At 62.3% G+C, this 54981-nt stretch carries 62 protein-coding genes (2 of these 62 only partly in view); 35 read left to right on the top strand and 27 right to left on the bottom strand.

The window, feature by feature from the left end; all coding sequences use genetic code 11:
- The 8 genes from ACQKP1_RS01400 to guaA all read left to right on the top strand — a co-directional run.
- Positions 1–161, top strand: partial view of a di-heme oxidoredictase family protein gene (locus tag ACQKP1_RS01400; protein WP_427273925.1) — the 3' portion only. 1366 nt of this gene lie to the left of the window's left edge; 161 of the gene's 1527 nt are visible here — the last part of the coding sequence; its start codon lies off the left edge, out of view; it ends in the stop codon at positions 159–161.
- Entirely contained in the window at positions 161–1267 is a 1107-nt protein-coding gene (locus ACQKP1_RS01395; protein ID WP_427273924.1) for an imelysin family protein, read from the top strand. The genes ACQKP1_RS01400 and ACQKP1_RS01395 overlap by 1 nt, the downstream gene beginning before the upstream one ends.
- 1 nt (position 1268) lies before the next feature.
- Complete coding sequence (locus ACQKP1_RS01390) at positions 1269–2345, top strand: DUF1513 domain-containing protein (RefSeq protein ID WP_427273923.1); 1077 nt, start codon at positions 1269–1271, stop codon at positions 2343–2345.
- Positions 2346–2384: 39 nt separating this feature from the next.
- On the top strand, positions 2385–2837 hold the full coding sequence (locus ACQKP1_RS01385; RefSeq protein WP_427276376.1) for a TspO/MBR family protein: 453 nt from the start codon (positions 2385–2387) through the stop codon (positions 2835–2837).
- Positions 2838–2904: 67 nt separating this feature from the next.
- The gene (locus ACQKP1_RS01380; protein ID WP_203019223.1) at positions 2905–3354 is read left to right on the top strand and encodes a PaaI family thioesterase; all 450 of its coding nucleotides are present in this window, start codon (positions 2905–2907) and stop codon (positions 3352–3354) included.
- Positions 3351–3989, top strand: coding sequence for a 5'-methylthioadenosine/S-adenosylhomocysteine nucleosidase (locus ACQKP1_RS01375; RefSeq protein WP_203019222.1), 639 nt, complete (start codon positions 3351–3353; stop codon positions 3987–3989). The genes ACQKP1_RS01380 and ACQKP1_RS01375 overlap by 4 nt, the downstream gene beginning before the upstream one ends.
- 51 nt (positions 3990–4040) lie before the next feature.
- Entirely contained in the window at positions 4041–4523 is a 483-nt protein-coding gene (locus tag ACQKP1_RS01370; RefSeq protein WP_427273922.1) for a hypothetical protein, read from the top strand.
- Positions 4524–4631: 108 nt separating this feature from the next.
- On the top strand, positions 4632–6194 hold the full coding sequence (gene guaA, locus ACQKP1_RS01365) for a glutamine-hydrolyzing GMP synthase (protein ID WP_427273921.1): 1563 nt from the start codon (positions 4632–4634) through the stop codon (positions 6192–6194).
- Positions 6195–6268: 74 nt separating this feature from the next.
- Here the strand turns inward: guaA and ACQKP1_RS01360 are convergent, their stop codons facing one another.
- The gene (locus ACQKP1_RS01360; protein WP_427276375.1) at positions 6269–6832 is read right to left on the bottom strand and encodes a methylated-DNA--[protein]-cysteine S-methyltransferase; all 564 of its coding nucleotides are present in this window, start codon (positions 6830–6832) and stop codon (positions 6269–6271) included.
- Between the two features lie 172 nt (positions 6833–7004).
- Here ACQKP1_RS01360 and ACQKP1_RS01355 point away from each other — a divergent pair, with 172 nt between their 5' ends.
- The 3 genes from ACQKP1_RS01355 to ACQKP1_RS01345 all read left to right on the top strand — a co-directional run bounded on the left by ACQKP1_RS01355 (position 7005) and on the right by ACQKP1_RS01345 (position 9156).
- Positions 7005–7355, top strand: coding sequence for an ArsC family reductase (locus ACQKP1_RS01355; protein WP_427273920.1), 351 nt, complete (start codon positions 7005–7007; stop codon positions 7353–7355).
- A gap of 4 nt (positions 7356–7359) precedes the next feature.
- Complete coding sequence (gene ybaK / locus ACQKP1_RS01350; protein ID WP_427273919.1) at positions 7360–7833, top strand: Cys-tRNA(Pro) deacylase; 474 nt, start codon at positions 7360–7362, stop codon at positions 7831–7833.
- Positions 7834–7905: 72 nt separating this feature from the next.
- Positions 7906–9156, top strand: a complete 1251-nt coding sequence (locus ACQKP1_RS01345) for an aminopeptidase (protein ID WP_427273918.1) — start codon at positions 7906–7908, stop codon at positions 9154–9156.
- Positions 9157–9166: 10 nt separating this feature from the next.
- On the opposite strand, the gene ACQKP1_RS01340 is transcribed toward ACQKP1_RS01345, so the two are convergent.
- The 8 genes from ACQKP1_RS01340 to ACQKP1_RS01305 form a co-directional block, all read right to left on the bottom strand.
- Positions 9167–10285: an endonuclease/exonuclease/phosphatase family protein gene (locus ACQKP1_RS01340; protein ID WP_427273917.1), complete on the bottom strand. Its 1119-nt coding sequence runs from the start codon at positions 10283–10285 to the stop codon at positions 9167–9169.
- 111 nt (positions 10286–10396) lie between these two features.
- Positions 10397–10747 carry a hypothetical protein gene (locus ACQKP1_RS01335; RefSeq protein WP_427273916.1) on the bottom strand — a complete coding sequence of 117 codons (351 nt, stop codon included), beginning with the start codon at positions 10745–10747 and terminating at the stop codon, positions 10397–10399.
- Positions 10748–10944: 197 nt separating this feature from the next.
- A complete protein-coding gene (locus ACQKP1_RS01330; protein ID WP_427273915.1) occupies positions 10945–11325 on the bottom strand; it encodes a DUF6481 family protein in 381 nt (126 codons plus the stop codon).
- Positions 11326–11352: 27 nt separating this feature from the next.
- Positions 11353–11574, bottom strand: a complete 222-nt coding sequence (locus ACQKP1_RS01325) for a hypothetical protein (RefSeq protein WP_427273914.1) — start codon at positions 11572–11574, stop codon at positions 11353–11355.
- 134 nt (positions 11575–11708) lie between these two features.
- A complete protein-coding gene (locus ACQKP1_RS01320) occupies positions 11709–11918 on the bottom strand; it encodes a cold-shock protein (protein ID WP_006725042.1) in 210 nt (69 codons plus the stop codon).
- Positions 11919–12158: 240 nt separating this feature from the next.
- On the bottom strand, positions 12159–12761 hold the full coding sequence (locus ACQKP1_RS01315) for an NAD(P)H-dependent oxidoreductase (protein WP_427273913.1): 603 nt from the start codon (positions 12759–12761) through the stop codon (positions 12159–12161).
- Positions 12761–14371 (bottom strand): exodeoxyribonuclease VII large subunit, encoded by a 1611-nt coding sequence (gene xseA, locus ACQKP1_RS01310; RefSeq protein WP_427273912.1) that lies wholly within the window; start codon positions 14369–14371, stop codon positions 12761–12763. The genes ACQKP1_RS01315 and xseA overlap by 1 nt, the downstream gene beginning before the upstream one ends.
- A gap of 66 nt (positions 14372–14437) precedes the next feature.
- Positions 14438–16270, bottom strand: a complete 1833-nt coding sequence (locus ACQKP1_RS01305) for a hypothetical protein (RefSeq protein WP_427273911.1) — start codon at positions 16268–16270, stop codon at positions 14438–14440.
- Positions 16271–16442: 172 nt separating this feature from the next.
- Here ACQKP1_RS01305 and ACQKP1_RS01300 point away from each other — a divergent pair, with 172 nt between their 5' ends.
- Both ACQKP1_RS01300 and ACQKP1_RS01295 read left to right on the top strand, forming a co-directional pair.
- Entirely contained in the window at positions 16443–17477 is a 1035-nt protein-coding gene (locus ACQKP1_RS01300) for a glycosyltransferase (RefSeq protein ID WP_427273910.1), read from the top strand.
- The gene (locus ACQKP1_RS01295; protein ID WP_427273909.1) at positions 17474–17848 is read left to right on the top strand and encodes a GtrA family protein; all 375 of its coding nucleotides are present in this window, start codon (positions 17474–17476) and stop codon (positions 17846–17848) included. The genes ACQKP1_RS01300 and ACQKP1_RS01295 overlap by 4 nt, the downstream gene beginning before the upstream one ends.
- 15 nt (positions 17849–17863) lie before the next feature.
- On the opposite strand, the gene ACQKP1_RS01290 is transcribed toward ACQKP1_RS01295, so the two are convergent.
- Positions 17864–18850, bottom strand: a complete 987-nt coding sequence (locus ACQKP1_RS01290) for a Gfo/Idh/MocA family protein (RefSeq protein ID WP_427273908.1) — start codon at positions 18848–18850, stop codon at positions 17864–17866.
- A 193-nt stretch (positions 18851–19043) separates the two neighbouring features.
- Here ACQKP1_RS01290 and ACQKP1_RS01285 point away from each other — a divergent pair, with 193 nt between their 5' ends.
- From ACQKP1_RS01285 to ACQKP1_RS01270, 4 genes are all read left to right on the top strand, one after another.
- Positions 19044–19604, top strand: a complete 561-nt coding sequence (locus tag ACQKP1_RS01285; protein ID WP_427273907.1) for an isochorismatase family protein — start codon at positions 19044–19046, stop codon at positions 19602–19604.
- Positions 19605–19615: 11 nt separating this feature from the next.
- Complete coding sequence (locus tag ACQKP1_RS01280) at positions 19616–20584, top strand: GlxA family transcriptional regulator (RefSeq protein WP_427273906.1); 969 nt, start codon at positions 19616–19618, stop codon at positions 20582–20584.
- A 172-nt stretch (positions 20585–20756) separates the two neighbouring features.
- On the top strand, positions 20757–21707 hold the full coding sequence (locus ACQKP1_RS01275) for an aldo/keto reductase (RefSeq protein ID WP_427273905.1): 951 nt from the start codon (positions 20757–20759) through the stop codon (positions 21705–21707).
- A 2-nt stretch (positions 21708–21709) separates the two neighbouring features.
- Complete coding sequence (locus tag ACQKP1_RS01270; protein WP_427273904.1) at positions 21710–22705, top strand: aldo/keto reductase; 996 nt, start codon at positions 21710–21712, stop codon at positions 22703–22705.
- Positions 22706–22714: 9 nt separating this feature from the next.
- Here the strand turns inward: ACQKP1_RS01270 and ACQKP1_RS01265 are convergent, their stop codons facing one another.
- Entirely contained in the window at positions 22715–23575 is an 861-nt protein-coding gene (locus ACQKP1_RS01265) for a DMT family transporter (RefSeq protein ID WP_427273903.1), read from the bottom strand.
- 161 nt (positions 23576–23736) lie between these two features.
- Between ACQKP1_RS01265 and ACQKP1_RS01260 the strand changes: the two genes are divergently transcribed.
- The 4 genes from ACQKP1_RS01260 (at position 23737) to ACQKP1_RS01245 (ending at position 28030) form a co-directional block, all read left to right on the top strand.
- Positions 23737–25104 carry a PLP-dependent aminotransferase family protein gene (locus ACQKP1_RS01260; protein ID WP_427273902.1) on the top strand — a complete coding sequence of 456 codons (1368 nt, stop codon included), beginning with the start codon at positions 23737–23739 and terminating at the stop codon, positions 25102–25104.
- 105 nt (positions 25105–25209) lie between these two features.
- Entirely contained in the window at positions 25210–26229 is a 1020-nt protein-coding gene (locus ACQKP1_RS01255) for an ABC transporter substrate-binding protein (protein ID WP_427273901.1), read from the top strand.
- A complete protein-coding gene (locus ACQKP1_RS01250; RefSeq protein ID WP_427273900.1) occupies positions 26226–27263 on the top strand; it encodes a FecCD family ABC transporter permease in 1038 nt (345 codons plus the stop codon). Before ACQKP1_RS01255 ends, ACQKP1_RS01250 begins: the two co-directional genes overlap by 4 nt.
- A complete protein-coding gene (locus tag ACQKP1_RS01245; protein WP_427273899.1) occupies positions 27260–28030 on the top strand; it encodes an ABC transporter ATP-binding protein in 771 nt (256 codons plus the stop codon). The genes ACQKP1_RS01250 and ACQKP1_RS01245 overlap by 4 nt, the downstream gene beginning before the upstream one ends.
- A gap of 26 nt (positions 28031–28056) precedes the next feature.
- Here the strand turns inward: ACQKP1_RS01245 and ACQKP1_RS01240 are convergent, their stop codons facing one another.
- Positions 28057–28800: a helix-turn-helix domain-containing protein gene (locus tag ACQKP1_RS01240; protein WP_427276374.1), complete on the bottom strand. Its 744-nt coding sequence runs from the start codon at positions 28798–28800 to the stop codon at positions 28057–28059.
- 281 nt (positions 28801–29081) lie between these two features.
- On the opposite strand from ACQKP1_RS01240, the gene ACQKP1_RS01235 reads away from it, so the two are divergent.
- The 3 genes from ACQKP1_RS01235 to ACQKP1_RS01225 all read left to right on the top strand — a co-directional run bounded on the left by ACQKP1_RS01235 (position 29082) and on the right by ACQKP1_RS01225 (position 31458).
- On the top strand, positions 29082–29996 hold the full coding sequence (locus ACQKP1_RS01235) for a DMT family transporter (RefSeq protein WP_427273898.1): 915 nt from the start codon (positions 29082–29084) through the stop codon (positions 29994–29996).
- A gap of 140 nt (positions 29997–30136) precedes the next feature.
- Positions 30137–31159, top strand: coding sequence for a ribosome small subunit-dependent GTPase A (rsgA, locus tag ACQKP1_RS01230; RefSeq protein ID WP_427273897.1), 1023 nt, complete (start codon positions 30137–30139; stop codon positions 31157–31159).
- Positions 31160–31311: 152 nt separating this feature from the next.
- Positions 31312–31458, top strand: coding sequence for a hypothetical protein (locus ACQKP1_RS01225; RefSeq protein ID WP_175616834.1), 147 nt, complete (start codon positions 31312–31314; stop codon positions 31456–31458).
- Positions 31459–31597: 139 nt separating this feature from the next.
- Here ACQKP1_RS01225 and pheT read toward each other — a convergent pair whose 3' ends face one another.
- The 8 genes from pheT to infC form a co-directional block, all read right to left on the bottom strand.
- Positions 31598–34021, bottom strand: coding sequence for a phenylalanine--tRNA ligase subunit beta (pheT, locus tag ACQKP1_RS01220; RefSeq protein ID WP_427273896.1), 2424 nt, complete (start codon positions 34019–34021; stop codon positions 31598–31600).
- Positions 34018–34308 carry a DUF2442 domain-containing protein gene (locus ACQKP1_RS01215; RefSeq protein WP_112247581.1) on the bottom strand — a complete coding sequence of 97 codons (291 nt, stop codon included), beginning with the start codon at positions 34306–34308 and terminating at the stop codon, positions 34018–34020. Before ACQKP1_RS01215 ends, pheT begins: the two co-directional genes overlap by 4 nt.
- Before the next feature lie 84 nt (positions 34309–34392).
- Positions 34393–35478, bottom strand: a complete 1086-nt coding sequence (gene pheS / locus ACQKP1_RS01210; RefSeq protein WP_427273895.1) for a phenylalanine--tRNA ligase subunit alpha — start codon at positions 35476–35478, stop codon at positions 34393–34395.
- Positions 35471–36343, bottom strand: a complete 873-nt coding sequence (locus tag ACQKP1_RS01205) for a serine/threonine protein phosphatase (RefSeq protein WP_427273894.1) — start codon at positions 36341–36343, stop codon at positions 35471–35473. Before ACQKP1_RS01205 ends, pheS begins: the two co-directional genes overlap by 8 nt.
- Positions 36344–36441: 98 nt before the next feature.
- Positions 36442–36846 carry a 50S ribosomal protein L20 gene (gene rplT / locus ACQKP1_RS01200; RefSeq protein WP_006725066.1) on the bottom strand — a complete coding sequence of 135 codons (405 nt, stop codon included), beginning with the start codon at positions 36844–36846 and terminating at the stop codon, positions 36442–36444.
- A gap of 37 nt (positions 36847–36883) precedes the next feature.
- Positions 36884–37087 (bottom strand): 50S ribosomal protein L35, encoded by a 204-nt coding sequence (rpmI, locus tag ACQKP1_RS01195; protein ID WP_054151415.1) that lies wholly within the window; start codon positions 37085–37087, stop codon positions 36884–36886.
- Positions 37088–37267: 180 nt separating this feature from the next.
- Positions 37268–37483: a hypothetical protein gene (locus tag ACQKP1_RS01190; protein WP_427273893.1), complete on the bottom strand. Its 216-nt coding sequence runs from the start codon at positions 37481–37483 to the stop codon at positions 37268–37270.
- Positions 37484–37798: 315 nt separating this feature from the next.
- A complete protein-coding gene (gene infC, locus ACQKP1_RS01185; RefSeq protein ID WP_040299623.1) occupies positions 37799–38335 on the bottom strand; it encodes a translation initiation factor IF-3 in 537 nt (178 codons plus the stop codon).
- Between the two features lie 177 nt (positions 38336–38512).
- Between infC and ACQKP1_RS01180 the strand changes: the two genes are divergently transcribed.
- The gene (locus ACQKP1_RS01180; RefSeq protein ID WP_427273892.1) at positions 38513–39307 is read left to right on the top strand and encodes an alpha/beta hydrolase; all 795 of its coding nucleotides are present in this window, start codon (positions 38513–38515) and stop codon (positions 39305–39307) included.
- 174 nt (positions 39308–39481) lie between these two features.
- Positions 39482–40099 carry a transglutaminase-like cysteine peptidase gene (locus tag ACQKP1_RS01175; RefSeq protein ID WP_203019184.1) on the top strand — a complete coding sequence of 206 codons (618 nt, stop codon included), beginning with the start codon at positions 39482–39484 and terminating at the stop codon, positions 40097–40099.
- Positions 40100–40105: 6 nt separating this feature from the next.
- Here ACQKP1_RS01175 and ACQKP1_RS01170 read toward each other — a convergent pair whose 3' ends face one another.
- Both ACQKP1_RS01170 and mbfA read right to left on the bottom strand, forming a co-directional pair.
- Entirely contained in the window at positions 40106–41287 is a 1182-nt protein-coding gene (locus tag ACQKP1_RS01170; RefSeq protein WP_427273891.1) for an MFS transporter, read from the bottom strand.
- An 83-nt stretch (positions 41288–41370) separates the two neighbouring features.
- Complete coding sequence (mbfA, locus tag ACQKP1_RS01165) at positions 41371–42354, bottom strand: iron exporter MbfA (protein ID WP_427273890.1); 984 nt, start codon at positions 42352–42354, stop codon at positions 41371–41373.
- A gap of 129 nt (positions 42355–42483) precedes the next feature.
- Between mbfA and ACQKP1_RS01160 the strand changes: the two genes are divergently transcribed.
- From ACQKP1_RS01160 to ACQKP1_RS01150, 3 genes are all read left to right on the top strand, one after another.
- The gene (locus tag ACQKP1_RS01160; RefSeq protein ID WP_427273889.1) at positions 42484–42954 is read left to right on the top strand and encodes a group III truncated hemoglobin; all 471 of its coding nucleotides are present in this window, start codon (positions 42484–42486) and stop codon (positions 42952–42954) included.
- 157 nt (positions 42955–43111) lie between these two features.
- Positions 43112–44209: a TRAP transporter substrate-binding protein gene (locus ACQKP1_RS01155; RefSeq protein ID WP_427273888.1), complete on the top strand. Its 1098-nt coding sequence runs from the start codon at positions 43112–43114 to the stop codon at positions 44207–44209.
- Between the two features lie 120 nt (positions 44210–44329).
- A complete protein-coding gene (locus ACQKP1_RS01150; RefSeq protein WP_427273887.1) occupies positions 44330–46027 on the top strand; it encodes an alpha/beta hydrolase in 1698 nt (565 codons plus the stop codon).
- Between the two features lie 7 nt (positions 46028–46034).
- Here the strand turns inward: ACQKP1_RS01150 and ACQKP1_RS01145 are convergent, their stop codons facing one another.
- The 4 genes from ACQKP1_RS01145 to ACQKP1_RS01130 all read right to left on the bottom strand — a co-directional run bounded on the left by ACQKP1_RS01145 (position 46035) and on the right by ACQKP1_RS01130 (position 48820).
- Positions 46035–47063 carry a histone deacetylase family protein gene (locus ACQKP1_RS01145; RefSeq protein WP_427273886.1) on the bottom strand — a complete coding sequence of 343 codons (1029 nt, stop codon included), beginning with the start codon at positions 47061–47063 and terminating at the stop codon, positions 46035–46037.
- A 137-nt stretch (positions 47064–47200) separates the two neighbouring features.
- Positions 47201–47542 carry a hypothetical protein gene (locus tag ACQKP1_RS01140; RefSeq protein WP_427276373.1) on the bottom strand — a complete coding sequence of 114 codons (342 nt, stop codon included), beginning with the start codon at positions 47540–47542 and terminating at the stop codon, positions 47201–47203.
- Between the two features lie 148 nt (positions 47543–47690).
- Positions 47691–48221 carry an N-acetyltransferase family protein gene (locus ACQKP1_RS01135; RefSeq protein WP_427273885.1) on the bottom strand — a complete coding sequence of 177 codons (531 nt, stop codon included), beginning with the start codon at positions 48219–48221 and terminating at the stop codon, positions 47691–47693.
- 23 nt (positions 48222–48244) lie between these two features.
- The gene (locus ACQKP1_RS01130) at positions 48245–48820 is read right to left on the bottom strand and encodes a helix-turn-helix domain-containing protein (protein ID WP_427276372.1); all 576 of its coding nucleotides are present in this window, start codon (positions 48818–48820) and stop codon (positions 48245–48247) included.
- A 120-nt stretch (positions 48821–48940) separates the two neighbouring features.
- On the opposite strand from ACQKP1_RS01130, the gene ACQKP1_RS01125 reads away from it, so the two are divergent.
- The 4 genes from ACQKP1_RS01125 (at position 48941) to ACQKP1_RS01110 (ending at position 52640) form a co-directional block, all read left to right on the top strand.
- Positions 48941–49504, top strand: a complete 564-nt coding sequence (locus ACQKP1_RS01125) for a helix-turn-helix domain-containing protein (RefSeq protein WP_427273884.1) — start codon at positions 48941–48943, stop codon at positions 49502–49504.
- A gap of 81 nt (positions 49505–49585) precedes the next feature.
- Positions 49586–50788, top strand: coding sequence for a glycine C-acetyltransferase (locus ACQKP1_RS01120; protein ID WP_427273883.1), 1203 nt, complete (start codon positions 49586–49588; stop codon positions 50786–50788).
- Positions 50789–50790: 2 nt separating this feature from the next.
- Positions 50791–51816, top strand: a complete 1026-nt coding sequence (gene tdh, locus ACQKP1_RS01115; protein ID WP_427273882.1) for an L-threonine 3-dehydrogenase — start codon at positions 50791–50793, stop codon at positions 51814–51816.
- Between the two features lie 95 nt (positions 51817–51911).
- Positions 51912–52640 carry an MOSC domain-containing protein gene (locus tag ACQKP1_RS01110; RefSeq protein WP_427273881.1) on the top strand — a complete coding sequence of 243 codons (729 nt, stop codon included), beginning with the start codon at positions 51912–51914 and terminating at the stop codon, positions 52638–52640.
- Here the strand turns inward: ACQKP1_RS01110 and ACQKP1_RS01105 are convergent.
- Positions 52625–54316: an FAD/NAD(P)-binding protein gene (locus tag ACQKP1_RS01105; RefSeq protein WP_427273880.1), complete on the bottom strand. Its 1692-nt coding sequence runs from the start codon at positions 54314–54316 to the stop codon at positions 52625–52627. The genes ACQKP1_RS01110 and ACQKP1_RS01105 overlap by 16 nt on opposite strands.
- A gap of 163 nt (positions 54317–54479) precedes the next feature.
- Between ACQKP1_RS01105 and ACQKP1_RS01100 the strand changes: the two genes are divergently transcribed.
- Together ACQKP1_RS01100 and ACQKP1_RS01095 are read left to right on the top strand one after the other, a co-directional pair.
- Positions 54480–54713, top strand: coding sequence for a DUF2171 domain-containing protein (locus ACQKP1_RS01100; RefSeq protein WP_006725089.1), 234 nt, complete (start codon positions 54480–54482; stop codon positions 54711–54713).
- A gap of 84 nt (positions 54714–54797) precedes the next feature.
- On the top strand, positions 54798–54981 hold the 5' portion of the coding sequence (locus ACQKP1_RS01095) for a hypothetical protein (RefSeq protein WP_427273879.1). 497 nt of this gene lie beyond the right edge of the window; 184 of the gene's 681 nt are visible here — the first part of the coding sequence; its start codon is at positions 54798–54800; its stop codon lies off the right edge, out of view.

The following is a 54981-nucleotide window of genomic DNA, read 5'->3' as shown; positions in this document are numbered from 1 at the left end:
TGGTGAGCGGCCACACGTTCTTCCTGCATGACGGCCGGGCGCGGAACCTGACGGAAGCCATTCTTTGGCATGGCGGTGAGGCAGAAGCCGCCCGCAATGCCTTTGCCGCCGCCACCCCCGAGGACCGCGAGGCCCTGATCACATTCCTGGAGTCTCTCTGATGCGGTTCATCACGCGCCTTGCCCTCCTCTTCACGATGTCGCTGCCCCTGCCCGCGCTGGCGCAGGAATCGAGCCCGACCGTCGGTGTGCTCGACGCTGCCAAGGTGCCGGCCGTGATGACACGGGCCGTCGACGACTTCATCCGCCCCGGTTACCGCCACTTCACCGAAAAGGCCGCGACCATGGAGAAATCCATGGCCATGCTTTGCGAAGCGCCCTCGACCGAGAGCCTCACCAAGGCGCAATCGACCTTCGGCGATCTCGTGGAAGCCTGGTCGCGCATCGAGATCGTCCGGGTAGGCCCCGTTCTCGACGACAACCGCTTCGAGCGCATCCTGTTTTTCCCCGATCGCAAGGGCACCGGGCTGAAGCAGGTACAGGCAGCCCTTGCCAAACCCGATCCGAGCGTGACGTCGGTCGAGACGCTGAAAGGCAAGAGCGTCGCCATGCAGGGACTGGGCGCGCTGGAATTCGTGCTCTTCGGCACCGGCTCGGAAACCCTCACGACCAACGACGGCGCCTATCGCTGCCAGTATGGCACGGCGATCGCGGCGAACCTCAAGCGCCTCGGCGCGGAACTGACAGCCGCCTGGGATGCGCCGGATGGCGTCTCTGCCGCCTGGAAGACGCCGGGACCGAGCAATCCGCTCTACCGCGACGAGGCGGAGGCCGCCAAGGAACTGCTCGGCGTGCTCGTGCATGCCGCCGAGACAATCCGCGATCAGCGCATCGAACAGTTCTACAAGGGCGATCCGAATAAGGCCCTGCCGCGTCAGGCGATCTACTGGCGCTCCGGCAATACCTTCCGTTCGATCACGGCCAATCTCGAGGGACTACGCGACCTGCTCGACACCTCGGGCATGGCGGAGCTTCTGGCCGAGGACAATCGCTCGGTCGTCTCCTCGACCGATTTCGTTGCCCGCTCACTGTCGCGGATCTCGGCCGACATCAAGCCAGATGTAGCTCAGGTCATCAAGGATCCGGCCCAGATCGCCAAGCTTGACTTCCTTCTGCTCAACAGCCGCGACCTGATCCTCAGGCTCAACAACGATCTCGGCGGCGGCATCGGGCTTGCTGCGGGCTTTTCCTTCTCCGACGGCGACTGAGATGATCGCAACGCCGCTCATTGATCGCCGTGTCTTTCTGCGTTCCGCAGGCCTCGCCTTCGTCGCGGGGCTTGGCGCACGGTCGGCCTTTGCGCTTGAGCGCACGGATGCGGTCTATGCCAGCGGCTTGAAACGTCACGATGGTTGCTTTGCAATCGGCCTCGTCAGTGAACAAGGGACACTGATCGACGAGATCGCGCTGCCTGGCCGTGTCCACGGGCTCTGCCACAGCGCCGCAAACGGGCTTTCGGTCGCCTTCGCCCGCCGGCCCGGCACCTTTGCCGTGGTCTTCGACGCCAAGAGGCGTGTGGAGCCGCGCATCGTGACAGCGGCCGAAGGTCGCCATTACTTCGGTCACGGCGCCTTCTCGCCCGATGGCCGGCTCTTCTATGCGAGCGAAAACGACTTCGACACCAATGCCGGCGTCGTCGGCATCTATGACTGCATTGCCGGCTTCGAACGCGTGGGCGAGGTTCCTGCCCATGGCATCGGCACACATGACATCACCGTCACCGCCGATGGTCTCCTTGTCATTGCCAATGGCGGGATCGAGACCCATCCGGATTTCGGCCGGACCAAGCTCAACCTCGACCATATGGAGCCTTCGCTGGTTCTGGCCGATGCCAAGACAGGCGCGCTGATCGAGAAACATGTGCTGCCGCCGGATCTCAAGCAGCTTTCCACGCGTCACCTCGATGTAGCACTAGATGGTCGGATCTGGTTCGCCTGCCAATATGAGGGGCCGCGCACCGATCGGCCGCCGCTGGTCGGGCATTTTACCAAGGGGGCGCCGATTTCCTTCGTCGAACTGCCCGACAATACGACCGACCGGCTCGGCAATTATGTCGGTGCCATCGCGGTCAACCGTACGCAGGGGCTCGTCGGCATCGCGTCACCAAAGAACGGGCTCTGGGCCATTCTGGACGGCAGGGATGGCCGGCTGATTTCCGAAACGGTCCTTACCGATGCGGCAGGCATTGCCCCCTCGCCGACCAGCTTTGCCGTCTCCTCCTATCGCGGTGACTTTCTCGACCGAAAGAACCCAGTCGCGTGGGACCAGCATATCATCCGGCTTTAAAGACTGGCCGAAGTGCAAGGATTGCCCTAGATGCCTGCCATGTCCAAGATCCTGAGCTACATCCTCTTTATCGGTTTCGTCGTTGGCGCGGGGCTACTCGCCGGCCTCACCAATGCGCCCGGCGACTGGTACCAGTCGCTCGAAAAGCCGTTCTTCAACCCGCCCGCCTGGCTTTTCGGCCCGGTCTGGACGACGCTCTACGTGTTGATCGGCGTGGCTGGCGCCCGGATCTGGCAGCGCGCGCCGAAATCGGCGGCCATGCAGCTCTGGTTCGCGCAGATGGCCTTGAACCTGATGTGGTCGCCGGCCTTTTTCGGTCTGCAGAACCCCGAACTGGCGCTTGCCGTCATCGTGGGCATGCTGGTGACGATCATCGCCTTCATGATCAAGGCGAGGCCGATCGACCGAATCTCGACGCTGCTCTTCGTGCCCTATCTCGCCTGGGTCACCTTCGCCGGCATTCTCAATCTCAGCCTCGCCTGGCTGAACTGAATTTGCCGGTCGCCGGGTTGCCTGCCTGGAACGACCGTGCCAATTTCGCCGCCGAAGGGGACAAGGCATGGTGGACTACGATCAGGAGGCCGTGGAAACACGGATTCGGCAGAGTTTCGCGCGGCAGGGAGCCATGGAAACGCTCGGGGCTTCACTGTCGAGCGTTAGCCCCGGCGTCGTTGAGATCGAACTCGACTATGACCGCAAGCTGACCCAGCAGCATGGTTTCCTGCATGCTGGCGTGATCTCAGCCGCCCTCGATACCGCCTGCAGCTATGCGGCCTATACGGTGACCACGCCCGAAGTCTCGCTGCTCACCATCGAGTTCAAGGTGAACCTGATGTCGCCGGGGCGCGGCGAGCGCTTCCTGTTTCGCGGCGAAATCACCAAGCCCGGCTCCAACATCATCGTGGCAGACGGACGCGGCTACGCGCTGACAGACGGTCCGGCCAAGCTGATCGCCTCGATGACCAGCACGATGATGGTGATCCGCGGTCGCGAGGGCATTTCCGGATGACCTATGAGATGAAGCCGATCGCCGGCAAAAGCGTGCTTTTCGTGATGGCAGCGGATGCCGAATACGGCGTCTTCCTGCGCACCCGCATCTCGCCGCTGATGACCGGAGTGGGACCTGTCGAGGCTGCCGTTGTCCTGACCAAGGAACTCGCCCGCCTGTCGAGCCACGACGACCTGCCGGATCTCGTGGTCTCGCTGGGTTCGGCCGGATCGGCGACACTAGAACAGGCGGAAATCTATCAGGTCTCGGCCGTCTCCTATCGCGACATGGATGCCTCTGCCTTCGGTTTTGAGAAGGGCAAGACGCCGTTTCTCGATCTCCCCGTTTCCGTCGAGCTACCGTTGCGCATCCCCGGCATTCCAACGGCGACGCTGTCGACCGGGGCGAATGTCGTCTCAGGCGTAGCCTACCAATCAATCGATGCGCAGATGGTCGACATGGAGACCTTCGCGATCCTGCGCGCCTGCCAGAGCTTCAACATTCCGCTGATCGGGCTGCGCGGCATTTCGGATGGCCGTGACGACGTCAACCATATCGACGACTGGACGCAGTATCTGCACGTCATCGACAAGAAGCTGGCGCTGGCGGTCGATGGTCTGCAGACAGCGCTTGAAGACGGCGTCTTCTGGTTTTAAGCCGCACCGCTATACGTTCAGTTCTTTCAGCACTTTCTGGGACAGCCTTTAATGCGGACATTTGTCGCCTCACTGACCAGCATTGCACTCCTGGTATTTGGCGGATGCGCATCGAGGGCTGACAATAGACTGCCGCCCGAGATCCAAGAAATGCTGAAACAGCATGAGAGGTCTCGCGCACAAGACACTCAACGGCTGCCAAGCTCCGGAGAACGCGAAGTTATCGGCCCCGAAGGAAAGACCTACTTCGTCAGTCAGACGGCCATGCAAAGCGGCGTTGCGGAGTATGGGCCGAATCTGACAATCGTCATCAACAAACCGGACGACGCGTCCGAACTGTCGATGGAGGCTAAGGTGGCGTTTATCGACAAGCTCCTTACAGAGGCATGTGCGGAGGTTCAGGGGCGTCCGACAACCGAAAACATCATCACGGACGTCAGTCATAAATCGGGTGTCGACGTCCAGAGATATGAATGGCAAGGCAAACATTGGGTTTCGTGGAAGAAGCTCGTCTATTGCCGGCCAACACGGTGATCAGCCCGCCGGAGCAACCTCCCCTCTGCTGAGAGGCTGCACAAAAATTCGAGATTCTCTGGGCGATCTGCCATTGAAACAGGGCGCCTTTTTCTTTAAAGGCTCGCCATGACCCAGACAGCACATCCCGACAGTGTTCTCATCGTCGATTTCGGCAGCCAGGTAACGCAGCTGATCGCACGCCGCGTTCGTGAATCCGGCGTCTATTGCGAAATCGTCCCCTTCCAGTCCGCCGAAGAAGGCTTCAACCGCCTGAAGCCCAAGGCGATCATCCTGTCGGGAAGCCCCGCTTCCACGCTGGATGAAGGAAGCCCCCGGGCACCGCAGGTGCTGTTCGACAGCGGTCTTCCGATCTTCGGCATCTGCTATGGCCAGCAGACCATGTGCGCCCAGCTCGGCGGCAAGGTCGAAGGCGGCCATCACCGCGAATTCGGCCGCGCCTTCCTCGAAGTCGAACAGGATTGCGACCTCTTCAACGGTCTCTGGTCGGTCGGCTCCCGCCACCAGGTCTGGATGTCGCATGGCGACCGCGTCACCGCGATCCCGCCGGGCTTCAAGGTGCTCGCCACCTCGTCCAACGCACCGTTCGCCTTCATCGCCGACGAGGCGCGCAAGTATTATGCCGTGCAGTTCCACCCTGAGGTCGTTCACACGCCCGATGGCGCGAAGCTCATCCAGAACTTCGTGCAGAACATCGCCGGCATCAAGGGCGACTGGACCATGCATGCCTATCGCCAGAAGGCGGTCGAGCAGATCCGAGCCCAGGTTGGCGACAAGCGCGTCATCTGCGCGCTCTCGGGCGGCGTGGATAGCTCCGTCGCAGCCCTGCTGATCCACGAGGCCGTCGGCGATCAGCTGACCTGTATCCTCGTCGACCACGGGTTGATGCGCAAGAACGAGGCGGCCGATGTCGTTGCCATGTTCAAGGAACACTACAACCTGCACCTCATCCATGTGGATGCGGTCGACAAGTTCGTCGGCGAACTGGAAGGGGTTTCCGATCCGGAAACCAAGCGCAAGATCATCGGCCGCCTGTTCATCGAGACCTTCGAGGACGAAGCCAAGAAGCTCGGTGGCGCTGACTTCCTCGGCCAGGGCACGCTTTATCCCGACGTCATCGAAAGCGTCTCGTTTACCGGCGGTCCATCGGTGACGATCAAGAGCCACCACAATGTCGGCGGCCTGCCCGATCGCATGAACATGAAGCTCGTCGAACCGCTTCGCGAGCTTTTCAAGGACGAAGTGCGCGTGCTCGGCAAGGAGCTCGGCCTCCCCGATAGCTTTATCGGTCGCCACCCCTTCCCCGGTCCGGGTCTCGCCATCCGCTGCCCAGGCGGCGTGACGCGCGAAAAGCTCGACATCCTGCGCGAAGCCGATGCCATCTATCTCGACGAGATCCGCAAGGCCGGCCTCTACGACGCGATCTGGCAGGCCTTTGCCGTGCTGCTGCCGGTCCAGACCGTCGGTGTCATGGGCGACGGCCGCACCTATGAGTTCGTCTGCGCGCTGCGCGCCGTCACCTCGGTCGACGGCATGACCGCCGACTTCTACCACTACGACATGGAATTCTTGGGACGGGCGGCTACCCGGATCATCAACGAGGTCCGCGGCATCAACCGCGTCGTCTACGACGTGACGTCCAAGCCGCCGGGCACAATCGAGTGGGAATGAGGCAGGCGCCTTAACTCTGACAACGCCAATAGAACGGAGGGCCATCGCCCTCCGTTTTTTTTCTTGGCCCCTTCTCAGAAGCCGAAGGACTGCTGGGCCGGGGTCGTGTCGGGCAATTCGACACCTTCCAGCTCAAGCATACGCTGCTTGGAGTCCGATCCGCCGGGGGCGGAAAAGCCACCGATCTTGCGACCCGCCGCCAGAACCCGGTGGCAGGGAATGATCAGCGGGATCGGGTTCTTGGCCATGGCCTGGCCGACCGTCCAGGCGCCTGCCGGCCCAAGCTGAAGCTCTCCGGCGAGGCCGCCATAGGTCGTCGTGCTGCCCCAGCCGAGACGGCGGGTGGCCAGATAGATCTCGCGGTACAGATCCGTCTGGGCGGAAAGGTCGAGGCGCAGGTCGGAGAAGTGGCTGCGTTCGCCTTCGAAGTAGGCTCGCACGCGATCGATGACAGCAGCGATTTCGGGTATCGGAGACGCGCGCTCCGCGCCCGTAAAACGCCGACGAATGGCGCGCTCTGCCTGCTCCGTCTCGTCACCCGGCAGGTGAAAGCCGCAAATTCCTTCATCGCTCCAGGCGATCGCACAGGTGCCACTCTTCGTTTCGAACACCGCAAACGCGTGGTTGGTCCCCATGATCAAGCATCCTCTCCTGACGGTACAGGTTGGCCCGCTCTACGTGATCGATCAACCCGTTTCATGCCTGGACCGCAAAGACTTTCAACGGGTGTGCAGGGCAGCCAAGCGGTCGGCTTGCCAGCCGTGGGATCGTCTTGCTATCCGTCGGTCACGAACAGGAGACAAGCGGCCCATGGCAATCACCATCTACGGCATCAAGAACTGCGACACGATGAAGAAGGCGCGCACCTGGCTCGACGAGCATGGCGTGGCGCATGACTTCCACGACTACAAGGCCAAGGGCATCGATGCGCCGACGCTCGACAGCTGGATCGGCAATGTTGGCTGGGAAGTATTGCTCAACAAGGCCGGCACCACCTTCAAGAAGCTCGACGAGGCGCAGAAAGAGAACCTTGACGCAACGAAGGCCAAGGCGCTGATGCTGGAGCAGCCGTCGATGATCAAGCGGCCGGTGCTCGATGTCGACGGCAAGCTCACGGTCGGCTTCAAGCCGGAGATCTATCAGCAGACCTTCAAGGCCTGACCCCATGGCCAAGACCACCCGCGCCACGCAGTTTCTCGACAAGGCCGGTGTGGCCTATACCACCGTGGCCTATGACTACGACCCGAATGCCGAGCGCATCGGGCTGCAGGCGGCGGAAGCGATCGGCGAGCATCCATCGCGGGTGCTGAAAACGCTGATGGCCGAGCTCGATGGCAAGCCGGTCTGCGTGGTCGTGCCCTCCGACAAGGAAGTGTCGATGAAGAAGCTCGCCAGCGCCTTCGGCGGCAAATCGGCGGCGATGATGAAACCGGCCAATGCAGAGAAGCTTACCGGCTTCGTGGTTGGCGGCATCAGCCCCTTCGGCCAGAAGAAGCAGGTGCCGACGGCCATCGAGATATCAGCTATGGATGAGGCGCTCGTCTATATGAATGGCGGGCAGCGCGGGTTGCAGGTACGGCTTTCACCGCAGGATGCGCTGAAGGCGCTTGGCGCGATCGCGTCGCCGCTGGTGGCCTGACCTTCGCCCATGGTCTGGACTTCGCCATCTTTCCCCTTAAGTCTGGCGTGACAGCCACAACAGGAATACCCCATGACCCTTCCCGATCTTTCCGCCTCCATCGATCCGACCAAGCTCGACAAGCTCGCCGAGGTGGCGATCAAGGTCGGGTTGCAGCTGCAAAAGGGCCAGGACCTGGTGCTGACGGCGCCGCTCGTTGCCGTACCGCTGGTGCGCCTGATCACGGCGCATGCTTACCAAGCAGGTGCCTCGACGGTCACCACCTTCTATTCGGATGAAGAGACAACGCTCGCGCGTTATCGCCATGGTCATGACGAAAGCTTCGACCGGGCGCCGAACTGGCTCTTTGATGGCATGGCCAAGGCTTACGAGAACGGCGCCGCGCGCCTTGCGATCGCTGGCGACAATCCGTTGCTGCTGTCGCAGGAAGACCCGACCAAGGTGGGGCGCGCCAACAAGGCGACCTCGATCGCCTACAAGCCGGCACTCGAGCATATCTCCAATTTCGACATCAACTGGAACATCTGCTCCTATCCCAACCCGTTCTGGGCGAAGCTCGTTTTCCCTGACATGCCGATCGAAGAGGCCGTGCGCAAGCTGGCGGATGCCATCTTTGCCGCGTCGCGCGTCGATCGCGATGATCCAATCGCGGCCTGGGCCGAGCACAACGGCGAACTCAAGAAGCGGTCGACCTGGCTGAATGGCGAGCGTTTTGCAGCGTTGCATTTCACCGGCCCCGGCACGGATCTCACTGTCGGTCTTGCGGACGGCCACGAATGGCATGGCGGCGCCTCAACGGCGAAGAACGGCGTGACCTGCAATCCGAACATTCCGACGGAGGAGGTCTTCACCACGCCGCATGCGCTGAAGGTAGAGGGCCATGTCTCCTCAACCAAGCCGCTTTCCCACCAGGGCACGCTGATCGACAATATCCAGGTGCGCTTCGAAGGCGGGCGCATCGTCGAGGCCAAGGCTTCCAAGGGTGAAGCTGTGCTCAACAAGGTGCTCGACACCGACGAGGGCGCACGCCGTCTCGGCGAAGTGGCGCTGGTGCCGCATTCCTCGCCGATCTCGGCCTCGGGCATCCTCTTCTACAACACCCTCTTCGACGAAAACGCCTCTTGCCACATCGCGCTCGGCCAGTGCTATTCGAAATGCTTCCTCAATGGCGCCTCGCTCAGCCAGGACCAAACCAAGGCGCAAGGCGGCAATTCCTCGCTCATCCACATCGACTGGATGATCGGCTCGGACAAGGTCGACATCGACGGCATCCGTGCGGATGGCTCGAAGGTGCCGGTGATGCGCAAGGGTGAGTGGGCTTGAGTCCTTTGCCTCAGATGTCGAGATCGACCCAGAGTGCCGCGTGATCGGAGGCCGCATCCTGCGGCCTCTTCAGCTCCTCATAGGTGTCCCAGCGCTTCGGCCTCGATCCCGGCCACATGCCGGTGCGGATCACTCCGCCCTTTTCCACCTTGTCGATGAGGTTCGGCGAGAGCAGCAGATAGTCGATCTTGTTGCCCGGATTGCAGAGGCCATAGGTGCCCTTGTAGCCACCATCGTCGAAAGCCGGATGAGTAAAGGCATCGGTCATGCCGCCATGCTTGAGGAGCGGACTCAGGGGATCGCTGTCGGGCGTATCATTGAGGTCGCCGATGACAGCGACATAATCCCAGCCCTCGGCGATGCGCTCCTTAACGATCTCGGCAACGCGCGTCGCCTGGGCCTTGCGGCGCCGGTCGGACTCGGCCTTGCCGCCGAAACCCTTGCTCTTGAAGTGGTTGACCATCACCAGCAACCTGTTGCCGCTTGCGGTCGTCACCTCGAATTCCGGGCAGTCGCGGGAGAAGATGATGCGGTCGCTGCCATCGGATAGCCGGTCGTCGACATGGCTGCGCATCCGGCCGATCGGAAATTGTGGGCCGGACATCAGGCCGACATCGATGCCGCGCTCGTCATTGCCATCGATCAGCATCACGTGGCGAAACGGTGTGCCTCCGATCGAGGCGAGAACCTCGTCGCTGAAGGCCTTGAGCACGGGGCGGCTTTCCGCTTCGACCACGCCCAGCACGTCCGCCTTCAGGTCGCGGATCACGCGCGCGGTGTTGCGCATGGCGTGTTCGTTGATTGGTTCGTCGCGCAGTTCGAGCGAGCCGACCCAATCGGCGCGACCAGACGCTGTGATCTCGATGCCGCCTGTCTTGGGGCGCTTCAGAAGACCGCCGCGATTTCGGCGCATAATGACAAAGGGACCGATATCGCTCTTTTCCATGCCGAGCGCGACGATGAGTTCGGCCATCTTTTTCCGGGCCGTCGGTGTATAGGTGACCTCGCCCAGAAGCGCGTTGAGTTCCGCAAACTTCTCAAGAACGGGGCGCCCATCCTCCCAGGTCTCCAGGTTCATCGCCCTGGCGCGATCAAACAGGTTTTCGACGTTGTAGACTGCAAGGCGCATCACTCCCTCCCAGGCTCACGGACCGGGAAGGAGTCATATCAGAGATTTGTGATGCGCGCATGTCGCGAAACGTCAGAGACGTCCCGCGAAAAACGCGCAGCCAGATCTCACTCAGCGATAATAAACGATCTTGCCACCGTTGAAGGCGGTCTCGACCCACAGGACGTTATGCACGGCAATGCCGCGGACCTGGAGCGCTGCAGTCAGGCTCGGGTCTTCCGTCACGGCTGCCTGGGCGAGCCGCAAACTGTTGCCGGTGGGGTAGGTGACCTGCATCGGATAGGTATGACGGTCGACACCGCCACGATCGACGCGGATCGCGGTGACATTGCCGTTATATTGCTTGCCGAAGAGGATTTCGCGGGGCGTCCAGCCGCCTGCCTCGACATAGGTCGCGGCACCGGCCGGAAGGGCAGCGAAGGTTGCCGCAGCAAGGGCTGCGGCGACGACGAATTTCTTCATGGTGATCATTCTCCTTTTCGCCAGATGCTTGGGAGCACATCCGGCTTCGTCCGGACATGTGGCGATCGAAAGAATGGTTTTCCAGTATAATCACATCAGCTTGACCGGTTGCGCGCAACCGATCGCGGTGACGGAGTGTTCACCGCCGCCCGATCCGGGCCGCAACAAAGCAGCCCGACGACGGAGTGTGACTGCAATCAGCCCTGGCGGGCCTTGCGGGCAGCGTAGCGACGGTCGCGCTCGGCCTTGCGGGCGGCTTCGTCTTCGACAACGCGGCTGATGCGCGATGCTTCGGCCTCTTCACGGGCGTCCTTCTCGGCATTTGCCGCGGCGATCGCCGCTTCTTCGCGCTCGCGTGCCTCTTGCTCGGCCCGGATCTTTTCCTCGGCCTTCAGGCGGTCGCGTTCGGCGTGGCGCTTGACGCGCTCTTCGGCACGGGCAGCGCGTTCGGCCATGCGAGCTTCACGCTCGGGGTCGGCTGCGGCATGGGCGGCCTTGTAAGCCTGGAGCAGTGCTGCCTTAGCGTCGTTTGCGGTGGTGCGGCGCTCGGCGAGGCCATGGTCTCTCGTAAATTTCATTGGGGCTCCGATCTCTTGGAACTGGGGTCAGGTACGGGCGCGCTTGGCGACCAGAGCCGCCGTTGCGCTTTCGCGCGCTTCGCGTTCGCGGGTCAGACGGGCTTCGCGCAGGCGCAGCGTCTTCTCGTCACGGGCGGAGGTGATCGCGTCCTGCTCGTCGAGCGCGCGGCCGCGGGCCAGAAACTGCGACTGCGTCTTCGCAAAGGCGATCTCGGCGGTCTGACGCGACTTGGTGAGTTGCTCGGTCATGTCATCTCCTTTCAGGAGGCTTGCCCATGTCGGGCAATAAAAAAAGGCCAGGCGAACCGCCTGACCTTCTGTGGGATCGTGCCTTCGACAGTGCCAGTACATCCGTGGTCAAAGGAAAGCGGATCCCGGATCTATCAGGCTGCCTGCAGGTTGCAGGCCGACATCTTGCCCGACTTGTTGTCGCGCTCCATGTCGTAAGCCAGCTTCTGGCCTTCAACGATTTCGCGCATGCCCGACCGTTCAACGGCAGAGATGTGAACGAAAGCGTCCGGGCCGCCGTTGTCAGGCTGAATGAAGCCGAAGCCCTTGGTGGAATTGAACCATTTTACTGTGCCAGTGGTCATGATGAACCCTTTCATAGCGCATAGAGTGCCCCAGCGCGGATGCGCTGCGGAGGTAACGATTTTTGAAAGAAGGTTCGACAGGGCGCAAATGATGCGCGGTAACCAAAGCTCAGCAAGCAAATATCGATGACCAATAGATAGACGCCTTCCTAATGAATGTCAACCATCGGTTTTCATTCCGACTCTAATCTCAATCAAAAGTGTAATTTGCGCGATTGCAACCGCATCCCGTTTTCTGCATCAAATGCTCGCGACGGCGGCCTTGAGTTTCACCAGGAAGCCTTTGCGCTTCTCTTCCGTCGCGCGGTCCATGTCGTGCAGCGCCAGCATGCGAAAATCGACGGACTTGGCGCAGAAGGCGGCCACACCGCGCTTCAGGATGCGTTTGACAGGATTGCCCATATAGAGATGAACCACCCACCACGGAGAACCGGTGGAGGTGACGACCCAGAAGCTCTTGATATGGGTCATCTGCGGCACGATCCGTCCGCCGGCCTTGTCGTGGTCGAAAGCGACGCCGGGCACGAAGATGCGGTCGATGAAGCCCTTCATGATGGCCGGCAGATTGAACCACCACTGCGGAAAGACGAGCACCAGCCCGTCGACTGCCTTCAGCCGCTCGACAATGCCTAAGACGTCTTCAGGTGATTGATAGCCCGGCTCCATATAGGCCGCCCGCTCGGCGGCCGTCAGGCGCGGGTCGAAGTTCTCGGCATAGAGATCGAGCAGGTCGACCTGATGGCCCTTTGCTTCCAGCGTTTGCACCACGGCCCGTGCGGCAGACGCGGCGAAGCTCTCCGGCAGGGGATGGGCGAGCACGACGAGGAACCGTCGGGCGACCATCAGAAGAGGCTTCCCTGCCCGGCGGGCGGCTCGCTCTTGCGGGCCGGTTTGGATGCTGCTGCTGGGCGGGCCGGCTGCGGGGCCGACGGTTCCGGCGGGGACACGCCCTCGCCAGCAACGGCATCTACTCGCCCATCGGCGAATTCGATCGCGATCGCCTGGCCATGCGACAGTCCGTCGGCGCGCGAAACCGGGCGATCATTCTCGTCGCGAATCACGGCATAACCGCGCGCCAGTACGTTCTTGTAGGAGAGTGACTGCAGCACGCGGTCCTGCGACACCAACGACTGTCGGGCGCGGCGCAGGTCGTTGACAACGGCGCTGTCAGCACGGCGACCAAGGCTCTCCAGCCGATCCTTCGAACGCTCCGTCATCGCCTTAAGCCGCGCTGGCACTGCCGTCAGCGTTGCATCGAAGCGGCCGAGGCGCGATTTGTTGCGTTCGATCAGCCGCTCGATGACGCGTTCAGCGCGCACGACATTTTCCGACAGCTTCTGCTTACGCTCCATCAGCCGGCGTGCCAGCATATCAGGCGAGAGCTTGGCCGCGGCGCGTTCGAAGCTGCGGCGCTTGTTCATGGTGTTGAGTTCGAGGCTGCGCCCGAGACCGGAAGCCGCCTCGTCGAAGCGTCGGCGCGGCAGAGCCAGCAACTGGTCGAGCGAAGGCAGCGCCCGCACGAGGCTGCGGAGGTTCTGACGGCGATTGTCCATCTGCCTGACCATGGCGCCGGAGAGACGGGCAGACAGTGTAGCCACCTGCGCCTCGAGATCGGCCTTCACGGGCACGGCCATTTCCGCCGCCCCCGTCGGGGTCGGGGCGCGTACGTCTGCCGCATAGTCGATCAGCGTCCAGTCGGTTTCGTGGCCGACGGCCGAGATCAGCGGAATGCTGCTCACAGCCGCCGCGCGGACCACCGCCTCATCATTGAAGCTCCAGAGGTCCTCGAGACTGCCGCCGCCGCGCGCGACGATCAGCACATCCGGTCGCGGCATCGGCCCACCGGGCTGCAGCGCATTGAAGCCGTGGATGGCGTTCGCCACCTCGTCGCCGGAGCCCTCACCCTGAACCTTTACCGGCCAGACCAGCACATGCACGGGGAAGCGGTCGGAGATGCGGTGCAGGATATCGCGGATGACGGCGCCCGTTGGCGAAGTGACGACGCCGATCACCTTGGGCAGGAAAGGCAAGAGCTGCTTGCGGGCGGGGTCGAACAGGCCTTCCGCCGTAAAGCGCCGCTTACGCTCTTCGATCAGCGCCATCAGTGCGCCGGCACCGGCCGGCTCCATCTGCTCGATGACGATCTGGTATTTCGACGAACCCGGAAAGGTCGTGACCTTGCCGGTGGCGATCACCTCCATCCCCTCTTCCGGGCGATATTTTAGCCTGGAGAAGGAGCCCTTCCAGATCACCGCATCAATGCGGGCCTTGTCGTCCTTCAGGCTGAAATAGGCATGGCCAGAGGAATGCGGTCCGCGATAACCGGAGATTTCGCCGCGCACCCGCACATGGTCGAAGGATGTTTCGATGGTGCGCTTGATCGAGCCCGAAAGCTCCGAAACGGAAAATTCGGTAAGGTTCGTCGGCGAATCGTTGTCGAAGAAATTGCTCATGCCCCTTCCCTAGCGGAAAACGGGGCCAAGATCAGCCCAAAGCACCCGTCATCAAGCGCTTTCCGCTCACGGCAGGTCCACCCGGTAAATCTGCATCCCGGAAGCGCCTTCAACGGGCGCTGGCTTTAGGAAAGCGGGCACCTCCCCCTTCATCATGCCGGCATAGAGCCCGTCGACTTTCGTTGAGGCGATAGTCTGTGTGGGCGTAAGGTCCGGGCAGAAAACCAGGATCGTCGCCCCGGCGCCGCGCAGAAAGGCGGCGGCCTCCTCCGGCTCGGCCAGCCCCACATGCAGTTCCGTCAGCATGCCACCCTGATTGCGGTGGTAGGGGCCGGACAGGACGCGGTGGCGGGTGAAACGCAAAATTTCCGGGCCCATATCAACCGCCGCCACGACAACGCCGTCAGGCAGGCGGTTCAGAGCCGCAAATCCTGCCGGCGCGTCACAGGCCGGCTTGGCCCCAGCCATGGTGGCCGGTGTCTGGGCAATCCCCTTCATCCGGTTGGTCACACCCGCTGTTCCCTCAACGAAGAGCACGCCGAACAGCGCCCAGGCGCTCGGCACGGACAGGAAGGCGGCGAGCGCAAAAACCAGGCCTGTGCCAAGCTGCTGCGGCTCCTCGCGCGCCTTGCGCCTCAGCTCACCGATCAAAAGCGCCAGCGGCGGGATCGCGAGCAAATTGGCGAAAATCGCTCCGCGCACCTGAATCAGCGCTATGACGAAAGAGACCGCGATCATACCGAGCATGATCGCGTGGGGGCGTACTCGGTCCCTCTTAACGATGCGGAACAGGCAGACGCCAATGGCGAAGAAACCGACGGCGTAGAAGCCTCCAAAGGCTGCGGGGTCCTTGTCGAGTTGATCGAGGAAGGACTGGGCCTCGATGACGCCGGAAAGCCAGAGCGTGTGCAACAATGGATCGAGTTCGTTCAGCGGGTTCTGCAGGCATTGCGGCGCGATCGTCACTGTGCCGGCCAGCACCAGGGCGCCGGTCACGCCGATCGCCGCAATCCGCAACCGACGATCGCCCATGCCCGGAACCTGCGTGGCAACGAAGAGGGACGCCGCGCCGATGCCAACGACCGCATAGAAGCCAACCGAAAGGCTGTCGCAGGTCACCACCGCATACTGGACCGATGGCACGGTGGCGAAGAACATGGCAGACAGGCTGACCAGAAGCGTTAGCGAGAAGGCGCGCGCGGCCCTCGCATAAACCTCACCCTCGAGCGCCCAGAGGATGCCGACGGTGGCACAGACGGTCGCCACCAAGGGCGTGGTCTCGGCGCCGATGGCGATCGCGAGTGCTGCTGCGAGGCCGCCGAGCGCATGACCAACGAGTCCACGCGCCGGATCGACCAGGCCCGCAGCCATGGTCGCGACCAGAACCAGCTGGACATTGTGATGGTCGATCGAGCCCGGCAAGAAGCGGTTGCCGGTGACGACAAAGACCGCCGTCAACATCAGCGCCAGATGCATGGTGACATCATCGCCCATGCGGCGGGCGGCGACGGCGACCGCCGCCATCAGCGGCAGAACGAGAAAGAAAGGCCAGACGATCAGCGCCAGTGCTTCGGCCTGCTCCATCGGCACCAGCTGGGCGAACAGGCGGATCAGCAGCGCAATCGGCAGATCGATCAGGCGGGACCAATGCATCAGCGTGCCGCCGTCGAGTCCCAGCCGATACTGCGTGAGGTCGAACCAGGACTGACCGGCAAGAAGGTCACGCACCTGCACGAGACGCAGGACATCGTCGTTGTCGGCTCCGACATAGTCGCTTGCGGCCGGCAGGTTGAGCGCAGCCAGCACCACCATGGTCACGATACCGTAAACCAGCGCCCAGAAAAGGAGCGGGCGCGGCGCCCGGGCTTTCGACGCGCCAGGCAAGGTGATGTCGGCCATGCTTCGTCAAACCTCCGGGTCCGTCTGAGGCGCTTCCTTCCAGGAAAACAACCGGCAGACCGTATTTCAAACACTGCGGTGGCCTGAAACCTAGCCTTAACCTTCTCAAGAAATAGTAAAACCAATGGTGGCCTAAGGCTGCCCAAACCCCAGCGCTTCAGAGCAGGTCCCGATGAGCCAGCAGGCCAGCCCTTCCCTCGACATCGCCGTTCTCCTGCCCTGCTACAACGAGGCGGCAACGATCGGCCAAGTGGTGAGCGATTTCCGTGCGGCCCTGCCCGAGGCGAAGATCTATGTCTACGACAACAACTCGACCGACGGCACCGCGCTGAAAGCCATGCTCGCGGGCGCCACCGTCGTGCGCGAACGCCGCCAGGGCAAGGGCCATGTGGTGCGCCGCATGTTCTGCGATATCGATGCCGACATTTACATCATGGCCGATGGCGACGGGACATATGGCCCTGCAGATGCCGAGGAGCTGATCCGCACGCTGATCACCGAACGTGTCGACATGGTGGTCGGCACCCGACGCGGGGTGCATGACGACGCCGGTCGCCAGGGCCATGCCTTCGGCAACCGACTGTTCAACCAACTTTACCGCGTGCTGTTCGGCAATGATTTCACCGACATCCTCTCCGGCTACCGCGCCTTTTCGCGCCGCTACGTGAAGAGCTTTCCCGCCGTTTCCGCCGGCTTCGAAATCGAGACGGAAATGTCCGTGCACGCCTCGCGGCTGAAGCTTCCGGTCTGCGAGATCGAACTCGACTACGGACGCCGGCCGGAAGGCTCGCATTCCAAGCTTTCGACCTTCAAGGATGGCTTCAAGATCCTCTGGATGTTCGCCATGCTCATGAAGGAAACGCGACCTTTCGCCTTTTTCGGCCTGATCGCGGCCGGCCTGATGGGTGTCAGCCTCGCGGCCATGGCGCCCGTTCTCTACGAATTCTTCACTACCGGGCTCGTCTCGCGCATGCCGACCTGGATCGGTGCCATGGCGCTGATGATGATGTCCTTCCTGTCGTTCACGGCAGCGCTCATTCTCGATTCGCTCGCGCGCTCCAGGGCCGAGCAGCTGAGGATCCATTATCTGACGCTGCCGGCACTTGCACCTTCGACTTACGCCAAGGAGCCGGCAACGGAAGTCGGGAAACCGCGGCGTGAACGGTCGTCGAAGGTTTCGACAAAGGACGCATCGCGGGCGGCATGAGAAAGTTTCTGCGCTTCGCCATCGTCGGCGCTACCGGCTTCCTTGTGGATGGCGGTGTGCTCTGGCTGTTCCTGAGCTTCACGCCAATCGGCCCGTTCGCCGGCCGGATCGGCGCGATTGCCGTTGCCATGACCACGACCTGGCTTCTGAACCGGCACTTCACCTTCGGCGCATCGAAGCGCTCAGTGGTCAGTGAAGGCTTTCGCTACGGCTTTATCGGTGTCGTGACGTCGCTGATCAATTACGGGGTCTACGCCCTGCTCCTGATCGGCGCACCGCTGCTCAGCCCCTATGCCGCACTGGTCTTTGCCTCCATCGCGGCCATGCTGTTCAGCTTCTTCGGCTATTCGCGCTACGTCTTCAGACGCTGACGGGTAAGCGGTTGGTTAGACCGGTTCCCAACCGTCCTTCTCGGCGGCGCGGTAGATCGCGTCGATCAGCTTCTGGTTCGCCTTGGAGTTCTCCAGCGTGACGACCTCCCCCTCGGTGCCGGTCACGGCGCGGGCAAATGCCTCTGCCTCCAGCTTGTACTGGCGGCTGTCGGGGAAGCGGAAGATCTGCGAAACGTTGTGACCGCGATTGGTGAGCTCCACTTCCTCGGCGCCCCAGCGGTCGGCGTTGAAGGGCGACTTCACCTCGATGAAACCGTCCGTGCCATGGAAGACCATCAGCTGGCGGTTGGCCATCTGGGTCGAGACGTAGAAGTTCAGCTCGAAGTCGGCAAAATCCGCCTTCACACTCGCATAGATGTCTGTGCCGAAATCTGGATCGCGCTCGATCGTCGACTGGACGCGCACCGGCTCCTTGCCCGTGACGAAACGAGTGGTGATCGTCGGGTAAACACCGATATCCGGCAGGGCGCCACCGCCGAGTTCCGGGATGTTGCGCATGTTGCCGGGATCGCGATTGAAGTAGGTGAACGAACCCTGGACCATCTTCAGCGTGCCAATAGCGCCTTCAGCCAGCAGTTCGCGGACCTTCAGCCAGACCGGCGCGTAGGTCACCATATAGGCTTCCGTGATCAGCACCTTGTTGCGCTCGCGGGCCGCGATGATCTCGTCGATCTCTTCAGCCTTGAGCGCGATCGGCTTTTCGCAGAGCACATGCTTGCCGGCGTCGGCGGCCTTGATCGCCCACTCGACATGCTGCGAGGTCGGCAGCGGTATGTAGACTGCATCGATGACGTCGGAGGCCAGCATTTCCTCATAGGAGCCAAAGGCATGCGGCACCGAAAATCGATCGGCCATCTCGCGCGCACGGCTGAGATCGCGGCTGGCGATTGCCGTCACCACGGCGTTTTCGGCATCCTGGATGGCCGGCACGACAAGCTCGCGACCGATCTTGGCCGTCGACAGAATTCCAAAACGCAGCATCTTTATTCCTCCTCGAAAATGTCGCGGCGGACATTAGGCGAAGCACAGGCGGGGCGCAACGGGTTGTCAGACAATCTGCCTGCGCGGACAGAAACGCGAATGGCCGAATATGTCCCATCTTCGTCCGGGCCGCGCATGGTGTCCTGAATGCGGGGACATATGCTAGATGTCATCGCAACGACAGGAGACGAATATGTCCGCTCATGACACTGCCCTCATCGTGATCGACGTCCAGGAAAGCTTTCGCCAGGCGCCCTATTGGGACGCGTCGGAACTCCCCGCTTACCTTTCCAGGCAGCAGGCGCTGATCGATGGCGCGAAGGCCGCCGGCATGCCGGTGGTCCAGATCTTCCATGTCGACAGTGACGAGGCCTTCACACTCGAAAGCGGGCTGGTTCGTGCGCTCGAAGAAATCAGCATCGCGCCTGACGCCACCTACCACAAGAGCGTGCATTCGGCGCTTGTCGATACCGGGCTTGAAGCCTGGCTGCGGGAAAATGGTATCCGCCGGTTGATCGTTTCCGGCATTCGCACCGAGCAGTGCTGCGAGACGACCACCCGCCACGCCTCCGATCTCGGTTTCGAAGTCGACTTCGTGACAGAAGCGACGTTGACCTTCCCGATGACGCATCCGTCCGGTCGCATCTTCACAGCCGAGGATATCCGCGTGCGGACCGAACTCGTGCTGGCTGGGCGGTTTGCCCGGATCGTTACCGTCGAGCAGGCGCTTGCGCCGCTGTCGGACGCCGCCTGAGACCCGCCTCGATGGACGTGATCCCGGTCTTCATCCTCGTTCCGCCCGACACGCTGCTGATCGACATCGCCGGTCCGCTGGAGGTGCTGCGCTATGCGAACGGAGAACAGGACCGGGTTCGCTTCGACTATCGCTACATATCGGCGCAATCACGGCAGCAGACCTCAATCGGGCTCATAATCGACGGTCTCGACCCCCTGCCCGAGACGCTGCCTGACAATGCGATCCTTGTCATTTCCGGCAGCCTTACCGTCGGCACAAAAGAGATCGCACGGGAGGCCGAACTGAAGATACTGACGCGTTGGCTCGCCCACACGGTCAGGCCGGACACGCGGCTCGTGACCATCTGCTCCGGCGCACTGCTTGCTGCGGCAGCCGGACTGATGGAGGGCTATCAATGCACTACGCACGCAGATTGCCTCGACGAACTCCAGGCACTTGCCCCAACGGCGAGTGTTCTGGAGAACCGGCTTTATGTCGAAGACGGCAACCGCTTTTCGAGCGCCGGCATCTCGACCGGCATTGACCTCATGCTGCATCTCGTCAGCCGCTTCGCCTCGCCGCAGGCAGCCCTTGCCGCCGCCCGCAAGATGGTCATCTATCTGCGTCGCAGTGGCCAGGATCCACAAATGTCTCCCTGGCTTTCGGGCCGCAACCATATCCATCCGGCGATCCACCGCGCACAGGATGCGATCATGGCGGATCCCGCCCGCGATTGGTCCTTGCCGGGGCTCGCCGGTATCGCGCATTTGAGCGAACGGCATCTGTCACGCCTCTTCCGGGAGCATGTCGGTCAGTCGGTCGTCGATTACGTCAACCTCATGCGCGTGACGCTGGCGCAGGAATTGCTCGTGCAAAGCAGGCTCGACATGGAGAGCCTCGCTTTGCGCGCAGGCTTTGCCTCCTCGCGCCACATGCGCCGGGTCTTTGCCCAGCATCACGGCCTGTCGCCCAGCGCGTTTCGCAAGACTGCGGACTGAAAGCGGCAGCGACACTGGAAAGCCGCGTTGCGAGACCCATATCGAGGTCGAGCGCGGGCGTCCCGACAATCCCGCTTCAGAACCCATCAACGCTTTTGAATGGTGCCCATGCCTAACGCTTGGTAGCGTCGTGTTCCAGTTCCCCTCCCCCGATCCCTTTCGAGGCTTTCCCATGCAGAAACGTGCTCTCGGCCGCACCGGCCTTTCGATCGCTCCCGTCGTGCTCGGCGGCAATGTCTTTGGCTGGACGGCCGACGAGAAGACGTCGTTTTCCATTCTCGACCGTTTCTTCGAGGCCGGCTTCAACACGATCGATACCGCCGACATGTATTCGCTCTGGGCCGAGGGCAATGTCGGCGGGGAGAGCGAGACGATCATCGGCAATTGGCTGAAGCGCGGTGGCGTGAAGCGCGAGGATGCCGTCATCGTCACCAAGGTCGGCGCCGATCTCGGGGGCAAGAAGCGAGGCCTCAGCGCCCGCCGCATAGCAGAGGCCGTCGAGGATTCGCTGCGCCGTTTGCAGACTGATTATATCGACCTTTATCTCGCCCATTGGCCCGACGCCGAAACGGATGACGAGGAAAGCCTTGCCGCCTTCGGCAAGCTCAAGGATGAAGGCAAGGTGCGCGCAATCGGTTGCTCGAACCTCGATGCCGAACAGCTGCAGGCGACCTTTGATGCGGCAGCTAAGGCCGGCGTCGGCCGCTATGACGTGATCCAGCCGGAATACAATCTCTACACCCGCTCGAAATTCGAGGGGGATCTCGCAGAGCTCTGCCAGCGCGAGGAGATCGGCGTGATCACCTATTATGCGCTGGCCTCCGGTTTCCTCACCGGCAAATATCGCAGCGCTGCCGATACCGAGGGCAAGGCGCGGGGTGAAGACATGGAGCCCTATCTCAACACGCGCGGCTTCGATATACTGGGCGTTCTCGACCAGGTGGCGGCTGAAACCGGCACCAGTCCGGCAACCGTCGCGATCGCCTGGATCGCCGCACAGCCCGGCGTGACCGCTCCGATCGCGTCCGCCACCAGCCTGCGCCAGCTCGAGAGCCTGATCGCGGCCGGCAAACTGGAGCTGACGACCGCGCAGATGAACCAACTCAATCAGGCCGGAGCATGATCATGAAGACCCGCAAACTCGGCACGCTCACCACCTCGACCATTGGCCTCGGCTGCATGGGCATGAGCCATGGCTATGGCACCAATATTGGCGAGGCGGCGGCGCAAACGCTGTTCGACCACGCGGTGGAACGTGGCGTCACCTTCTTCGACACGGCGGAGGTCTATGGCCCCTTCACCAATGAGGAATTGGTTGGCAAGGGCTTACGCAAGCATCGCGACCTGGTGGTGATCGCCACCAAGTTCGGCTTCACCATCGGCGACGAGGCCAAGGCCGCGCGTCCCTCCGGCCTCGACAGCCGGCCGGAGCATGTGCGGGCCGTCGCCGAGGCGTCGCTGAAGCGGCTCGGCGTCGAGGTCATCGACCTCTTCTACCAGCATCGCGTCGATCCCGATGTCGCGATCGAGGAGACCGTCGGCGCCATGGCTGACCTCGTCAAAGAGGGCAAGGTAAAGGCGCTTGGCCTGTCCGAAGCGAGTGCCGCGACGCTGCGCCGGGCGCATGCCGTGCATCCGATCTCCGCCATTCAGAGCGAATATTCGCTGTGGACCCGCGATCCTGAAACCAACGGCGTGCTCGAAACCTGCCGTGAGCTCGGCATCGGCTTCGTACCCTTTTCGCCGCTCGGCCGAGGCATGCTGACGGGTGCCTTGAAGGATCTCTCCAAGCTCGGCGAAAACGACTTCCGCCGTGGTCTGCCGCGCTTCGATCAGGAGAATTTCGACGCCAATCTGGCGCTCGTCACAGCGCTCGAAACCATGGCGGCGGAGAAGGGCGTGAAGCCCGGCCAGCTGGCACTTGCCTGGGTACTCGCCCAGGGCGATTTCATCGTGCCGATCCCGGGCACGACCAAGATCGCCAATCTCGACAGCAATATCGATGCGACCGGGATCACGCTCTCGGCCGAAGACCTCGCCACGCTTTCGGCCGTGGTGTCGCCCGACAAGGTCTCCGGCGCACGGTATGGCGAGGCCATGGCCAAGATGGCGGGACGCTAAAAGTCTTCCTCAAGCAAAGCGCCGGCTACCCGCCACGCAGAGCACCACGAGCAGGGCTGTCGCCAGCATGGGAAGGCTGACCTTCTCATGCAACAGGCCTGCGGCCAGCACGAAACCGAGAAAGGGCTGCAGCAGTTGCAGCTGCCCTACCGAGGCGATGCCGCCCAGCGCCAGGCCGCGATACCAGAAGATGAAGCCGATCATCATGCTGAACAGCGAAACGTAAGCGAGAGCCAACCAGCCTGACATCGATACGGCGCCAAGATCCTGCGGCAGTGTCCAAAGCGCGAGTGGCAGCATCACCGGCAGCGACAGCACCAGCGCCCAGCTGATCACCTGCCAGCCACCCAGCCGACGCGACAGCCGCGCACCCTCGGCATAACCCAGGCCGCAGGCAAGGATCGCCGCGATCATCAGCCCGGCACCCGCAATAGCCATGTCCGCAGTCGTCGAGAACGCAAAACCCGCGACCAGTGCCGCACCGGTCATGGAGAACATCCAGAAGACTACCGAAGGGCGTTCCCCCGCCCGCAAGACGCCGAACAGCGCGGTACAAAGCGGTAGCAATCCGATGAAGACCATAGACTGGGCGGAGTTGATGCTTCGCAGCGCGAGCGCCGTCAGCAGCGGAAAACCGACCACGACGCCGAGGGCGACGACCGCCAACGGCAACAGATCCCTGCGCAGGGGGCGCTTCTCCCGTATCGCGATCAGCAGGGCAGCTCCCAGAAGTGCCGCGATCACGGCGCGCGCCGAGGTCAGAAACAGCGGGGCGAAATCGACAATCCCCACCCGCGTTGCCGGCAGCGAGCCGCTGAAGATCAGCACGCCGATGAAACCACTCGCCCAGGCTTTCCAAGACGTCGTCATTTTCGTCTCCATTTGTCTGACCTCCCCTATCGCGCGGAGGGGCTGGCGCATCCAGAGACGGATCGATACAATCTGGCCAAACTGTACTGATGACGAAGGCCATACAGATGAACGAGCACGTTCAACCACCGGAGCTGCCGGCCTCAAGGACGGCGCAGGTCATGGCAAACATTCGCAGCCGCATCGGCTCGGGCCAACTGGTCCCCAACGACCGATTGCCCTCGATCCGCCGGCTGGCTGTGGAGCTTTCGGTATCGCCCTCCACCGTCGTCGAAGCATATGACCGGCTGGCCGCAGAAGGGTTGATCCGCCCGCGCCCGGGCTCCGGCTTCTTCGTCACCGAGGCCGGCCGCACGCCCGCACCCCTCGTCCAGCTTGAGCCACCTCGGCCGCCGGAGGTCGATCCCTTCTGGGTCGCGCGCCAGGCGCTCGATGCCGATCCCGGCACATCCAAGCCCGGCTGCGGCTGGCTGCCGCCGGACTGGATGCCGACTGCGCTTTTGCATGCCGGCATGCGCAACGTGCTGCGCCAGGCGGCAAGCCTCACCACCGATTACGGACCCTCGCGCGGCAGCGCTGGCCTCCGGCGCTTCGTCGAAACGCGGCTGCGTCAGCAGTCAATTCCGCTTTCCGAGGACCAGGTGCTGCTTGCCGGGTCCGCCACTCAGGCGCTCGATCTGGTCTGCCGGCTGCTGCTTCGTCCCGGCGACCGGGTGATCGTCGACGATCCCTGCTACTTCAATTTCCAGACGCTGCTCCGCGCCCATCAGGCATTCGCAATCCCCGTGCCCTATACTGAAAATGGCCCCGACATAGCCGCCTTCGAGGCCGCCGTCACCCGCGAGGCGCCGCGGCTTTATCTCACCAATTCCGGCCTGCACAATCCAACCGGGGCAACGCTCTCGCCGCAGATTGCCTTCCAGCTGCTTGGGATCATCGGGCGGTCGGACATGCTGGTCGTCGAGGACGATATATTCGCCGATTTCGAGCCGGAACCGGCGATCACACTGGCCACATTGGATGGGCTCTCCCGCGTTGTCCGCATCGGCAGCTTCTCCAAGACCATTTCCGCCTCGCTGCGCACCGGCTTCCTCGCCGCCGATCCCGAGCGCATCCGCTTGCTCACGGACCTTCAGATCGCCATACAGTTCGGCGGTCCAAGCCAGGTCGCGACCGAAGCGATCCATGGCGTGCTATCGAGCGGCGGCTATCGCAAACATCTCGACCAATTGCATCGCCGCCTCGATACGGAACGACGCGTGGTCTCAAGCCGTCTCGGCGAACTCGGCATCGAACCCGTGCTCATGCCCCGCGGCGGCCCCTATCTCTGGTGCCGCATGCCCGATGGCGTTAGCTCAACCGCGCTTGCCCAGGCCGCCCTGCGCCAGGGCGTGGTGCTCGCGCCCGGCAATGTCTTCAGCCCCTCGCTGTCATCGGACGATTTCATGCGCTTCAACGTCGCGCATATGGGCGATGCGCGCCCGTTTCGGGTGCTGGAACGGGCGTTGAAGACCTTGGCAAACCCGTGAAGCCAGGATCTTGACGCTGGCCATGCAATAACCTGAGTTTTTGTATCTTGTTTGCAAATGCGTTTGGCAGTAGGTGGCTGCCATCGTGTTTTGCAGGATCCTCCCATGACCAAATTCTCTTCCGCACTTCTTGCTGCCGGCGTCGCTGCCCTCGGCTTTCTGGCGACGTCCGCCTCGGCGGCAACGCAATATCCGCTGACAATCCAGAATTGTGGCGTCGACGTCACCTTCGCCAAGGCGCCGGAGCGGGCAATCGGCCTTGGCCAGAACAGCGCGGAAATCATGCTGCTGCTCGGCCTCGAAGACAAGATGGCGGGCACGGCCTTCTGGCCCAGCAAGGTGCTGCCGGAACTGGCCGAGGCCAATGCCAAGGTGAAGCTGCTCACCGTGGAGTTCCCGACCTTTGAAGCCATCCTTTCGGAAAACCCCGACTTCGTGGCCGCTGCCCTGCCGAGCCTGATTGGACCTGACAGCAAGGTCGCCAAGCGCGACGACTTCACCAAGCTTGATATCCCGACCTATCTTTCACCGAGCACCTGCCTGGAGAAGAAGGACGATACCGATCTCTACGGCGCCCGCGACAAGCTCTGGAGCATGGACAGCCTCTATCAGGAGATCGACGAGCTCTCGCAAATCTTCGACGTTGCCGATCGCGGCCAGGCGTTGATCGCCGATTTCAAGGCCCGCGAGGCGGCTCTTCGCGCCTCCGTGCCGGCCTCGGACGAGAAGCTTTCCTATGTCTTCTGGTTCTCCAGCCCGTCGCCATCTGCCGACGCCTATCTCGGCGGCAAGAACGGTGCGTCCGGCTATATCGCTGACGTGCTTGGCGGCGTGAACGCAATCGATACGGAAGCCGAGTGGCCGGCGGTGGGATGGGAGAGCATCATCGCCTCCAACCCCTCCGTCATCGTCGTTGCGAGCCTCGACCGCAACCGCTGGGACCTCGACAAGCCGGAAGCCAAGATCGCCTTCCTGACCTCTGACCCCGCAACCAGCCAGATGCCGGCCGTCAAGAACAATGCCATTGTCGTCATGGACGGCCAGGCAATGAACCCGACGATCCGCACCATCTACGGCGCCGAACAGGTTGCCGAGCAGCTGAAGGCACGCGGTCTGATCAAGTGACACAGTCGGCAGGTACAGCGCAGGTGTTTCGCGTTTCAGCACTCGTCGCGCTGGCGCTGACTGCCGTCGTCTTCGTGGTGGCTTTGAGTGTCGGGATCGGTGATCTGCCGATCCCGATCACCACCACTTTCCTTGCGATCTCCAACAAGCTCGGCTGGACGACAGCCGAGCTCAATCGCATTCATGAAGCCGTGATCTGGGACTACCGGCTAAGCCGGGCGCTGGTCGCTGCCTTCTGCGGTGCGGGGCTGGCAATCTCGGGCGCCATCATGCAGTCGCTGCTGCGCAATCCGCTGGCCGAACCCTATGTGCTCGGCATTTCGGCGGGTGCGTCCACGGGGGCTGTCGGCATCGTCATCCTCGGCTTCGGCTCGGGCGCCGTGTCGCTTTCGGCCGGCGCTTTCGCCGGGGCCTTTGCCGCTTTCCTCTTCGTCGCGCTCCTCTCCAACGGCACGCGGGGCGGGGCCGACCGCACGATCCTCGCCGGCGTCGCCGCATCCCAGCTTTTCAACGCCGCCACGTCTTATATCGTCACCACCGCCGGCAATGCCCAGCAGGCGCGTGATGTGATGTTCTGGCTGCTCGGCAGTTTCGGCGGCGTGCGCTGGCCGGAATTCGCTCTCGTCTCCGTGGTCGTCGGGTTCGGACTGATCGCCTGCCTCGCCTATTCCCGCATCCTCGACGCCTTCGCCTTCGGCGACGAGGCCGCCGCCGCACTCGGCGTGAATGTCGGCCGCGCCCGGCTTGCCCTCTTCTGTCTGACCGCACTTCTGACGGCGACGATCGTCAGCATGGTCGGCTCGATCGGTTTCGTCGGTCTCGTCATCCCGCATGCCGCCCGCTTCCTGGTTGGGCCGCTGCATATCCGCCTGCTTCCGACCTGCGCCATCGGTGGCGCCATCTTCATGGTGCTGGCCGACATCGCCTCGCGTGTCCTGGTGCCACAACAGGTGCTGCCGATCGGGGTTGTGACCGCGCTCGTCGGCGTGCCGGTCTTCTCGATCATCCTCTATCGTTTCCAGCGTCCGACATGAGCATCACGGCCGACACCATCACCTGGAAAATCGGGTCGAAGACCATTCTCGACCAGGTGAGCTTTGCCACGCGCCCCGGCGAGATGCTCGGCCTGCTCGGCCCCAATGGCTCCGGCAAGACATCTCTGCTGCGACTGCTCGCCGGCTTGAAGCGTCCCCATTCGGGCAGCATCAGCCTCGAGGGACGCGATATCCAATCGATCGCCCGCAAGACGATCGCCCAGCGCGTGGCCTTCGTCGAGCAGCATGCGACGACCAATGCCAACCTGAAGGTCGCCGACGTCGTCAAGCTCGGTCGCTTTCCGCATCGCTCGATGTTCTCCGCCTGGACTGCAGAAGACCAGACGGCCGTCGAGCAGGCGCTGGAGCGGGCCGGCATGGTGGCAAAGCGGGACCATAGCTGGCAGAGCCTCTCCGGCGGCGAACGGCAGCGGGCGCATATAGCCCGGGCCTTGGCGCAAGCCCCGAAGGAAATCATCCTCGACGAGCCGACCAACCATCTCGACGTACAACACCAGATCGCACTTCTGTCGCTGATCTCGGATCTGCCGGTCACCAGCGTGATCGCCCTGCACGATCTCAATCATGCGGCGATGTTCTGCGATCGGCTGATGGTGCTGAAGGAAGGCCGGGTCGTCGCCTGCGGCACGCCGGAGGAGGTGCTGACGAAACAGCTGCTGCGCGATGTCTTCTCGATCGACGCCCATGTCGAGCCATCGGCGCATCATGGTCGGCCGCTGATCCAGTTCACCCGCGCCGCCCGCTAGGGCAAAGCGAAAGCGCCGCGCCTCGCTCAGCCGCTGATCGCGCGGCGATATGCCGATGGCGTCGTGCCGGTGACTGCCTTGAACATCCGGGTCAGATGGCTCTGGCTGCTGAAACCGCAAGCTGAGGCGATCTGGGCGATCGGCTCGCTGCCTTCCAGCATGCGCCGGGCGCGGTCGACGCGGCGGTGGAGGATGAAGTCATGCGGGGAGACACCGCAACTCAAGCGAAACATCCGTTGCAGGTGGAATTCGCTCAAGTCCGCAAGCTTCGCCAGATCCTTCAGCGTAATCGTCTGATCGAGGCTCGCCTCGATATGCTCGACAAGGCGGCGCCGCAGCACGGGCGCCAGACCGCCACGCAGCACCGGACGCCGTTCGCCGCCATAACGCGGATCGGCAAAGAGCTGCTCGACCGCCGAGGTGATCGCCTGTTCGGCGAGCAGCCGGTTGCCGCCCTGCGTGGCAGCGGCCAGATGCACCAGCGCCTCCGCAAGTTTCGGCGCCTCGTCGAAGGTCGCCTCAGGCAGAAGCATCAGCCGGGCATCGCGGTCGAAGGTCTCCGAGAATAAGCGGCGCAGCTCGTCGTCGGCGACATAGAGATGCACGAATTCGAAGTTGTCGGTGATCTCCCATTCCGAAGAGGCCCCCTGCGGCATGATGCAGAGCGCGCCCGGCCAGCCGGCAATGCTGCCGGCATCGAGCCGCCGCGTGCCGTCGCCGCCGCGCAGGTAACAGCTGAAAGTGTGGCCGTCGGTTCGCTCATAGCGCATGCGGTCATGGCTGTTGCGCCAGATCGCACTTCCCCTGCCCTCGCCGAGGTCAAGCGTCTCCCCACGCTCGGCACGGGACGAGGCGGACAGGGAGCCGAAAACGGTGGCAGTGTGCAGCATGGAGCACCTTCAAGAGATCGCCTCGCATTCTAGCGCGGTTTGTGCGCTGCGCCATCGGCAATCGGGCCTCATTGGCCGACACGCCGAAGATCACCGCAAGATCGTGCAAGAATGGATGGCGCCTGCGGCGTTACGTGCCTGTCGAAAGCGAGGCACATCCCATGACCAATGTTATTCTCTTCTCGTCGACCGTGCTGATCTGGGGCACAACCTGGATCGCGATCGCGCTGCAGATCGGGCCGGTGCCCGTACTGGTCTCGGTCTTCTATCGCTTCGCTCTTGCCGCCCTCGTGCTTGTGGGCGCGCTGGCCCTCACAGGTCGCCTTAAGGTGCCGACGCTCAAGCAGCAGCCCTTCATACTCGTCCAGGCGCTATCGCTATTCTGCTGCAACTTCCTCTGCTTCTATCATGCGGCAAGCTATGTGCCCTCGGGGCTGATCTCCGTCGTCTTCTCGCTCGCCACCGTTTACAACGCCGTCAATGCCAGGATCTTCTTCGGCGATGTGATAAAGCCGCGCACACTGGTCGCAGCCGGCTTCGGCGCCACCGGGCTCGCGCTGCTCTTCGGGCCTGAGATCTTCATCGCCGTCAATCCGGACAGCTGGAAGGGTATCGGCCTTTCGGCGCTCGGCACGCTGTTCTTTTCCTTCGGCAATATGGCCTCCCGCCGCAACAGTGCTGAAGGCATCGCGCCTGTCACCGCCAATGCCTGGGGCATGAGCTATGGCGCGATCGCACTTCTTTTCCTGATCGGCTTGACCGGCACGCCCATCGTGCTGCCACCGGACCAGACCTATCTCGCCGCCCTCGTTTATCTCTCCGTCATCGGCTCGGTCGTCGGCTTCACCACCTATCTGATGCTGGTCTCGCGCATCGGCTCGCAGAAGGCCGCCTATGCCACTGTGCTCTTTCCCGTCGTCGCCCTGACGCTGTCGAGCCTCTACGAGGACTATCACTTCACGCCGCTGGCGATGGTGGGCCTCGCACTGACGCTCGCCGGCAATGCGGTGATGTTTGCCCGGCTGCCGCGCCGACAACCCGTCACCGCCGCCGAGCCGGTGGAACTCAAGGTCTGATCGCGTATCCGGCACCTGCGACGGATGGCACGGACGATTTCTAGCGTCAGCGACAACTTTCTGCGTTAAGAGAAGCGTCGATCTCTGATCCCAACGCTGAAAGTCTCCATGGCTCCACGTCCTGCCCCAGGGTTTCGCCCTTGACCGCCCTCAACAACACCGCCGCGCTCGCGCGGCTCGGCTTCAACGCCTTTTTTGCCGAGCAGGTGACGGCCGAGGAGAGTGACCTCATAGTGCGCCGCATCTCTTCGGTACATCGCGACCGCCTGGAGGCGATCGACAGCACCGGGCCGGTGGAGATCGAGCTTCCGCCGAACAGCAATACGGCTGATTTTGCCGTGGGCGACTGGGTTCTCGCCGCACCCTATACAGGTCTGCTGGTACGCCGCCTGGATCGCCAGACGGTGCTGCAACGACGCACCGAAGGCGCCTTCGGTCAGCAACTGGCCGCCGCCAATGTCGATACGCTGTTCATCGTCACCTCCTGCAATGCCGATTTCAACGCCGCGCGGCTGGAACGCTATCTTGTCATGGCCAATGAGGCGGGAACACGTCCGGTGATCGTGCTGACCAAGGCCGACACGGTCGACGACCCATCCGTCTATGCCGACGAGGCCCAGAGGCTGCAGCGCGATCTGCCCGTCGTCATCGTCAATGCGCGTTCGCCTGAAGCCATCACCCCCCTGATGCCCTGGTGTGGTCCCGGCCAGACGGTGGCGCTCGTCGGGTCATCCGGCGTCGGCAAGTCGACACTGGTCAATACGCTCGCCGGTCACGGCACTGAAACGGCTCAGAAGACCGGCTCGATCCGCGAGCATGATGCCAAGGGGCGGCACACGACGACCGCCCGATCCCTGCATTCCATGGCGAGTGGCGGCTGGGTGATCGATACGCCCGGCATTCGCACGCTCTATGTCAGCGACATCACCGATGGCATCGACACGCTGTTTGCCGAGATCACCGAGCTTGCGCCACTCTGCAAGTTCCGCGATTGCAGCCATTCGCATGAGAAGGGTTGCGCCGTGCAGGCGGCGATCAAGGAGGGCACGCTCGATCCTGCCCGTCTCGACCGCTGGCGGCAGCTGCAGGCGGAAAACCGCGACCGCACGCCCGTCTATTCCGGGCCGAAGGGCAACAAGACGCTGCGCAAGAAGAAGTATTGAGCTTTCTGCCGCAAATCCCTACATAGGGATCATAGGCGACGCCCTTCGCACGCGTCGCATCCGCTCGCCACATGCGAGCTCTTCTTCCCCGTTTACAGCGACATTCCAGGCTCCGGCATCCTGCCGGGGCATTTCCAGAATTGGAGACCAGCATGGCAGACGAAAACACCAAGGGCTATGAGCCCATTCCCTTTGCCAAGAAGCATCGCATCTCGGTCGAAGACGCCAAGGCGATCCTTGCCAAGCACGGCGACGACCGCAAGTCCGCCGACAAGGAAGGTCGTCGCGTCAGCCTTTGAGGTTTGATGGTGAAGCCCGACCTTCCTGATGGTCCATGACCATTGGATTCAAATCAAAAAGCCCTTTCCCTGACATGCAGGGAAAGGGCTTTTTCTTTGTCTTTCGCCAAGCGGACCAAGTCAGTCCGCCACCAAAACATCAGGCGCGCAGCGTGCCACCCGTCGACTTCTCGACATTGCCGACGATCTTCTTCGTCAGCGCGTCGAAATCCTCGTCGGTCAGCGTCTTGTCGGCCGGCTGGATCAGCACTTCAATCGCCACCGACTTCTTGCCTTCTCCGACGGATGCGCCTTCGAAGATGTCGAAGACGTTGACGCCCGAGATCAGCTTGCGGTCGGCACTTGTCGCTGCCTTGATGATCGCGCCGGCTTCGACAGCCTTTTCGACGACGAAGGCGAAGTCGCGCTTCACCATCTGGAAGGGCGAAAGCTCGAGCGCCGGCTTGGTGCGGGTCGCCTTCTTCTTCGGCTCCGGCAGGGCGTCGACATAGATTTCGAAGCCGCACAGCGTGCCTGAGACGTCGAGCGCCTCCAGCGTCTTCGGATGGAATTCACCGAAGGTGCCGAGGATGACCTTGGGGCCAGCCTTGATCGTGCCGGAACGGCCCGGGTGGTACCATTCGGGGCCACCCTGCTCGATCTGCACATTGCCAACCGGAATACCGCAGGCTTCGAGCACGGCCAGCGCATCGGCCTTGGCGTCGAAGACGTCGACCGCCTTGCCGCCGCCCTTGGCCCCATTCGACCACATGCGGCCAGCCCCGGCGATCGAGGCCGTGCCACGCCGCACGCCACCGGCGACGCGACGCTGGGTGTCGGGCGTGTCGCCCTCATAGGTGCCGGAGACTTCGAAGATCGCCACATCGCCATAGCCGCGGTCGGCATTGCGCTGGGCAGCTGTTAAGAGACCCGGCAGCAGCGAAGGCCGCATGTCCGACATGTCTGACGCAATCGGGTTGACGAGCTTCAGCTTGTCGCTGCCGCCGCCGAAGAGCGCGGCGTGTTCGGCCGGAATGAAGGACCAAGTGACGGCTTCCAGCATGCCGCGCGAGGCGAGCGCCCGGCGCGCCGTGCGGGTACGGATCTGCAGCGTGGTCAAGATCTTGGCATTGACCGAACCGGTCGGGGGCAGCGGTTCCGGCTTTATGTTGTCGACGCCGTGTACGCGCATGACTTCTTCGACGAGATCTGCCTTGCCATCGACGTCAGGACGCCAGGACGGGACCGAGACCTTGGCGGATGTCTCGTCGCCCGACAGGATCTCGAAGCCGAGGGCTGTCAGGATCTCGCGGGACTCCTCGTTGGAAACGGTGAGACCGGTGAGGCGCTTCACTTCCGCATAGGGGAAGTCGACGACCTTCTTCTCATGGCCCTTGTAGCCGACGACCTTCTTCTCGGCCGCGACACCGCCGCACATCTCGAGCACCAGCTCGGTGGTGCGCTCCAGCCCCGGGATCATGTATTCCGGGTCAACACCGCGTTCGAAGCGGTAGCGCGCATCGGTGATGATGCCATGCGCACGACCGGTCTTGGCGATGTTGATCGGGTCCCACAGTGCGGATTCGATCAGCACGTTGACGGTGTTTTCGTCGCAGCCCGAATGCTCGCCGCCCATGATACCGCCGATGGATTCCGGACCATTATCATCAGCGATGACGACGTTGTTCGGGTTCAGCTTGTAGGTGCGCGTGTCGAGCGCGAGGATCTCCTCGCCCTCCTTCGCGCGACGGACAACCAGTGCCCCCTTGACCTTGTCGGCGTCGAAGACATGCATCGGACGACCCTGGTCGAAGGTCATGTAGTTGGTGACGTCAACGAGCGCCGAGATCGGACGAAGCCCGATCGACAGCAGACGCTGCTGCATCCATTTCGGGCTCGGGCCGTTCGTCACGCCGCGCACGAGGCGATAGGCAAAGCCCGGGCACAGATGGTCTTCGAGCTCGAGTTTCACCTCGACCGGGGTCTCACCCTCGACCTTGAAGGCAGGCACCTTCGGCGCCTTGAGCTTGCCAAGGCCGGAGGCTGCGAGATCGCGGGCGATGCCGAAGACCGACGTGCAGTCCGGGCGGTTCGGCGTCAGGTTGATCTCGATGACCGGATCGTCGAGGCCGGCGTAAGAGGCGAAAGATGTACCGACAGGCGCATCCTCGGGCAGGTCGATGATGCCATTGTGGTCATCGGAGATATTGAGCTCCTTTTCGGAGCACATCATGCCATGACTTTCGACGCCACGGATCTTGCCGACGGAGAGCGTCACGTCGATGCCCGGCACATAGGTGCCCGGACGCGCAAGTGCGCCGATCATGCCAGCGCGGGCATTCGGAGCGCCACAGACGATCTGCACCGGCTTGCCGTCACCGGCATCGACCGAGAGCACCTTCAGGCGATCGGCCTCGGGATGCTTTTCCGCCGTCAGGATCTTGGCAATGACGAAGGGCTTGTAGGCCGCCTTGTCATCGACATCCTCGACCTCAAGGCCGATGGCCGTCAGCCGCTCGCAGATTTCCTCAAGCGAGGCCTCGGTTTCCAGGTGATCCTTCAGCCAGGAGAGTGTGAATTTCATTGTCTCGTTCCCATCTGCATCTTGCCCGAAGCGTCCAGCGGTCGCGCGCCTGACGCCTGTCTTCCGAGGAGCATGCTGACCACCGTCACATCGAGATCGATATCGGGCCAGTGAATGCTCGACGGCATGAATTCCACGTTGTTCCGCTCCACCGGCATCGCCTCCTGCAGGGGCGGGTACCACCAGACCGGGACGCTGACGATACGACCGTCCGTCAGTTCCACATGCAGCAAGTCGTCATCGCAAAGCAGATCGACCGGCCGCATGTTGTCGAGATGTTCAATCACGTCACATTTGCCTTCATTCACAAGGATGGGGCAGCCTCCAACTGCCCCTCCATCTGGCCGTCATGGCGGCCAGTCATTCGCAGATCAGCTGCTCAAACCACCAAACAGGGTCGGCACGTCGAGCGGGCGGAAGCCGTAATGACTCATCCAGCGGACATCGGCGTTGAAGAAGTCGCGCAGGTCCGGCATGCCGTATTTCAGCATGGCGATGCGGTCGAGGCCCATGCCCCAGGCAAAGCCCTGGTACTCGTCCGGATCGAGGCCACCGGCGCGCAGCACGTTCGGGTGGACCATGCCGCAGCCGAGGATTTCCATCCAGTCCTTGCCTTCGCCGAATTTGACGATCGGGCCCGAGGAACGGTCACACTGAATGTCGACCTCGAAGCTCGGCTCGGTGAAGGGGAAGAAGGACGGGCGGAAGCGCATGGTGACGCTGTCGACCTCGAAGAAGGCCTTGCAGAACTCTTCGAGGATCCAGCGCATGTTGGCGACATTGGCCGTCTTGTCGATGACGAGGCCTTCGACCTGATGGAACATCGGCGAATGGGTGGCGTCACTGTCCTGGCGATAGGTCTTGCCGGGAATGACGATGCGGATCGGCGGCTTCTGCGCTTCCATGGTGCGGATCTGCACCGGCGAGGTGTGCGTGCGCAGCACCTTGCGCTCACCGTTCTCATCCGGCTGGAGGAAGAAGGTGTCGTGCATCTCGCGGGCCGGATGGCCTTCCGGGAAGTTCAGCGCCGTGAAGTTGTAATAGTCGGTCTCGATATCGGGACCTTCGGCGATCGAGAAGCCCATGTCGGCGAAGATCGCGGTGATCTCGTCGACGATCTGGCTGATCGGATGGATGCGGCCGCGTTCGGCCGGCGAGGAGCGCACGGGCAGCGACACATCCAGCTTCTCGGCCTTGAGACGCGCGTTGATCGCCGCATCCTTCAGCGCCGTCTTGCGGGTCGCGATTTCCTCGGTGATCTCGTTCTTCAGCGCATTGATCGCGGCACCCCGCGTCTGGCGCTCTTCGGGGCTCATCGTGCCGAGCGTCTTCAGGAGTTCGGAGACCGACCCCTTCTTGCCCATGGCCGCCACACGCACCGCCTCGATCGCCTGCTCGTCGCCGGCTGCGGCGATCTCGGCAAGCAGCTGTGCCTTCAAAACGTCTAGTTCAACCATCTTGTCCTGCCTTGGCGGTGTTCGGGCTATCCGCCCTGTCGAGCGGGGCCTGCATCAGAAATTCCGTAGCCATGATGAAGCGTCGCAGATCACTACCCATGTGCACGCGGCCGATCAACCGGGCGAGCGGCAAAATTCGACCGGCGACCGAGGCCAAAGCCCGCAATTCCCGGCGCGCGGCTATCGGAGCATGGCGAAGCCAGGCGTCGAGTGCGGCCGGGCAGGTCACGTGAGGGGACGCGGCAAAGGATGTAACGACGAGAAAATAGAGCAGCACGTCCCGGGCCTGCGCCGTTTCCAGCGGCATGACGGAGGCGGGATCTTCCTCGAAGTCCATGAACCCGACAGCGTCGTCCGCCAGGAAGAAGTCGCGAACATGCGGCCTGCCGTGACTGAGCCCCGAGGCATGCACCCGACCGAGCGCTTCGGCGCCCTTGACCAGAAATGCGTCATGGGCAGCGGCGTCGGCGCGCACCCGTCGCATGTGTTCGGCAATCGTCGGTCCTGCATCTGCCATGACCATCGCCGTCGCCGAGGCATAGACAAGCCGGGGCACCGGAAATCCGGCCTTGCCGAAGGCGCGCAATCGCTCGATTTCGCGGGCCTGCATCGCCTCGGGCGCCAATTGCGGCGAGGGCCGGAGAAACGGCAGGCGGAAAAGAGCGGCAGCCAGCCCCTGCAGGGCAACGAACACCGGCATGACCTTGCCGCCCTGACGCTTTATCCAGAGACGGCGACGCGGCAGGTCAAGGCGCTGCACCCGACCGTCGCTTTCGACGAGCGCCCGCACGATTTCCGCAATTTCATCGTCCTGGAGATCCCGTTCACCCATTGGCGCACCGGATCTCTCTGCCAGAGAGGCCATATGCATTCCTCGCCGCCGTTACGGCAAAACGAAAACCCGCGCCGGACGTCCAGCGCGGGTTTCCCAATCCATAGTCAAAAAAGTCTGGGAAGCGCTGGTTACTTGACCGCGCTTTCAAACTCGTTGGCGGTGCCTGCGTCCTTGAGGTAGGCAAGTGCCTTCTTGGAAGCTTCGACGAGCTTCGCGAATGCTGCCGGCTCATGGATGGCGAGATCGGAGAGGACCTTGCGGTCGACTTCGATGCCAGCCTTGTTCAGGCCGTCGATGAAGCGGCCGTAGGTCAGGCCGAATTCGCGGACAGCAGCGTTGATACGCTGGATCCACAGAGCGCGGAAGTTGCGCTTGTTGTTCTTGCGGTCGCGGTAAGCAAACTGCTTCGAACGATCAACGGCAGCCTTTGCTGCGCGGATCGTGTTCTTGCGGCGGCCGTAGAAGCCCTTGGCCTGCTTGAATACCTTGTTGTGCTTGGCGCGGGAAGTTACGCCACGTTTTACGCGTGCCATGTCATGATCTCCTTAATTGTCCAACAGCGATCGGGTCTCAGAGACCGTTCGGCAGGTAGTTCTTGATGACCTTCTTGCCATCCGGTTCAGCCAGAACCATCGTGCCGCGGGCATCGCGAATGAACTTGTTGGAACGCTTGATCATGCCGTGGCGCTTGCCAGCAGCGGCGGCGAGAACCTTGCCGGTCGCCGTGATCTTGAACCGCTTTTTGGCGGCAGACTTCGTCTTCATCTTGGGCATTTTGCTACTCCATTGTTCTTGTATCGAAACAGGCTGACGAATGCCCGTTTTCAAGCATAAAGAACGGCCACGGCATGCCCTGCCGGACCGTTCGGACGCGCGCTTATAACCGCAGACCCGAAAAAGCGCAACGGGTGGCGGCAGGAATCTTCCGTTCATGGCCCGCCGGCAAAAGCAACCTTACCCTTCGCCCCCGGTTACACCCCGCGAAAAGACGATCGCACCGCCATAAGCGGTGAGAATATCGGAGGTGATCGCCAGCCCGAGCCCGGGAACCTTGCCTTCAACCAGATGAATGCCACGGGCGGCAACCTCCGCAAGGGCCGCCTCTGCGACACCCGGACGGTCATCTTCAACATCAAGCCGGATGTGTCTGGCGGCGCGCTCGACGGCCACGACGATTCAGCCTGGGCAAAGTGCTGGCGTTGCCGAGCACATTGCCGAGGGCTTCTGCGAGACCGGCGGCATGGATCAGAGTAAATGCTGCCAGTGTCGTGATCGAGACCAGCAAGGTCCGGCGCAGAAAATCGGGGCATCTGGAATCCCTCGAGCTTCGCAATCGCTTTCGATGGAGGGATCACGCATCAATGCCCCTGACAGAGCGGCCGCTGTGAAGATCAGCGTTCTGTCAGACAAGGAGCCGGCAAAAACCACGCATGAAAAAAGCCGCCCCGTAAGGCGGCTTCATCCGGTCCTGCCATGCGGCAGCACTCAACGCGGCGAGAGCACCATCATCATCTGGCGGCCTTCGAGCTTTGGCTCGGCTTCCACCTTGGCGATTGTCGCGGTGTCTTCTTTGACCTGAAGCAGGAGCTTCATGCCGAGTTCCTGGTGGGCCATTTCGCGGCCACGGAACTTCAGGGTCACCTTGACCTTGTCGCCCTCTTCGAAGAAGCGGTTCATCGCCTTCATCTTCACCTCATAGTCATGAGTGTCGATGTTCGGGCGCATCTTGATTTCTTTGACCTCGACGATCTTCTGCTTCTTGCGCGCTTCGGCCGCCTTCTTCTGGTTGGCGTATTTCAGCTTGCCCAGGTCGAGGATCTTGCAGACCGGAGGCTCGGCATTCGGCGAAATCTCGACCAGATCCAGTCCGGCCTCTTCAGCCATGCGCAACGCCTGATCCGTCGCGATGACTCCGAGGTTCTCGCCCTCTTCGTTGATCAGCTGGACTTTCGGAATGCGGATTTCACGGTTGGAGCGCGGCCCGTCCTTTACGGGGGCATCGGTCTTGAACGGTCTGCGAATGGTCGTATTCTCCTCAAAACATTTCGGAATGTCGCAGCGTAAACCCGCGCGCATCCGCGTCAAAGGGCTATGTGATATCTGCAACGGCAGTGTCAATAGCATGCTTGCGAAAGAAAATCACCTGTTGTCGCTCACTTCCTGGATGTGTTTTACAGCATTCGACAAAAGGAGCACGCGATGACCGACACAGCCAACATCCTCAGACAGACGACATTGACCGTCGGCTCCGGTGACGCAGCCCGCGACATCGCGGTCATCACCCGCATGGGAACCGGGACGGACCGGCCGGCCCTTGTCTGGCTCGGGGGCTACCGCTCCGATATGGCCGGCACCAAGGCAATCGAAATGGATGCTCTCGCCCGGGATCAGGGGCTCACCGCCATCCGCTTCGACTATTCCGGCCACGGGGTATCCGGCGGCGATTTCCGGAAGGGCACCATTTCGCGCTGGACCGAGGAAGCGCTAGCCGTTCTCGCCTCGTCGGGCGTCCAGAAGGTCGTGCTGATCGGCTCGTCCATGGGTGGATGGATTGCACTTCGCGTCATTGAGGAGGCACGGCGCCTCGGCCTGCCCTTCGCGGTGAACGGCCTCGTCTTGATCGCGCCGGCACCCGACTTCACATCGGAGCTCATCGAGCCCGGCCTGACTGCGGCAGAGCGGCAATCCCTGGCCGAGCGTGGCTACTTCGAAGAACCATCCGAGTACAGTCCGGAGCCCAACATCTTCACCCGCGCCCTGATGGAAGACGGGGCTAAGAACCGGGTGCTGACCGGGCTCATCGAAACCGGTTGCCCCGTCCATATCCTACAGGGCATGAAGGACCCGGATGTGCCATATCAGCACGCCCTGAAGCTGATGGAATTCCTGCCGCTCGACGACGTGGTGCTGACGCTGATTCGCGATGGCGACCACCGGCTTTCCCGCCCAGAAGACATCGCCAAGATGAAATCGGCGATACTTTCAATGATCTGAGTATTTCGATCCTTATATTTTCTCTCGATCTTGGGAACCGATTCTCATTTCGGCTGTTGGAACTGTCGCATTTTAACCATACCGGATGAATTGCGCGGGAGAGAGCCTGCCGCGCCGTTGACTCACGTCCTCATGCAATCTTAACCTTTTGTTAAGGATACAGGGGACGTGTTCATGACGAACGGCTCGCGCGCCATCAAGGCGCTGATCATTGCAGTTGCGGTGCTCGCACCTGCCCATGCGGGTCTTTCGGCACCGCAGACATTGCGATCGATGATCACCGGCGCCGTGACATCCCAGCCCATCGGCCATTACGAATTCTGCAAGGCCCTGCCCGATGAGTGCAGCATCCGGACCCGCCCGACACTTCCGCCGAAGGTGACTGACCATGGCTGGACAGTCATTCGCGACATCAATGCCAGCGTCAACCACGCCATCGTCCCCATGACGGATATGGAGATCTACGGCCGCGAGGAAGTCTGGGCCTATCCGGTCGATCTCGGCGATTGCGAGGATTTCGTGCTGTTGAAGCGCAAGAAGCTGATGGAAGCCGGATTCAATGCGGCCGATCTCCTGATCACCGTGGTGCGCAAGCCGGATGGCGAAGGTCATGCGGTGCTGACGGTCCGCACCCAGTCGGGCGACTTCGTGCTCGACAACCTCAACGACGACGTCAAGCTCTGGACCGAAACGCGTTATGCCTTTCTCAAGCGCCAGTCTTCGACCGACACCGGCCGCTGGGTCACCATCGAGAACGGCACCTCCGACGTTCTGGTCGGCGCGCTGCAGTAAAGTCGGTCAGCTTCGTCTCTCGCGCGTCAGCGCGAGGGTCGCGATCACGGCAAGGCAGGCCATGCCGGCCAATGCTGCCAGGGCTGCATTGGTCCCGACCATCTCGTTCAGCCAGATCACGGACACAGGGGCAATCGCCGAGGCGATGATGCGGGCGGACGCGAGCATGCCCATGGTCCGGCCATAGCCCGCAGCGCCGAAGTAGTGCAGCGGCAAGACGCCCCGCACGATCGAGGTCAGCCCCTGCCCTGCCCCGTAGAAGATTGCAAAGGCGATGGCAAAGGCCGCCATCGGCTGGACCAGTGCGCCGGCAAGAATGGCAAGGCTCAGCGCCATGGCCAATGCGGCGATGATTGCGGTCAGCGGCGGCGAGAAAAGGTTGCGTCTGACATATTCGATCAGTCTGGCAGCCACCTGGCTCGGCCCAATCAGGCTTCCGGCAAGCGTTGCCATCGCCGTGGCATAGCCGAGGTCGTGCATCAGGACGAGAAGTGTCGACCCCACCGCCGACATGACGAAACCTCCGGCGGCAAAGGCCGTCGCCATGAGGATCATCCGGCGTTTGCGCTCGCCGTCGAGAACACGCTCACCGGTCGATTGCTCTTCGCGGACGGTCGCCTCCGGCGCGACCATCCGTGCCCTCGGCAGGGCCAGATGGATCGGCAGCGCGATCAGGAGGTTCATTGCGGCCATCACCAGGTAGATGTCGCGCCAAGTCATGACGGTGAGCAGCCACTGCAGCAGCGGCCAGAAGACGGTGGAGGCAAAGCCCGCGATCAGCGTCACCAGCGTGATATGGGCCCGCGCCTCGCGGCCATGGCTCTGGGCAAGAGCCGCGAAGCCCGCGTCATATTGCACCGCAAGCGCGATGAATTCGGCGACAAGCGTGATCGCCGCGAATTGCCAGGCGTTCTGCATCACCGAAAACAGCGCGAGCGAAAGTGCTGCCGCAACGGAACCGAGACAAAGGATGAGGCGTGCGCCGTATCGATCGACCAGGCGCCCGAGCACAGGGGCTGCCACCGCGCCCGCCAGCAGCCCGAAAGAAAAGACGCCGAAGACGAAGCTCTGGCCCCAGCCGAATTCGCGGGCGATCTCTGGCGCCAGCACGGAGAAGGAATAATAGAGCGTACCGTAACCGATGGTCATGGTGACGCCCAGACCGATGGTCGCGGGAGAGGCTTTCATGGATGCGCCGTTAATGCGATTCGATGATGGCCAGATGACAGCCTCCCCTCGCGGCCCGTCAAGGCGTCATCGCCGCATATCGGTCACCCGTGCCCGATCAGGACACCGGCGGCCAGCACCAGCGAGCCGCCGAGCACCACCTGCATGGCTGCGCGCCAGAACGGCGTCTCCATGTAGCGGTTCTGGATGAAGGCGATTGCCCAGAGCTCGAAGAAGACGATGACGATGGCGGTGATCGTCGCGGTCCAGAAATGCGGGATGAGATAGGGCAATGCGTGGCCGAGACCGCCGATCGTGGTCATGATGCCGGAGGCAAGGCCACGCTTGAGCGGCGAGCCGCGGCCCGAGAGCTTGCCGTCGTCATGGGCGGCTTCAGTGAAGCCCATCGAAATGCCCGCACCGACCGAGGCGGACAGGCCGATCAGGAAGGTCGACCAAGTGTCGCCGGTCGCAAAGGCGGCCGCAAAGATCGGCGCCAGCGTCGAGACCGAGCCATCCATCAGGCCTGCGAGGCCGGGCTGGACATAGGTCAGAATGAACTGACGCTTCTTGGTTTCATCTTCCGTCTCGCGTGCATCCTCCGGCAAGTGCCGGTCGCCGAGCATGGTCGCGATCTCTTCATGACCCTGTTCGGCCATGGCGAGATCGCCGAGTAGCTTGCGAATGCCGGCGTCGGAGGTGTGCTGGGCGGCCTCCTGATAGAAACGATAGGCACCCTCCTCCATGCGCATCGCTTCTTCGCGGATCTGGTCTAGCGTCAGGTTCTTCCTGAGCCAGTCCGGTTTACGATCATAGAAGCCGAGCACATGTTCGCGCCTGATCAACGGGATGCGCTCACCGAAACGGTCCCGGTGCATCTCGATCAGCATGTTGCGGTGGGTATGCTCCACCTCGGCCATGTCCTCGAAGACCTTGGCAGATTGTGGATAGGCCGCCCGCAACTGGTCGGCATAGGCGAGGTAGATGCGGGCATCGTCCTCCTCGGAGGAAATGGCAAGCGCCAGGATCTCCTGTTCGGAGAGTGTGTCGAAGGGGCGCTTGCCGCCCTTCTGGAAAAGACTGAACATGACGATTATCACCTAGCTTAGAATAATTCTAAACTTAGGTCATAGGAGGCCTTGTATCAAGATGCCGCATAGGCCATTTGCACGGCAGGGTGCATCAGGTACCTGAAGCCCAAGAACGAGACGAAACCGATGACGATGGAACTGACGGGCCGCGCCGCCCACCGCGCTGAAATCACGGCTCGTGCCCAGACCGACATGGCGGCCATGGGTGTCGATGCGGCATTTATCGACCTGATGGTGGAGACGTTCTACGGGCATATCCGCCAGCATCCCACGCTCGGCCCTGTTTTCGACGGGCGGCTAGCCGGACGCTGGCCGGACCATATGGTCAAGATGAAGGCATTCTGGAGTTCTATCGCCTTCAAGACAGGCGCCTATGGCGGCAAACCGGTCATGGCCCATCAGGGCGTCGACGGCATGGCGGAAGGGCTCTTCCATCAATGGCTGCACCTCTTTTCCGACACGCTCGTCGAGATCGGCGCTTCGGAAGACGCGCATGGCTGGTTCATGACAAGTGCCGAACGCATTGCCAAGAGCCTTGTCCTGTCCCTCTTCTACAATCCGGCCTTCGACGACCCGCGGATGCGCAACCCGTCCTGACAGTTCCTTGCGCGGAACACCGCCTGCGCGAAAGAATAGGCAAATTTGGTCGGGTTGCCGGACAATTTCGTGAGCTTTTGATCTTGCACTGACCGTCATGCCCGACTAGACCCACCGCGGGAGCTGGAGGAGTGCGTATCATCAGAGGCAAGAGATCATGAACCGCCGTCAATTTTTCAAGCAGGCCAGTGTCGCCGGCATCGGTGCCGCCGCGCTTGCCGCACCCGCGATCGCCCAAGAAAATCCGAAGATCACCTGGCGCCTCGCCTCGTCCTTCCCGAAGAGCCTCGACATCATCTTCGGGGCCGCCACCGACATCGCTGAAAGCGTCTCGAAGGCCACCGACGGGCAGTTCGAAATCCAGGTCTTCGCTGCCGGCGAAATCGTGCCGCCGCTGCAGGTGGCTGATGCCGTGACCGCCGATACCGTCGAGATGGGCCATACCTGCTGCTACTACTACATCGGCAAGGATCCGGCCTTTGCGCTCGGCACCGCCATCCCCTTCGGTCTCAATGCCCGCATGACCAATTCGTGGTTCACCGCCGGCGGCGGCAACGAGCTGCTCAACGAGTTCCTCGTCAGCCACAAGATCTATGCGCTTCCAGCCGGCAATACCGGCGCCCAGATGGGCGGTTGGTACCGCAAGGAAATCAAGACGATCGACGACCTCAAGGGTCTGAAAATGCGCATCGCGGGTCTTGCCGGCGAGATCATGGCCAAGGTCGGCGTCACGCCGCAGCAGATCGCCGGCTCGGACGTCTATCCGGCGCTCGAAAAGGGCACGATCGACGCCACCGAATTTGTCGGCCCCTATGACGACCTGAAGCTCGGCTTCTACAAGGTCGCGCCTTACTACTATTACCCGGCCTGGTGGGAAGGCGGCCCGACCGTGCATGCCTTCTTCAACCTCGACAAGTTCAATGGACTGCCGGAAAACTACAAGCGCATCCTGACGGACGCCTGCGCTGCGGCAAACGCCCGGATGCTCGCCCGCTACGACGCCTCGAACGCAGCAGCCCTTCGCGAACTGGTGGCCGGCGGCGCACAGCTGCGCGCCTTCTCGTCGGATATCCTCGACACCTGCCACAAGGCCGCGAAGGAAACCTATGCGGATCTCTCGGGCAAGAACGAGTGGTTCAAGAAGCTCTTCGACAGCCAGCAGGCGTTCAAGCAGGACGCCTATCTCTGGGCTCAGATCGCCGAATACAGCTTCGATACCTACCAGATGATCCAGCAGCGCCAGGGCACGCTCTGATCAAGGCATCATCGTTCGACAACGACAAACCCGGCTTCCAGGCCGGGTTTGTTTGCTTTTGCCGCAGGGTAACGTCATGCCCTTCAAATGGCAGGACAAAACGACTAAGCTCGCGGCAGAATGGAACAGGAGCCGCAACGGCTCCAACTGCATGAAGCGGGAGACAGTGCACTGTCGGTCATTATCAAGGTCTTGATCGGCAAGCTTTCTCTGCCGGGCGTGGTTCTCGCGATCGCCTTCTTCTGTGCATCGCTAACACCCAGCCTCATGCCACGCGAGGCCGTGGTGCAGGGGTCCCTCTCCGGACTTGCTGCCGCCGTCGGCTATCTGTTCGGCGTTCTCCTGAGTTCTCTTTGGCGGTTTTTCGAATTGCCAGAGGCAAGCCTGCGCCGGGACAAGGTGCTTTTCTGGATTTCCGCGTTTGGTGTGTCCGCAATGGCCGTGGCGCTCTGGCGCTCCGCGGTCTGGCAGGAATCGGCGCGTGTGCTCTGGCAGATGCCCCCTCTCGACGTGTCATATCTTGAAGCGGTGCTGGTGGCCGCAGCCCTATTCTTCGGCCTGCTATGGATCGGCCGCCTGTTCATGATGCTGTTCCGGAGGCTGGCGGCACGCATGGCCACCATCTTCCCGGCACGCTTCGCCACCGCGATCGGCTTCGTCATCGCCGCCTTCATCTTCTGGTCGATCGGCGAAAACGTGGTTCTGCGCGGCGCAATCCGGCTCGCCGATTCCTCCTTTCAGCAATTGGACGACCTGATGGAGGACGAATTCGCCGCGCCGACGTCCTCGGCAAAAACCGGCGGACCGGGTTCGCGTCTCGAGTGGCATGGTCTGGGCCGTCAGGGTCGTCACTACATCGCGTCCGGCCCGACGCGCGAAGATATAGAGAGCTTCTGGGGTGAGCCGGCGCTGGAGCCGATCCGCGTCTATGCGGGCCTCAACAATGGAGAGAACATCGAGGCGCGTGTCGCACTCGCGCTCGAGGAACTGATCCGGCAGGGCGGTTTCGAACGCTCGACGCTGGTGATCAAGGCTCCCACCGGGACCGGCTGGATCGACCCTGCGGCGGCAGATACGCTCGATGTTCTGCTGCGCGGCGATGTCGCAAGCGTCGCCCTGCAATATTCGTATCTCAGCAGCTGGCTCTCGCTGCTGGTCGAGCCGGAATATGGCTCGGAGTCGGCAAAGGCGCTGTTTCGCGCCGTCTATCGTCACTGGAAGCAATTGCCGCCAGATGAACGCCCCCGGCTGGTGCTCTATGGCCTGAGCCTTGGAGCCCTCAACTCGCAGAGCTCAGTCGACCTTCTCGAAATCGTCGCCGATCCGTTCTATGGCGCATTGTGGGTCGGACCGCCGTTCCAGAGCCGGATGTGGAGCGAACTCACCGCGGCTCGGGAGGCGGACTCGCCTGCCTGGCTGCCCCGCTACGGCGACGGCTCGATCGTGCGCTTCACCAACCAGCAGTCCGACCTCAATTCAACTTATGCCGAATGGGAAGCGCTGCGGATCGTCTACCTGCAATATGCCAGCGATCCCGTGGTCTTCTTCGAGACTCGTTCGGCCTATCGCGCGCCTGCCTGGCTTTCGGGCACACGTGGTCCGGATGTCTCTCCCGAACTCACCTGGTATCCCGTGCTCACCATGCTGCAACTGCTGTTCGACATGATGATCGCCACGACAAGCCCGGTCGGTTACGGGCATGTCTATGCTCCGCAGCATCATATCGATCCCTGGATCGCCGTGACCGGAATTGAAATCAATCCGGCCGACGTGGCGCAGCTGAAGCGCCACTTCACCGAAGTCGCGAAGACCTATTGAGGCGCCTTCAGCCTTCCAGCCCTTTGAGCACATTGGCGACGTTGAGGCCGATTTCCGGCACACCGTAACCGCCTTCCATGAGGGTCAGGACGGGCACGCCGTTTGCCGCGATCATTTCGCCCATGCGGATATAATCAGGGCTCTTCAGCTTGAAGAAGCTGATCGGGTCCTTTTCGAAAGTGTCGACGCCGAGCGAAACGACGATCGCTTCCGCGCCATAGGCCTTGATCTTCTTCAGACTGTCTTCGAGGGCTGCGGACCAGATCTCGAAGGGCGTGCCGGAGGGCATGGGATAGTTGGCGTTCAGGCCTTCGCCGTCGCCCTCGCCCGTCTCGTCGGCATAACCGAGGAAGAAGGGGAAGGCGTCTTCCGGTTCGCCATGCAGCGAGGCGAAGAAGATGTCACCGCGGCGATAGGTGATGTCTTGGGTGCCATTGCCGTGATGGAAGTCAACGTCGAGGATCGCGACTTTCTTGGCGCCGTGGTCGATCAATCGCTGGGCGGCAACGGCGGCGTTGTTGATGAAGCAATAGCCGCCGAAGAGATCGATGCCGGCATGGTGGCCGGGCGGGCGGCAGAGCGAAAAGGCGAAGCGGTTGCCTTCGTTCAGCCAGTCGGCACCCGACAAGGCCACGTCCATCGAAGCGATGGCCGCCTCATAGGTGCCCTTGGAAATCGCGGTTTCCGCCGAATTCGTATAGTAGCCGACGGCGCCGTCGATGTTCTTCGGCACGCGACCCGTCTGGCTGCGGCGGCAGGGGAAGGAGGTGGCGATCGCCTCGCCCTCGAAGCCATGCGCCTGCCAGCGGTCCCAGCAGGTGCGCAGGAATTCGAGATAGCCGGCGTCATGCACCTTGAGCGCCGTTTCGAGCCCATGTTCGGCCGGCGCGCGGACATCGGTGAAGCCCGCTTCCTTGACGCCCGCAAGCACCCATTCAGCGCGGAACGGCCCCTCGAAGGGTTTCACCAGCAGGCCGCCGTGCAGTTCGGTCTTGGCGTCTCGCAGCTTGTGCTTTTCGGAATAGAATACGCGCATGTCTGTTGTTTTCCCTCTGGTCGTTTTGAGAGAAAGCTAGCCTCGTCACAGCCTCAGCCACAAGTGCAAAGGGGGTGATTTTCCTGGTCAACCGACCAAAAAATCACCCCCGCCCCTCGGCCCCCGCCGAACGGAACTTATTCCGTCAGATTGATCTGCTCGGTCTCGCCACCGGTGCAGGTGTAGCAGCAGTTTTCGCAATTCTCGGCATTCTCAGGACCGACGCCCCAATAGCTCTGCTTGTCGCCCGAAATCCAGGCGCCGTAGCAGATCGTCTCGCCTTCTTCGCAAGACAACGGGATTTCCTTGGTCTCGCCGTCATCGAGATAAAAGACCTGATCGTCGCCCGGCCAGACATGGTCGCGATCCTGGCTGTAGAGTTCGACCTCAACGGCATTCGGATGATCGTTGCGCATGACAAAAGTCACGTCTGCTGCCAGTGCCGGTGCAGCCACGGCGACAGCCAGCGCCAAACCCATCCATCTCAAAGTTGCTTTTGCAACCATTTGAAGCCCATCCCCCCGGAAATTTGGAATGGACGGACGATAAGCAGATGCGTCGACCGCTGAAAAGGGCGAAGATCAGACGTTTTTTGGGCCAATTCCCATGAACTTGAAGGCGATGCGATCAGGCCACAGTTTTCCAGAAGATGACGGTATCGCAATAGCGGCCATCGGGGAAAAGCGCGTAGTTCGGGATGACGCCGGACCGCTGCCAGCCGAGCTTTTCATAGAGGCCTTCCGCAAGCTCGCCGGCTGCCGTGTCGAGAACCAGGAGCCAGCGTCCGGCACTCGCTGCACCTGCCTCGGCAGTGGCCATCAAGGCCTTGGACAGGCCGAGGCCGCGTGCGTCGCGATGCACCAGAAGCTTCATCAGGTCGCCCCGATGCGGCTGGTTGGGTTTGGAAGCAAAGCCGACCTGAACCGTGCCGACCAGTCTGTCGCCGATAAAGGCGCCATAGAGCAGAACCTCGCCACGCCCGACTGCCTCTGCCACGCCCTGCCAGAAAGCTTCCCCGTCCTTCGGCGAGAACGGCGACATGAAGCCGAGCGAGGCACCGCCTTCTATGCAATCTGCCAGCGTCTCGCAGAGATCAGGCAAGGCAGCGAGCGCATCGGATTTCGAGAGCAGGCGGATTTCGGTCGTCGTGTCAGTCATGGCAGTCCTGGGGTCTTTGATGTTTAGGGGCCGAGGGAAATCACCACGGCATAGCGGGCGGGTCGATCGGTCGGGTTTCTGTAGCCGTGTACGTCGCCGACATTCATGAACAGGCAGTCGCCGGCTTCAAGCCGGTGTACCGTCTCGCCGACCATGAGTTCGATTGCGCCTTCAAAGACCCAGACATGCTGGGTCTGACTGCGGCCCGTGGGGCGGCCGGGAAAGCGCACTTCGGCACCGGCCGGAAATTCCACCTCGACGATATCCGTGCCGCTGCCCGTGCCCTGGGGCGAGACCGCACGCCGCACATATCCGCTTTCTGGATCGCGCCAGACCGGCTGGTCGGCGCGGCGTGCCAACGGCGAAGGCTCGGCCTCAGCGCTTGCGAAGAAGACCGAAAGAGAAACGCCGAGCGCCGAGCAGAGCCGTGCCAGGAGCGCTGCCGTTGGGCTTGCCTCGGATCGTTCGATGCGCGAGATCATCGCCCGGCTGACGCCGGAGAGGTCCGCCAATTGGTCCAGCGTCAGCCCCCTCTCGACGCGCAGGCGCTTGAGCCTTTCAGCGACATGTTTCTCGAAATGATCCGTTGATTCCATTATTTAAGAATTTCACGCGCAGATATTGGAGTCAAGCTTTCCTACTCACCCTCTTCCGCATCACGACACGCTTGGCGTAAAAGGGGCGGTCGGCACTCGCCGACAAACCGCAGGACATGACCGATGCAGCACACTCCAGAAATCGGCCCGGCCATCAAGCGCGAGCGCAAGGCGCGCAAGCTGACGCTCGAGCAGCTCGGCACCCTCTCAGGCGTCTCCAAGTCGATGCTGAGCCAGATTGAGCGCGGCGAAGCCAATCCGACCTTTGCGGTGCTCTGGAGCCTCACCCAGGCGATGGAAATCGAGCTCTCCGACCTCATCGGCAACGGAACCTCCGTCGCCGGGCGTGAAGAGATCGAGGTGACCTCGGTCATGCACACGCCCGTCATTCGCAGCGCCGATGGTTCCTGCCGGCTGAAGATCCTGAGCTCGCCCCGGCTCGCCGGCCAGACGGAATGGTACGAGCTCGAAATGGATCCGGGCGGCGCCCTTGTGAGCCAGCCACACTCGATCGGCGCCTTCGAACATTTCACCGCCTTTACCGACGGTTTCGAGATTTCCAGCGGCGGCAGCAAGACCCAGATTCGATCAGGCGAAACCGCCCGTTACCGGTCCGATGTTCCGCATGCGATCCGCAATGGCGGAACGAATATCGGCAAGGGCCTGTTGGTCGTGCTACACAGGTAGGCGAAAGGCAATTCCAAAATATCGATTGCCGCAGGGCAAAATTCCGATATGCTGGAATTATTCAGCATCGAGGGATTTCCCATGCAGACCGGCTTTCTCGACCACATCTCCGACATCCTCCAGGGCATCGAAGCCGATGGGCTTCTGAAGCGCGAACGCGAAATCGTCAGCCCGCAATCGGGCCGCATCCAGGTTCGTGATGCCAAAGGCACGCGCGAGATGATCAATCTCTGCGCCAACAATTATCTTGGCCTCGCCAACCATCCCGAGATCGAAAAGGCTGCCAAGGCCGCGATCGACAGCCACGGCTTCGGCATGGCCTCGGTGCGCTTCATCTGCGGCGCGCAGGACATTCACCGGGAGCTCGAGCAGGCGATTGCCCGCTATCTCGACAAGGACGACGCAATCCTGTTTGCCGCCTGCTTCGACGCCAATGGCGGCATCTTCGAGACGCTGCTCGGGCCTGAGGACGCGATCATTTCCGACTCGCTCAACCACGCCTCGATCATCGACGGCGTGCGCCTCTCCAAGGCGAAGCGCTATCGCTATGCCAATTCCGACATGAACGCGCTGGAAGACGAGCTGAAGAAGGCCATAGCCGACGGCACGCGCTTCCGGCTTGTAGTCACCGACGGCGTCTTCTCGATGGACGGCTATGTCGCCAAGCTTCCGGAGATCTGCGCGCTCGCGGAAAAATACGGCGCCATGGTGATGATCGACGAATGCCATGCCACCGGCCATCTGGGCGCCAAGGGCAAGGGCACGCCGACGCTGACCGGTGTCGGCACCCGCGTCGACATCATCACCGGCACCTTCGGCAAGACCTTGGGTGGCGCCATGGGAGGCTTCATCGCCGGCCCGAAAGCTGCGATCGACCTGCTTCGCCAGCGGGCACGGCCTTATCTCTTTTCCAACAGCCTCGCCCCCGCCGTCGCTGCCGGCTCGCTGAAGGCAATCGAGATTGCAGAAAGTGCCGACGATCTGCGCGCCAGGCTCACAGGCCATACCAAGCGCTTCCGCCAGGGCCTGACCGAGGCGGGCTTCGAGCTCTTGCCGGGCGAAACGCCGATCATCCCGGTCATGACCCACGACGCCGTACTGGCGCAAAAACTTGCCGCCGAACTCGATGCGCGCGGCGTCTATGTCGCCGGCTTCTTCTTCCCCGTCGTGCCCAAGGGCCAGGCCCGCATCCGTACCCAGATGTCGGCAGCGCTCTCCGAGGCCGATATCGACACTGCCATCGCCGCATTCATCGATGCCGGCAAGACCATCGGGATGATCTGATCATGAAGGCGCTTTCCAAGCAGAAATCCGAGGTCGGCATCTGGATGATCGACGCGCCCGTTCCCGAAATCGGGCCTGATGACGTGCTGGTCAAGATCAACAAGACCGGCATCTGCGGCACCGACGTGCACATCTACAAATGGGACGAGTGGGCGCAGAAGACGATCCCCGTGCCGATGATCACCGGCCATGAATATGCCGGCGAGATCGTTGCCGTCGGCGCCAATGTGCGCAACCTCCAGGTCGGCCAGCGCGTCTCCGGCGAGGGCCATCTCGTCGGCATGAACAGCCGCGCCTCGCGCGCCGGCAAGTATCATCTGGACCCCGAGACGAAGGGCATCGGCGTCAACGTACAGGGCACCTTTGCCGAATTCGCCAAGATCCCCGCCTTCAACATCATCCCGCTGCCCGACACGATCGACGACGAGATCGGCGCGATCCTCGATCCGCTGGGGAATGCCGTGCATACGGCGCTCGCCTTCGATCTCGTCGGCGAGGACGTGATCATCACCGGTGCCGGCCCGATCGGCATCATGGGTGCGGCCATCGCCCGCCATGTCGGCGCCCGGCACGTTGTCATCACCGACGTCAACCCGGAGCGCCTGGCGCTTGCGGCCGAAGTCGCCGATGTGCATCCGGTCAATGTGGCAAACGAAGACCTGCGCGATGTCATGTCAAAGTTGAAGATGAAGGAAGGCTTCGATGTCGGCCTTGAGATGAGCGGCTCACCGGCAGCGCTTGACCAGATGATCGACCATCTCGTCATGGGCGGCCGCATTGCGCTCCTCGGCGTCCCCGCCCGCCCCTTCCATTTCGACCTCTCCAAGGTCGTCTTCCGTATGGTGACGCTGAAGGGCATCTATGGCCGCGAGATGTTCGACACCTGGCACAAGATGCTCGCCATGCTCGAAAGCGGCCTCGACATCCGCAAGGTCATCACCCATCGGATGAAGGTGGACGACTACGCTGAAGCCTTCGAACTGGCGGCGGCTGGCAAGGCGAGCAAAATCGTGCTCGACTGGACCTGACGATCGCGCAATGCCAAAGACACGCTCATGCAGAATTTCTGGAACATAGAGCGACTATCCCGCGTATGGTGATCAGTTGAAACTGGGGGATCACCATGCGCAAAATCGGTCGAGTGCGGGAAGTCTGGCGCTATCCGGTGGGTTCTCTCGGCGGAGAAGCGCTCGCCTCCATCACCGTCGCGCCGGAAGGCATCGAGGGTGACCGTCGCTTCGCTCTGTTCGATCCGGACACCGGCCTTGCCGCCGCGCCAGAGAAAGAAACGCGCTGGCGCCCCGCCCTCTTCATCACCGCCTCGCAACCAGCAACGGGACTACCTGTCCTGCGCTTTGCCGACGGCGCCGAGCATGCACTCGATGACAGCGCGTTGCCGGACCGTCTGGCAGAGCATTTCGGTTTCCCGGTCGCCATCGGGATCGTCGGGTCAGGCGATTACCGCTTCCCTGTGGTCTCCAACCGCTACGCACCGGCGCCGCTTCACCTCGTGACCACGGCTTCGGTCAGCGCGCTTGCGGCAGTTACTGACCTCCCGCCAATTGACGCACGACGCTTCCGCCCCTCGGTGTTGATCGAGACGGAAGACGATGAAGGCTTCATCGAAAACGACTGGGTGGGCCAAATCGTCAGGATCGGCGAAGCGGATATCCGCGTCACCGAAGCCTCGCGCCGCTGCGGCATGACGCTGGTTGCCCAGCCGGGCCTGGCCGAAGAGCCTGATGTCCTGCGCGGCATCATGCGCCACAACAAGCGCAATCTCGGCGTATATGCCACGCCCACCGAAGGCGTGACAATCAGGGTCGGGGATGCCGTTTACGCCGAGATCTGAAAGACGGGCGCCTTGGCTTCCGCGATATCCGCAAGGATCGCCCTGCCGACCGTCTCGCCGATATCCCGCGCGCTGGTAATCCCCTGCACGAAGGGCTCCTTGTGCAGCAGGAAGGCCACCGCCGCGCAATAGAGCCCTGCCGTTGACATCAGGCCAAGGCGCGGGCGGTAGAATTCATCGACGTCGATGCCGCCGGTGCGAACCATATCGGGATCCCGGTCGAGTGATCGGATAGCCTCGACCTTGGGTGTCGCACCTTCGCGCACGCCACCCTGTGCCACCAGCGTCGGAAAGGGCAGATCGGTCGCAGACAGCGTCTCCTGGCCAGTCGCATCGACAAAGGCACCGAAGCTATGTGTGGTGCCACCGACCACGATCTCTGCGCCGCGCTCCAAGCCGTCCTCGGCCGTGCGGATCTCGTAATCCTCGCCCAGTTTCAGGATCGACAGCTTGCCCGCACGGGCAAGCGCCAGAAGCCTGCGAATCGACATCAGCGGTACTGTCGCATAGTCGTCGATGAAGATGCCCTTGAAGTGGCGATGGAAGCGCTTCAGGTCGTTTTCATCCAGATGCGGAATGACCTTTGCCACGATCTCGTGGGTGATCAGGATCGCGTAGCGCCACGGCACGGTATAGCGCTTCAGCCTGTTCTCTTCGGCCTCAGCCAGGTTCTTCGCGGCCCAGACGAAAGGATCATTCTCGGTCCGGTCGGCGTAGTAGGCGGCCGCGAAGGTCTCGACATTCAACTGCGAAAGGCCGATGCGCGCGGCATAGTCAGGATCGCGAGCGACGATCTCGCCGCGAAAGAGGTCGAAGACCTCATCGAGCAGATCGTGCCGGCCCGTGGCAATCAGCGCATCGATCGCCTCTTCGGTGCAGACCAGGGGCGTGACATACGGGAGCGGGCAGTAGAAATCTGCCTCCGGCAGGATACCCTTGCGCGACATCAGCGTGGCCTTAAACCCTTCCGTTCCTTCGGCCGGCTGATATTGCAGGTCACCCGCCGCATCGGCGTAAAACATGCCGTGTGCCGTCGCGACCGTCATCAGCGCGTCGATGCCGCTCAGTGACGTACCGAGAATGCCGACCGCCTCATTGCGGATCGACGTCAGAACGGTCGCCGGCCACGGCGAAACGAAGTAGCCCGGCCGGATTTCCGTGCTGTCGGGCCAGTTGTGGCCGGTCGCCATGACGACATGGTCGTAGGCCGCGTCATTCTCTCCGTCGACATGGCTGACGCGAAGGCGAATGGCATCGGCCTGGATCTCGATGTCGATCACCTTGTGGCGGGCGAGCACGATGATCTCGTGACCGTGCTCGACAGCGGTTGCCCGCATCCGCTCGAACTGCGCCTGCATGTAGTCGCCGAGTACGAGACGCGGATAGAACTCCCGCTCGTCGATCGCCTCGCGCCGGATGCCGTGGCGCATCAGCGTCTCGTCGTCCTGTCGCCTCAGCCACTCGACCAGGGTCTCCGTAAACGCCGGAAGCTCGATGCTCGGGATGTTGGAGAGCATGGCGGGATCGTTCATGTCGGGATGGTAGGGCGTGCCCTTTCCCGGCTCGCCTTCCGCTTCGTAAAGCGTGATGGACAAGGGAACGGTGGAACCGATCAGTTGTTTGAACGTGTAGAGGCCGGTGGGACCGGTACCGATGATCGCAATTCTCGGAAACATATATGGGCTCGCTGTCGGCGAGGGATCTCGCGCGGGTGTCTGTCAATGCATCTGAGGCATGGATGTTCCCCTGCCTGCCTGATGTCTTGTGTGGCGAGCGGCCGGAACAAATGCCACCCGTCGCGTCTTTCTTTGGCACCCCAACCCGAGAGGAGCATGACCAATGATTTCTGCAGATCAGATCCGCGAACACATGGAAGTTCTCGCCCAGGACGGCGCCCATGTCGGCACCGTCGACCACATGGACGGCGAAAGCCGCATCAAGCTGACCAAGAACGATTCCCCTGATGGCCAGCACCACTACATTCCGCTCGACTGGGTCGACCATGTCGATCAGCACGTTCATCTCTCGAAAAATGCCGATGACGTGCGCAAGGACTGGTCCTCGATGAATTGAGGCCTATACTGGCAGGAGGCAGGGGTCGCGTGGTGACACGCGGCCCCTAACTTATGAAACGACCCCGATGGAGGAAAGAGCGCCATGTTTCTGACACTCTCCCTGCCCCCGCGTTCGGGCCTGGCCAGAGCTCGCTGCACGAGCGACATCCTGAAGCGCTCAGCCGCATTGTGTCTTCTCGGCTTGATCACATTGCAGACATCCACCGTAGCCCGCGCCGACACCAGCGAACAGCATATGGATGGCAGCGGGCAAGAAGCCATCTTCG

Origin of the sequence: Allorhizobium sp. NPDC080224 (assembly GCF_050281005.1) — a bacterium.
GTDB lineage: Bacteria > Pseudomonadota > Alphaproteobacteria > Rhizobiales > Rhizobiaceae > Allorhizobium.
Note: the sequence above shows the minus strand (reverse complement) of the source record. Positions and strands in the feature narration are given on the sequence as shown.

Coding starts and splice junctions, on each gene's coding strand:
- ACQKP1_RS01395 (WP_427273924.1), top strand. CDS start 161: ATGCGGTTCATCACGCGCCTTGCCCTCCTCTTCACGATGTCGCTGCCC.
- ACQKP1_RS01390 (WP_427273923.1), top strand. CDS start 1,269: ATGATCGCAACGCCGCTCATTGATCGCCGTGTCTTTCTGCGTTCCGCA.
- ACQKP1_RS01385 (WP_427276376.1), top strand. CDS start 2,385: ATGTCCAAGATCCTGAGCTACATCCTCTTTATCGGTTTCGTCGTTGGC.
- ACQKP1_RS01380 (WP_203019223.1), top strand. CDS start 2,905: ATGGTGGACTACGATCAGGAGGCCGTGGAAACACGGATTCGGCAGAGT.
- ACQKP1_RS01375 (WP_203019222.1), top strand. CDS start 3,351: ATGACCTATGAGATGAAGCCGATCGCCGGCAAAAGCGTGCTTTTCGTG.
- ACQKP1_RS01370 (WP_427273922.1), top strand. CDS start 4,041: ATGCGGACATTTGTCGCCTCACTGACCAGCATTGCACTCCTGGTATTT.
- guaA (WP_427273921.1), top strand. CDS start 4,632: ATGACCCAGACAGCACATCCCGACAGTGTTCTCATCGTCGATTTCGGC.
- ACQKP1_RS01355 (WP_427273920.1), top strand. CDS start 7,005: ATGGCAATCACCATCTACGGCATCAAGAACTGCGACACGATGAAGAAG.
- ybaK (WP_427273919.1), top strand. CDS start 7,360: ATGGCCAAGACCACCCGCGCCACGCAGTTTCTCGACAAGGCCGGTGTG.
- ACQKP1_RS01345 (WP_427273918.1), top strand. CDS start 7,906: ATGACCCTTCCCGATCTTTCCGCCTCCATCGATCCGACCAAGCTCGAC.
- ACQKP1_RS01340 (WP_427273917.1), bottom strand. CDS start 10,285: ATGCGCCTTGCAGTCTACAACGTCGAAAACCTGTTTGATCGCGCCAGG.
- ACQKP1_RS01335 (WP_427273916.1), bottom strand. CDS start 10,747: ATGAAGAAATTCGTCGTCGCCGCAGCCCTTGCTGCGGCAACCTTCGCT.
- ACQKP1_RS01330 (WP_427273915.1), bottom strand. CDS start 11,325: ATGAAATTTACGAGAGACCATGGCCTCGCCGAGCGCCGCACCACCGCA.
- ACQKP1_RS01325 (WP_427273914.1), bottom strand. CDS start 11,574: ATGACCGAGCAACTCACCAAGTCGCGTCAGACCGCCGAGATCGCCTTT.
- ACQKP1_RS01320 (WP_006725042.1), bottom strand. CDS start 11,918: ATGACCACTGGCACAGTAAAATGGTTCAATTCCACCAAGGGCTTCGGC.
- ACQKP1_RS01315 (WP_427273913.1), bottom strand. CDS start 12,761: ATGGTCGCCCGACGGTTCCTCGTCGTGCTCGCCCATCCCCTGCCGGAG.
- xseA (WP_427273912.1), bottom strand. CDS start 14,371: ATGAGCAATTTCTTCGACAACGATTCGCCGACGAACCTTACCGAATTT.
- ACQKP1_RS01305 (WP_427273911.1), bottom strand. CDS start 16,270: ATGGCCGACATCACCTTGCCTGGCGCGTCGAAAGCCCGGGCGCCGCGC.
- ACQKP1_RS01300 (WP_427273910.1), top strand. CDS start 16,443: ATGAGCCAGCAGGCCAGCCCTTCCCTCGACATCGCCGTTCTCCTGCCC.
- ACQKP1_RS01295 (WP_427273909.1), top strand. CDS start 17,474: ATGAGAAAGTTTCTGCGCTTCGCCATCGTCGGCGCTACCGGCTTCCTT.
- ACQKP1_RS01290 (WP_427273908.1), bottom strand. CDS start 18,850: ATGCTGCGTTTTGGAATTCTGTCGACGGCCAAGATCGGTCGCGAGCTT.
- ACQKP1_RS01285 (WP_427273907.1), top strand. CDS start 19,044: ATGTCCGCTCATGACACTGCCCTCATCGTGATCGACGTCCAGGAAAGC.
- ACQKP1_RS01280 (WP_427273906.1), top strand. CDS start 19,616: ATGGACGTGATCCCGGTCTTCATCCTCGTTCCGCCCGACACGCTGCTG.
- ACQKP1_RS01275 (WP_427273905.1), top strand. CDS start 20,757: ATGCAGAAACGTGCTCTCGGCCGCACCGGCCTTTCGATCGCTCCCGTC.
- ACQKP1_RS01270 (WP_427273904.1), top strand. CDS start 21,710: ATGAAGACCCGCAAACTCGGCACGCTCACCACCTCGACCATTGGCCTC.
- ACQKP1_RS01265 (WP_427273903.1), bottom strand. CDS start 23,575: ATGACGACGTCTTGGAAAGCCTGGGCGAGTGGTTTCATCGGCGTGCTG.
- ACQKP1_RS01260 (WP_427273902.1), top strand. CDS start 23,737: ATGGCAAACATTCGCAGCCGCATCGGCTCGGGCCAACTGGTCCCCAAC.
- ACQKP1_RS01255 (WP_427273901.1), top strand. CDS start 25,210: ATGACCAAATTCTCTTCCGCACTTCTTGCTGCCGGCGTCGCTGCCCTC.
- ACQKP1_RS01245 (WP_427273899.1), top strand. CDS start 27,260: ATGAGCATCACGGCCGACACCATCACCTGGAAAATCGGGTCGAAGACC.
- ACQKP1_RS01240 (WP_427276374.1), bottom strand. CDS start 28,800: ATGCGCTATGAGCGAACCGACGGCCACACTTTCAGCTGTTACCTGCGC.
- ACQKP1_RS01235 (WP_427273898.1), top strand. CDS start 29,082: ATGACCAATGTTATTCTCTTCTCGTCGACCGTGCTGATCTGGGGCACA.
- ACQKP1_RS01225 (WP_175616834.1), top strand. CDS start 31,312: ATGGCAGACGAAAACACCAAGGGCTATGAGCCCATTCCCTTTGCCAAG.
- pheT (WP_427273896.1), bottom strand. CDS start 34,021: ATGAAATTCACACTCTCCTGGCTGAAGGATCACCTGGAAACCGAGGCC.
- pheS (WP_427273895.1), bottom strand. CDS start 35,478: ATGGTTGAACTAGACGTTTTGAAGGCACAGCTGCTTGCCGAGATCGCC.
- ACQKP1_RS01205 (WP_427273894.1), bottom strand. CDS start 36,343: ATGGCCTCTCTGGCAGAGAGATCCGGTGCGCCAATGGGTGAACGGGAT.
- rplT (WP_006725066.1), bottom strand. CDS start 36,846: ATGGCACGCGTAAAACGTGGCGTAACTTCCCGCGCCAAGCACAACAAG.
- rpmI (WP_054151415.1), bottom strand. CDS start 37,087: ATGCCCAAGATGAAGACGAAGTCTGCCGCCAAAAAGCGGTTCAAGATC.
- ACQKP1_RS01180 (WP_427273892.1), top strand. CDS start 38,513: ATGACCGACACAGCCAACATCCTCAGACAGACGACATTGACCGTCGGC.
- ACQKP1_RS01175 (WP_203019184.1), top strand. CDS start 39,482: ATGACGAACGGCTCGCGCGCCATCAAGGCGCTGATCATTGCAGTTGCG.
- ACQKP1_RS01170 (WP_427273891.1), bottom strand. CDS start 41,287: ATGAAAGCCTCTCCCGCGACCATCGGTCTGGGCGTCACCATGACCATC.
- mbfA (WP_427273890.1), bottom strand. CDS start 42,354: ATGTTCAGTCTTTTCCAGAAGGGCGGCAAGCGCCCCTTCGACACACTC.
- ACQKP1_RS01160 (WP_427273889.1), top strand. CDS start 42,484: ATGACGATGGAACTGACGGGCCGCGCCGCCCACCGCGCTGAAATCACG.
- ACQKP1_RS01155 (WP_427273888.1), top strand. CDS start 43,112: ATGAACCGCCGTCAATTTTTCAAGCAGGCCAGTGTCGCCGGCATCGGT.
- ACQKP1_RS01150 (WP_427273887.1), top strand. CDS start 44,330: ATGGAACAGGAGCCGCAACGGCTCCAACTGCATGAAGCGGGAGACAGT.
- ACQKP1_RS01145 (WP_427273886.1), bottom strand. CDS start 47,063: ATGCGCGTATTCTATTCCGAAAAGCACAAGCTGCGAGACGCCAAGACC.
- ACQKP1_RS01140 (WP_427276373.1), bottom strand. CDS start 47,542: ATGGGTTTGGCGCTGGCTGTCGCCGTGGCTGCACCGGCACTGGCAGCA.
- ACQKP1_RS01135 (WP_427273885.1), bottom strand. CDS start 48,221: ATGACTGACACGACGACCGAAATCCGCCTGCTCTCGAAATCCGATGCG.
- ACQKP1_RS01125 (WP_427273884.1), top strand. CDS start 48,941: ATGCAGCACACTCCAGAAATCGGCCCGGCCATCAAGCGCGAGCGCAAG.
- ACQKP1_RS01120 (WP_427273883.1), top strand. CDS start 49,586: ATGCAGACCGGCTTTCTCGACCACATCTCCGACATCCTCCAGGGCATC.
- tdh (WP_427273882.1), top strand. CDS start 50,791: ATGAAGGCGCTTTCCAAGCAGAAATCCGAGGTCGGCATCTGGATGATC.
- ACQKP1_RS01110 (WP_427273881.1), top strand. CDS start 51,912: ATGCGCAAAATCGGTCGAGTGCGGGAAGTCTGGCGCTATCCGGTGGGT.
- ACQKP1_RS01105 (WP_427273880.1), bottom strand. CDS start 54,316: ATGTTTCCGAGAATTGCGATCATCGGTACCGGTCCCACCGGCCTCTAC.
- ACQKP1_RS01100 (WP_006725089.1), top strand. CDS start 54,480: ATGATTTCTGCAGATCAGATCCGCGAACACATGGAAGTTCTCGCCCAG.